This window comes from Acetobacter aceti NBRC 14818, from assembly GCF_000193495.2.
GTDB classification, from domain to species: Bacteria; Pseudomonadota; Alphaproteobacteria; order Acetobacterales; family Acetobacteraceae; genus Acetobacter; species Acetobacter aceti.
The window spans coordinates 516,546-574,216 of sequence record NZ_AP023410.1; the positions used below are offsets into that span (position 1 = coordinate 516,546).

The following is a 57,671-nucleotide window of genomic DNA, read 5'->3' on the forward strand; positions in this document are numbered from 1 at the left end:
GCACCATGCCGGAACACAGATCGGCGAACATGGTCGCTCTCGACATGTCGCGCGTCTCGATGACAGCACATTCACCGGGCATCACGCGCAGGGAAAGCGGCACGGGTGGCAGGCTGCTCTCGTCAAAGACCGGCGTGGCATCGGCCAGTTCGAGCATGGGACCGGTGAGGTGTTTCATGCGTCACTCTTTTCCGAAAAGAGTGACAGAATGCGGTTCTCAGACAACATGCTTTCCAGTCTCCTCATACCTTGAGGCTGAAAAGAACACTGACCGTCATCACGATCAGAATGCCGCGAGAAAAGCCCCGAGGAAGCATGGTCCGCAGAGAGTCTTCATTCGACGCCGTCAGGCCGCTGACACAGCAACCCAACCCCACGAGAAACCCGACAACAACAAACTTGAGCGGGATCAGCAGATAATCTGCCGGGGTCATGGCTGTGACCACGTCATAGTAGAATGAAAACAGCGAGTTCGACAGAGCACCGGATGCACGGCTGATGATGTAGCCCGTCGTCAGGGACGCGAGGGAGAACATGATGCCGAGCGTAAAACCCGCCACCGTGAAGGCCAGCGTCCTTGGCAGCACGAGCAGCAGGAACGGATCAAGACCTTCCGCCTGCATGGAACGGATCTGCCCCCCAGTCGCCAGCATCCCCACTTCAGCAAGAGACAGCATCCCGCTGCGACCCAGCATCAGGATACCCACCAGAATAGGCGCCAGTTCCCGCACAATGACGCTCACCAGAACGGATCCCGTCATCTTGGCCATTCCGGCGAAACCAAGCCAGTAAATCGCCTGGGACACCACGCCGACACCAGTCAGGGAGCCCATGACCAGAGTGCTGATAAGACCTTTTCCGGCGACATCCGAAAGCGTGAGCTGGAATTCGTATCGGACAGTCCGACGCCAGGAATTACCGCGCACGCTTTCGCGCAGCACGCCCCACATGGTCCCCAGCATGATGAGCAGAAACCAGACCTGCTTGCGAACCAGCGCCCCGAGCCAGCCAAGAAAATAGACAAAGCGCTCGCCAAGCGTTGCATCTTCCCGTTGCGTATCATCGGGATGGAAGGTTTCCGGCGGAACACCCAGCCCGTGAGCGATGCTCCCGGGATCATCCGGCAGAGTGCCTTCTGGCACTCTGTGTTCGTCTGGCGGGCCTCCCTGCCCTGTCGGCTTGTCTGTCACCGTCTGGTCGCGAGTACATAAACCCGCCCTATACCAGCATTTGGTGCATAAAATGAGCCGCGGCTATGGAACAGATAATGTTCCCGGAGCGCCTGATACACCCGCTCGGTAACCTCAATCGTGCCGACATCCGGCGCGCCCTGCGCCATGAGTTCCGCAAGGGTGACCGCCTCTCCCCACAGATTGAAGATCCTTGGATCGGTGCCAAGCTCCCCACCCATGGCCGGACCGTAATCCATGCCGATGCTGAAGATCGGTTCAATATTGGCAGAGGAAAGCAGCAACATGCAGGCTTCACGAAGTACCAGCGCCGCTTCGGCCACTCTCCAGATCGCTGTGGAGTCAGTCTCCTTGGTGCATCCCGCCACGCAGATCAGTCGGTGCCCCGCGACTTTTACGGAGAACAGATTGTACCGCTTGGCGATTTCCTGAACTTCGGACGCGATCCGGTCGATCAGAGGTAGAAGAGAAGACCCATCATCCCCGTTTTCCATGACAGGATCAGAGAAGGTGACGACCATCACGGCGACGCTGGGGAACTGTCCCTGGCCAACTTCACCACTGGCTGTCGTGGCCTGCATGAGCGCCGCGTCAAAGCGGGGTGCAGGCAGTTTCTGAACTTCCGAGGCATCTGCCGCAGACACCTTCTCCGGTTCCGGCATTTCCGCCATGCCACCGAAACGGATGGCCGCGATCGAGGCCACAATTTCCAGAAAATAGCTGACTGACAGAGGATCGGGCGCATCTTCGATCGTGATGACACCGACAATATCCGTATGACCGCCGCTGGCGCCCCGAATGGGGTAGAGCATCAGGGAAGACGTGCCGCTGTCGCGCATGACGACGCGCTCGTAAGCAGCGGTCCTCTCATCCTTTGCCGCCACCGGCACCGACACAGGCACTCCGGCGTCCACGAGTTTGAAGAAATCCTCCATATCCTTGCGGGACAGGTCGAAACCACCGGAATGAGCTTCCTGTCGTGCATCGAAACTGTCTTCACAGATCAGCGCCATGCCATCATGCAGCAATCGCCACAGAGACGCCTTGCGCCCCTGCGTGATGTGGGCAAGTTCTTCCGTCAGGGCCAGCGCCTCGCCGTTGACGTTCAGAAGATCGGGCGTGACGGCAATCTGTTGCAAAGCGGACGTCTGTGTATTTGTCAGCGCTTTCTCGTGCCTGAGTTCTTTCGTGACGCGCTCCGTGCGTCGTCCCTGACGGGCGAGAAGAGCCGCAAGGATGCCTGCCAGAACAATAATAATGACGGAAAACTGGAAACTTTCCCGGCCACTCTGCCGCGCAAAACTGGCGAAATCGTTTTCAGGCGCGACAATCAGCAGAACCCAGTGATCGGACGACGGCAAGGTCTGAGCCATACCGATATAGTTCTTGCCGCCATAACGGAACGGATGAGAGCCGACCCCGCGAACCCGGTACGTGTCATAAACGCGTTTGAAGGTGCCCTGCGTCGCCGGATCCAGCGTCATCCTGGCCGGGTCACCCTGAGACCTCTCGACGACTGACTGGAAGCCATGCCCGGCGATGATGCGACCATTGCTGTCCAGAATGATCGCCGTGCCGTTCTGGCTGATTTTCAGCGCATCCAGAAAGTCGCTCAGTTCGTTCAGCGAAACATTGATCGCAAAAACTCTCTGAACTCCGTCTTGCCCCATGAGAGGTACCGAACCGGTTACAACCAGTTGCTTGGTCGAGGCGTAAATTGTGGGAGGTGTCCAGGAAAACCCCTTTTTCTCGATGGCCCCCTGATACCAAGGGCGGCCCCGCGGATCATAATTGTCTGAAGTATTTTCTTCCGACCGGATTTTCTTGCCTTTTTCATCGTAAAAATCGTGATGAAAAACAGCCTTTCCATCGACAACCCGCAGATCGGTATATTCGAGACCTTTTCCATCAGGGCTTCGTTCAACCAGCAGGAATCCTCCCGTCTGGTCGCCCATGTAATAGGACTGGATCTGAGGGACGAGCCGAAGCATCGTGGCGCCGTAGGAATAGAAAGCGCCCCTTGTTACGGCGACAGGCGCGTGGCTGATGAAATCCTGCGCGAATGAGCCACCCAGCGTGGCTGCGCCCATGTAGCCGGTTACATCCTGCACAACGTAGCGCTGCACCGACTGGAGCAGTTCATGCGTCAGCTTCAGAACTCCCGCCCGCGTGGTGCGGTAGTTGTGCCAGCCGATCCCGCCGATCGCCAGAAGGATGAGCAACACTGTTGCAACAGGCACCACGACCTGAATGAACTTCTGACGCAGGGAGACGTCTTTCTGCTCTGTCGGATCGACTATCTCATTCGCAACCAAAAGCTTCGTGTTCCTCTAGGCTTAGACGCGCAATCCGGTGTCACACACCTGAAGCGTAGCAGATTAAGCCATTCTTAACAAAATGGTTTCCACCACAAGATTGTCATTGCACAGGCACCAATGGGCGATGCCGCCAGCGCAAGGCCCAATAGGCCACGCTCGACAGAAAGACCGCAGAGAAGCTGGCCGTATAGCCAAACCACACACCCCACGCGCCGTAATAATGCGCAAACATATAGCCTGCAGGCAGCTCCACGAATGCAATGCAGCCCAGCATGATGCCCATCGGCGCCACAGAATCACCGCTTGCCCGCATGGCCGAACCCAGCACTCCGCCCAGAGACAGAAGAACCGCGCTCCCCATGACCGCCCTGAAGGCGTGAGAGGCAAGAGCAATGACATGCGGATTTGACGTAAACAGCAGCGACACCGTCTCGGGAATCAGCATGACGATCGCCGCCAGTGCGCCAGTCATGAGCAGTCCCACCAGAAATCCGATCCGGAGAATCTCCCGGGCGCGCTGGGGATTCCGTGCGCCAATGGCATGAGAACACATGACCGAAACGGTTATGCCGACAGCCATGCCCGGATATTCGATATAGGTCAGGGTTTGTGTGAACAGACCATACGCCGCCGTCATCTCGGAACCGAATCCGTTGATCCGACCAACCAGAACAATCTCGGCCAGGCCCTGCGTGGCGACTTCGACCATTGCAGGAAAGCCAAGGCGGATTACAGACCACAGCACCTGACGTTTCGGCACAAGCTCTCTCAGCATCCCCAGTCCCGGAGCAAGCTCATGTCCGGACTGTTTCAACCAGATGCCAGCCAGCAGAAGCGCCAGCACCCAGCCGAGAATGGCGGCGACAGCCGCTCCTGAAAGCCCCAGGGAAGTCTTCAGCAGAATGGGTGTCACAACAAGCGAGACAACAATCTGCAATCCCATCATGACAAGTGGTCGGATGTTATCCCCGGCGCCACGCAGCGTGATCGCCACTGTCACCACCAGAATCAGGGCTGGTGTTCCCGCCAGAAAGACCCGGCAATACTGCGCTGCATGATCCGTGATGTTGGCAGGCACACTGAACAGCCGAAGCATGGGTCCCACAGCCCATTGTCCACCGATCGCCACAATCCCACCCAGAACGATCGAAACAGCCACGGCAGCGGACGCCATGGCGCGAGCCCGCTCGGGATGGCCTGCCCCCCAGAGCTGCCCAACAAGAACGCCAGCCCCCGACCCAAGCCCCACGCCACATGAAACGAGAATAAGCAGTAACGGATAGAATGTGCTGGCTGCAGCCAGATCCTCAGCGCCTAGCAGGCGACCGATATAGACGTTGCCAATCGTGCTTGCGATGGATTGCAGAACGCAGTCCATCAGGACCGGCAGCATGAAGATGAGAAAAGACTTCAGCAGTGTCTGCGTGGCGTCGTCGCCAGTCTGAACAGGGCTGACATATGTCTCTTGCTTCTCGATGGACGGAACTTCCCTTGGCATTACGTGTCGTTCACCGCTTGACTGCATCCGGGAAGAGGCATCCGTAACGATGGACCTGCCCCGTTACGCTCAAAATATCCGGATCAGGCAAAATGATCTTTGTATAATATATTATATTGTTTGCTGTTATCAGAAAATGAAAACACTCCTGGGAGTATTTTACTGAAGCCTGACATTTTCAGATTTGCAGGAAACTGGTGCTGCTGGCGAGGATTGAACTCGCGACCTCTCCCTTACCAAGGGAGTGCTCTACCACTGAGCTACAGCAGCGCTGCGGGTGGGTTCCTACCGTCAGAATGCGATGACGGCAACCCCCTAAAATCCTTGGGGAACATTTTTTTGTTCCCCGCATGGTGTCAATCGTCGCGATGGATCTTTTCCATCCGCTCATGACGCTCCTGCGCCTCGATCGACAGGGTGGCGATGGGGCGGGCTTCCAGGCGCTTGAGGCCGATAGGTTCGCCGGTCTCCTCACAATATCCGTAGGCATTGTTTTCGATACGAAGAAGCGCCTGATTGATTTTCCCAATCAGTTTGCGCGCGCGATCGCGTGTGCGAAGCTCGAGAGCGCGGTCCGTCTCGACACTGGCCCGGTCCGTCACATCGGCTTCATGGATACCGCCTTCGGAAAGACTGGCGAGTGTTCCGCCTGCTTCTTTCAGCAGTTCATTGCGCCATTTAACCAGTTTCTGGCGGAAATATTCAACCTGCAGGGGATTCATGAACTCTTCTTTTTCAGAAGGCACATAATCCGGAGGAAGTGTCAGCATAATATTGTCTCCGTTCCCTGAGGCAAAGCCCCCTGACGAATGCGCGGCTTATACCCGCGAGGACTGAGACAGCCAAGCGCGAATCCACTTTTTTCTTTGAAACATTTCTGTCACATAATTTTCCGGCAAATCGAATAATCGATCTTTCTCCCTGTGGTTTGCCTCTCCCTATCTACGCCTGACGAGACGCTTCATTTTGGCGGTTTCGATGGCCACCCGCACCTTTATGGACGTAGTCAGATTCCTGAAAGCGGGCAGCTGGACCATGGGGGACCGTTCGGCAATCTCCTCCAGTTCCGCGAGAAGCGCCATTGTACCCGCATTGCCTTCCAGAAAGGCGACCTGAAGTTTCCTCAGCGCCTCCAGCGCCTCCCCTCCCCACTCGGTGACCATCTGCCTCTCAGACCGGGGCTGAATCTGGGGTTCCGTCTCCTGAAGTGACAGAAGGCAGGGTGCGGCCACGGATGTCACAGGCTGTTCATTCATGACCTCCTGCTCGGAAGGCACCGAAAAGGCTGAAAGCTCCTTTGACTGCCGCGTCTTTGCCGTGGGTTTTCCCCGACTGACATAGCCGATCGCGCCAATTCTGTTCACGTTGCATCTCCCTGGGCTCGTCCAAATCTGGCCCTACTCGGTTCCGCTTCAAAGCTCTGAACAACGCTTTGCTGCTGTCCGTTCAGGAATTGTTTGCTCTTCACGTCGATAGTGTGCGCTCGAAACATTGACGAGCGGCAAAGAGCGGCATGACCTTTTTTTCTCGCAGGCCTGATGCGGAGCATCTGAAGAGGGTTCCTCTTCTGTCTGCCCTGTTTCTGGCAGGCTTCCTTTTGATACAGTCTTTTGCCGCCAATGCGGCGCTTGTTCGCGTCAAGGACATTGCTGACTTTGAAGGGGTCAGAACAAACCAGCTTATCGGTTACGGCCTTGTGGTCGGCCTGCATGGAACCGGCGATAAACTGACCAACGTCCTGTTTACCCGCGAAACACTCATCAGCATGCTCAACCGGCTGGGCGTGAATATCCGTGATCGTGAAATTCAGCTTCAGACGCATGACGTGGCAGCCGTTATGGTGACGGCTGATCTGCCAGCCTTTTCTCATGGCGGCGGTCGAATCGACGTGACAGTCTCAGCAACCGGCGACGCAACGGATCTGACAGGGGGCACCCTGCTTGTCACCCCGCTAATGGCGGCTGACGGAGAAATCTATGCTGTTGCGCAGGGCTCTCTCGCGACCAACGCCTTTAGCGCCCGAGGTGCGGCCGCCTCAATCGTCCACAACATCCCGACCAACGGTCACATAGCGAATGGCGCTGTTGTGGAGCGGGAAGTCCCGGTTGATCTCGCCAACCGAAAGCAGATGCATCTCTCCCTGCGTAACCCCGATTTCACGACGGCCGGACGCATCGCTCAGGCGATCAACAGTAGTGTGGGCAATATCGCCCGCGTCATGGATCCACGCACCATTTCGCTTGATCTGACATTAAAGGACAGCATTCCGGCACTATCGCGGATCGGCGATTTGCTGGTCGAACCCGACACGCTGGCAAAGGTCGTTGTAGACGATGCAAGCGGCACCATCGTGATCGGCAACGACGTTCGCATCAGCACGGTCGCGATTGCACAGGGTAACCTGACCATTCAGGTGACTGAAACGCCCATCGTTTCACAACCTGGCCCGATGTCAAATGGCACCACCACAGTCGCTCCACGCACCAGCATCAATGTCAACAATGGCAATAACGCTAAACTGGGCATACTCCGCAATGGTCCAGCACTCAGCGATCTTGTCTCCGGCCTGAACGCTCTGGGAGTTGGTCCTCGTGACATGATTTCGATCCTCCAGGCCATCAAGGCTGACGGAGCCCTGCAAGCTGATCTGGAGGTCCGATGAGTAACGAAATCACGAATGTCACCTCGTCCGGTTACGGGACGCAGAGCTCATCGCAAAAACAGGCGCCAGATCCGAAAATATGGAAAACCGCCACTGACTTCGAGGCGATGACTATCGGCGAAATGCTCCAGCCAATGTTCGATACGGTTGACACCTCCAAGGGCTTCTTTGGCGGTGGCGTAGGAGAGTCGAGTTTCCGTCCTATGCTGACGACGGAGATGTCAAAACAGATCGAGAAAAATGGCGGCCTGGGACTGGCTCCGGTCGTGTATCACCAGATGCTTGAAATGCAGGAAAAAGGATCAAAAAAATGACGGATCAGGCCCTTGCCGTCATCGAAAAAGCAAACGCCTTGCTGGAAGAAGAGAATTCATTTTTAAAGGAAGGCAATGTTCCTGCTGTAATCGCTCTCCTCAAACGCAAGGAAGCGGTGCTGGCCCAACTGAACAGTGTGACTGTTGAGTGCCGAAGGGTAGCAGAAGAGCCGGAAAAACCATGCTGCTCGGAAGAACTGCCTCTCGCTACAGAAAAATTAAATCTTACGATCGAAAATAATCGAGCGTTGCTTCAGCAGGCTATGATCGCACAGAAGCACATTGTGCAACTGCTTACGGCCTCGCTATCTCCTCCGGGAAACAAAACCAATTATGGCAAAAATGGTTCCTACAGCACGCCGCGTTCTACCACTGGCAACGCTTACAGAAAGAACATTTAGGCTTCTGAAATTGATAGCCTGAAACCAAAAAAGCCTCTTTTCCGCTCTGGAAAAGAGGCTTTTTTATAGACCGTTCAATATCTCAGGCGCGACGAGGCTTGCGACCAGCCGTTGCCCGGACACGTGTGGCCGGACGCTTGGTTGCGGCACTTTCCTTTTCAGCAGCCAGACGATCCAGACGTTTCTGCTTGCGCGTCTCCTGAGTAATGCGCAGCTTTTCAACAGCGGACAGCTTGGTGACGACTTCCAGTTTCCGACCGGCTGGCTTCGTTACGCTTTTTGCAGCACGCGGTGTTTTTGCTACTGCTTTTGGCATGGCTGTTTTTGCAGCGGTCTTCCGGGCTGGTTTCGCTGGTGCAGCTGCCACTATCTTTTTAGGAGCAGCCTTGACCGTCGTCTTTGGAGCCGACTTTGTCGCAGCAACAGCACGCTTCGCACGCGGCTTCGTCACGGATTCTTCCGGGGCTGCTTTGGTGCGTCTTTTTGTTGCTGGTACGGGTTCTGCTTTCTGTCTTGCTACCTGCCGTGTCGTCGCAGAAGTTGCCTTGACTTCTTTGGTCGGTTTTCTAGCCATATCCCAAGTCTCACCCTGTTGGTATCGCAACAGGCCATTTTCATGACTCTGCTGATTATATAAGCACTGTTTTCAAAGCAAGATCATCATGGAGCCAGATATTCGATATGATGAATAACCCAGAAACACGACAGTATCCCACCATTTATCAAATACGCAATATAGATTTATAGTGACGTTTGCAATATCCACATTTTGCTTTTCATAATAAAACGCTTACGATTTCTACAGAAGAGAAAGCCGGAAAATAAATACTGAAATTCAAAAACACCATAAATAAAAATAACTTTTTCCAATCATTTCTGCTCTGTTACATCTCATGATTTAAAAGCCTTCACGGTATGCATGTTTCTCATATCGTGTCCGCACATTCTGTTACCCTCAGCCAATCGTTCAACAAACCCATATTCATATGGACTGTCAGAATGTCATTTGTGAGGACCATCAGGCTACGCTAATGCTTCTCGACATCTCTTCCTTGCGCAGGATCATGCAACCATGAAAATAAACGGTGTGCCTTACCGAAGTGTCTGGGTAGATCCGACAGATCACCGAACTGTCTGCATTTTTGATCAGACGCGCCTGCCATTCGCCCTTGAGATCCTGCATCTTTCTTCATCTGAGCAGGTGGCGCATGCCATTATTACAATGCAGGTCAGAGGCGCTCCGTTGATTGGTGCCGTGGCAGCCTATGGGCTGTCTCTGGCCCTTTCCTCAGATCCAAGTGATGAAGCCATGGAGCGTGAGGCGTCCATGCTGGCTGCCACACGCCCGACGGCCATCAATCTTCGGTGGGCCATTGAACGTATGCTTCAGAAACTTCGGCCAATGAACTCACAGGATCGAGTGGAAGCAGCCTATAAGGAAGCGGGACTGATCTGCGACGAAGACGTTGCCCAGAACGAAGCAATCGGCAGACATGGTTTGGAGCTGCTCCGAAATATCAAAAACAGGAAGAAAGCAGAAGAAAGAATCAACATCCTGACGCATTGCAACGCCGGATGGATAGCAACAGTGGACTGGGGAACAGCTCTCGCCCCCATCTATATGGCGCATGATGAAGGTCTTGATGTGCATGTGTGGGTGGATGAAACGCGGCCACGCAATCAGGGAGCGGCTCTGACCGCATGGGAACTTGGCAGCCACGGCGTACCACATACGGTGATAGTCGATAATGCAGGCGGCCACCTGATGCAGCACGGGCAGGTTGATATCGTCATTGTCGGAACTGATCGCGTCACAGCGAATGGAGATGTCGCCAACAAGATCGGGACCTATCTCAAAGCCCTCGCCGCCCGTGACAATGATGTGCCCTTCTGGGTAGCGCTTCCTTCCACAACCATCGACTGGCGGGTTCAGGATGGTCTGAAGGAGATCCCCATAGAGGAACGTTCGCCTTTGGAGGTCACTGCGGTCACAGGCCTCACCAAGGGCGGCCAGGTAGAAACGGTCCGCATCACCCCAGAGCATAGCTCCGCCGCGAATCCCGCTTTCGATGTGACGCCTGCCCGTCTTGTCACAGGGCTGATAACAGAACGCGGCTGCTGCAATGCAAGTGGAACAGGGCTGCGGTCACTCTTCCCAGCCACGACCGGGCAGTAGTGAATGGCCGTTGCCGGTCTCGGGGCAGGTAACGGCAGGTCCGCCTTGCGGCAACTCCAAACAATCCAGCCTCCCGGGCTGCCGTTAAAAATCCCGCCAGTCCCGGCTAACCTCATGATTATTCATCTTTCAGTTCAGGTGACTTGACGCTAAGCAGATCTGAACGACATGTTTGGACGTCGTCACTCTGTGGGCACGCGGTGTTCACGCAATTGGGGAGCCGGAACAAAATTCTGGCATATGCATGAGCAAGACTGCGGCCTTCAAGCCCTCTGTGCTTTTTCTGGCTCTTGCGGCCACATCCTGCGCGTCCCAGCCACACAATAATCCGGAGCCTGCCCAGACGCCTGTTGCACAATACAGAAACCAGGCTGGCCCACTGGCGTACAATCCGCATGTGCCCGATTTTGCCTCCCGTAATTTCACGCCCTTTAACCGTCAGGATGTCGTAGCCATTTCCATGCGGGAATGGCGGCTGTTCGGTATGCCAGTTGACGATGATGACCCCGAGCTTCGGCCAGAACCCACTGTCGCCAGCGTAAAGCCGGAGCGGGCGCCCGGCCTGTGGCAGCGTGTTGGCGAATACTGGTGGATCGGACAGGACCCGCAGGAAACCGAATCCTCCTGGAGCGGCAAATATGACGCTGACGGCAGGCTGTTCAACTTCGTCCATGACGGACACTACGCCTGGTCAGCCGCTTTCATTTCCTATGTGATGCGTGTCGCAGGCGCCAATGACCGGTTTCCCTACTCGCCCAACCACTCGACCTATATCAACGCTGCGGCTTCTGGGCAGTCCAGTGGCCTGCGGGCCCATGATCCAGGCAGTTATGTTCCAAAGCTTGGTGACCTTGTCTGTACCGGACGCGGTGGCAGCAAGTCTGTCCGGTTCGCAAGCCTTCCTACATCGTATGGCTTTCCTGCGCATTGCGGGATCGTGGTCGCAACGGGTCAGAACGGACAGCCGTTCGGGCATCAGTTGAGCATTATCGGTGGCAACATTGATGACGCCGTTACGCTGACACATGTCCCGACTGACGCAAACGGTGCTATCGCATCAGCTGACGGTCACAGTTACGATTCACGCTATCCGTGGTGTGCCGTTCTGGAAGTGCTCTACGATGCCGAACAGGAACCGGACGCCGGTCAGTAAGATTACCGGCGCCTATAAAACTGGCAAAGGATTCAGTTCTGCCGCCAGGGCAGCCCGGAAGCTTTCCAGCCTGCGGTATTTCCACGGTGCATCTCTGAGTCCGGTGGTCCCTCAAAGCCGTCAGCGACATTGAAAACCTGCCCAAACCCCTCTCTGGCAGCAGCCATTGCTGCTGAACGACTACGCGCTCCTGAACGGCAGATGAAGTAGAGTTTTTGTGTCTCGCCTATTCCGGCCTGACGCAATTCCTCGATGAACTGGCCGTTTACGTGACCGCCCATGACCTGCCAGCTGATGGGATACAGGCTGTGTCCTGTTGCCGAGACATCGGGGATACCAACAAACTGCCACTCTTCCGGAGTGCGCACGTCGATCAGACAGGCTCCCGGATCATTTTCCAGCGCCTGCCAGACGTCACTCGGGCTTACATCCTTGATCATCGTTTCTGAAACTCCTCTTTCTTGCCCCTGTTTATCTGACAGATCCTTCGGGGCTCGACATTCATCGCTCAAACCTGATTGCATGCAGTGCTTACACGCGCTAGCCCCAATGCCAATAGGATGAAAGGCAGATAGCATGACTCCGACTTCAAATTCCCTGCCGTTTCCCGGCTGGACAACCACGTCGCATGATATGGCTGGCGCCATTGGGGGAACGCCGCTTATCAGGCTGACACGCGCTTCTGAAGCAACCGGGTGTGATATTTTCGGCAAGGCCGAGTTCATGAATCCGGGCGGATCGGTCAAGGATCGCGCTGCTCTGGCAATCATAACGGACGCAGAGAAACGTGGTGTGCTGAAGGCTGGCGGAACGATTGTCGAAGGCACTGCTGGCAACACCGGTATCGGCCTGACGCTTGTCGCCAATGCGCGTGGCTACAAAAGCATTATCGTCATGCCGGAAACCCAGAGTCAGGAGAAAATTGATTTTCTCCGCATGATCGGCGCTGATCTTCGCCTTGTGCCCGCAAAACCCTATCGGGATGAAGGCAATTACGTCCACGTATCGCGCCGTATTGCTGAAGAGAACGGTTTCGTCTGGGCCAACCAGTTCGACAACCTCGCCAACCGGGAAGGCCATCGCCACACGACTGCCCCCGAAATCTGGGAGCAGCTTGATGGCCGTGTAGATGCCTTCACCTGTGCCTGCGGAACGGGTGGAACACTGGCTGGCACGGCATTCGGTCTGGATGACTGCGCAAAAAAGTCAGGCGCGAAACGTCCGCAGATCGTTCTGGCCGATCCTGAAGGTTCTGGCCTGTATGGCTGGGTAAAGTCGAACGATCTTTCGGTCAGCGGCTCTTCCATCACCGAAGGCATCGGCCAGTCGCGTGTCACTGCCAATCTGGAAGGTGCCCCGATTGATGATGCGGAACGTATTCCTGACCCGGAAGCACTTGAGCAGATTTATAGCCTGCTCATCCATGAAGGCCTTTCTGTCGGCGGTTCTTCGGGTATCAACGTCGCTTCCGCCATTCGTGTCGCGCGTCGTCTCGGCCCGGGGCATCGTATCGTGACCATTCTCTGCGACGGTGGCGCACGCTATCAGTCCAAGCTGTTCAACCCGGAATTCCTGCGGGCCAAAAACCTGCCTGTTCCTTTCTGGCTCGACAAATAAATATGCCGATATTCTCCACGGGCTTTCCATAAGCGCCGTGGAGAATAATTGAATTATAGCGACTTTTTATTTCGTCTGCGTTTTAACCAGGAGAGCACCGCCACAACCAGCATACAGCCCGCCGTCTTCTGCCATGATGGAAAAACGATCTCATGAGGAAATGACGCGCGGCGATCATGCGCTGGATCAAAATCGGTATAATTATGCCCGGTTAGATAACTAAAACGCTGACTGATTGGGTTTATAATGGGATAAATGGCGTCTAACGGACGAGTTATTCCCACAAAATTAAACGAAATAATTCCACTGCGTCCCATAAAATAGCGACTGAATAAAACGCCTTCCCTATCCAGTCCTTCGATCGTCCAGTCTGTTGCATATTCCGCAGAATGAGTAGCGGTATCGCAACGAGGCGAAAGCAGCAGGTTTTTCAGATAAAGAGCAGGAAGTCCGGTTTTCTGGCGAATTTTGTTCTGTGCAGTTACTGTTTTTTTGATTGAACGAATAACCTGCTGGTCAGAAAGATTTTTGAATCTGCTCTCATCGACAAATCCGAGGTCATTCCAGCGAATGACAACCATCCAGTCAGGATCCATATAAAAATTCTGAGGAATGATCATTCCCATGATGGAAACGTCATGAGCATTACCCACAGATTCCAGAAACGCTCTGGTCTGTTCCGCCGGGACAAATCGTGTACCTTCCGGCACTTCGAGCAAACCTTGACCTGCTATCGGAACAAGTGATGAACTGGGCTGGGTGCTTGCTTCGGCGTCTTTCAGGGCAGCCACAAGCCGTTTCAGTCGCCCCTCAATATTCTCTATATCACGGGAACGGGCCGCTCCAGACAGGAGCGGTATCAGCAACGCCAACGCTATCCAGCGACAGGCTGAAAAACCGAACAGCAAGTGACATCACCCTCGAAGACCATGCGAGGAGATATCTTTTCTGCATAAGAATTAAAGAAAGGATATACATCAGGAGATATATACCCTCTCAGTTAAAGTAACCGCGCTATCAGGCAGAAAATTCAGCTCTTACTTCCGCTTCAGCCCAGTCCAGCCACGGAAGAAGCGCCTCGATATCCGAGGTTTCCACCGTCGCCCCACCCCAGATACGCAGACCCGGCGGCGCGTCACGATAGCTGGCGATGTCGTAGGCGACGCCTTCCTTGGCAAGCAGGCCGGCAATCTTCTTCGCCGCCTTTGTCTGCGTTTCCGCGTCAAGCGCCACAAACCACGGAGCAACAATGCGCAGGCAGATCGCTGTGTTCGAACGGATGTTCGGCTCAACAGCAAGGAACTGCGCCCAGTTAGACGTTGCTTCCCATTTTTCAATGGCAGCAAGGTTGGCGCGGCTCCGGGCGATGAGTCCTTTCAAGCCACCGGCTCCTTCAGCCCACTTCAGGCCATCCAGAGCATCTTCAACACACAGCATGGAAGGCGTGTTGATCGTGTCACCACGGAAGATGCCCTCAATCAGTTTGCCTTTTGAGGTCAGACGGAAAATCTTGGGCAGTGGACGCGGAGCCGGACCGGCTTCAAGTCGAGCGACCGCACGCGGCGAAAGGGCCAGCATACCGTGAGCCGCTTCGCCACCCAGCACTTTCTGCCATGACCACGTCACGACATCGAGCTTCTCCCACGGCAGTTCCATGGCGAAAGCGGCCGAGGTCGCATCGCAAATCACCAGACCGTCATGGTCAGCCGGAATAGCCTCACCATCAGGGAATTTCACACCCGATGTCGTTCCGTTCCATGCCAGGACCACATCCCGCGACCAGTCCACGGCCTTCAGGTCTGGCAGTTCGCCATATTCAGCCTTCAACACACGCGCATCGAGTTCCAATTGCGCGGTGATGTCATTCGCCCATGTTGCCGAAAAGCTCTCGAACGCGAGGACGTCCACGGGCCGCGTGCCCAACAGCGACCAAAGCGCCATCTCGACAGCACCCGTGTCTGAACCCGGAACGATCCCGAGCCGCCAGCCTTCCGGTATACCAAGAATAGCTGCCGAACGATCAATGACCTCGCCAAGACGTGCCCGGCCTTCCGGAGCACGGTGGGAGCGACCAAGGAGAGCACCTGAAAGCCCCTCCAGCGACCAGCCTGGTCGTTTGGCGCACGGACCTGAGGAAAATGCCGGGTTGGCGGGGCGTGTCTGAGGCTTGCCCTGCAGGGTGGACGCGGGCGCTGCTGTAACAGTCATGAATCATCCGGAATGTCTGGTGCGAGAGGGGGGACTCGAACCCCCATGCCTAAAAGGCGGTCGATTTTGAGTCGACTGCGTCTACCATTCCGCCACTCTCGCGACTGCCTGCTCTGTATCAGCATCCGATCGTTCAGAAAAGATGCCAATCCGCTCAGGCTGCGTAATCATCCATAAGCGGCACCCCACTGAGGCGCGCCATCGTCTGACGATAGCGTTCCACTTCCGGCGGATAGATCACGCCCTTGATCACGGACAGGCTGTGCAGCGCGGCAAAGAGGTGAATGTCATCCATGGAGAGCACGCCGTTTACAGCGGCTTCGGAGCGAATCAACGGGGCGAGCACATGGAGCTGGGAATTGAGTGCTGCAAGGAAATCAGTGCCATCTTCCAGCAGAAGGCAAAACTGCCCGGCTGAAGGCTCTTTCTTTTTTACGAAATAGGCGCGTGCTGCTGTGGTGGCGAATTCCGGCAGCGGTGCACAGGCCACACGCGGCAGCATCAGCTTGTATAGCGGCTTCGAGATGCTCGAAATCCAGTCTGCGATGGCCGGATTTGGCTCACCGGCCAGCACTTTTTCACCCATTCCATCAATGTGAGCGATGATATCCAGACTTTCGCCCATGAAGCGTCCATCCTCGTCAAGAATGGGCAGCATTTTCTGACCGATCATATCGATTGGACCGGCTTCATCGTTATTCAGCAGATATTTGATTTCGACCGGAATGTTCTTGAAACCGAAGATCATGCGCGCTTTCACGCAAAACGGGCAGTGCTCGTAAACATAAAGGGTGCGGGTCACAGTCAGTCTCCTCAGGTCGGGGAAATGCCAAGCATGAGGGCGATGTTCTGGATTGCCGCTCCTGAAGCGCCTTTTCCCAGATTATCCAGCCGCGCCGTCAGCACGACATGCCGCCCCTCGGCATCAGCATGAACCCGCAGTTCCATTCCATCGCTTCCCGCCAATGTGTCCGCAACCAGTGTGTTTTCTGGTGAGGCGACAGTGACGAAGGAAGACGCAGCATAACGCTCTTCCAGAATACGACGCAGATCCGAGGCTGTGGTTCCCTTCACCAGCAGATCCATGTGCACCGGGATCGACACAATCATGCCCCGAGGGAAATGTCCGACCGAAGGGACAAAAATCGGACGACGCTCCAGAAGAGCATGCTGACGCATTTCCGGTAGATGCTTGTGGGCAAGGCTCAGCCCGTAGAGCAGAAAGACCGGCCCCCCTGCCCGTTCCTGCTCCTCGATCATGTTTCTGCCGCCACCTGTGTAGCCGCTCACGGCATTGATGGTGACGGGAAAGTCCGGCCGCATCACGCCTGCGTCAATCAACGGGCGCAGCAGGGCGATGGCTCCCGTGGGATAGCAGCCCGGATTGGCGACACGGTCAGCCCGCATGATGGCTTCAGGCTGATCGGCAGTCAGTTCCGGGAAGCCATACACCCAGCCCGGAGCCGTTCTGAAGGCCGTGCTGGCATCCAGTATCTTCGGCGCACGTTTTCCTTGTGCACTGAACTGTCCGATCATCTCCACAGCTTCCCGTGACGCATCATCGGGGAGACAGAGAACAACCAGATCAGCAGCTTGCATGGCTTCGGCGCGCGCCTGCGGATCCTTGCGGCGAGCGGGATCGATGGAATGAATTTTTACTGGCAGGGAAAGAAGGCGCTCACGGATTTCGAGCCCGGTCGTGCCTGCCTCGCCATCAATAAAAACAACCGGTTCGGACACCATGCTCTGTTTTCCTCATCATCTTCCGCACGTGATATAACCGCTCAAGGAGCGATAACGCCAGCGCGACGATAATTGTGGCTGCCTGCCCCTGCTCCATCATTAAATTCCACCGCAAACACCCACCTCCAATTACGGGCGGGAGAAGCTTGCAGGCATCAAAGGCCTGAACGTCGAGCCATTGATCGCAGGTCACGGCTGTCTGAATCGAGCCCCTCTGGCCAAAAAGCGTGACCTGTCTTATTGTCGTCGAAATCTATGGATAGTCACGCACCCGAGAGTTCTTCCGCTGCGCAGAAAATCACGCCTGCACAGCCTGAATGGACTATTTCCACCAGCGGGCAGACGCCTGAGCTCCATATTTCAGGCAACTGGACGATTGACGAGCATGTTCCGCTGGCATTCTCCAGTGATGCTCTCTCTGCCAACAATCAGGCGGGTTCGCTGACTGTCGATGCCAGTAAGCTCGGCCAGTGGGACTCTTCCCTCGTTTCCTTTCTCTGGAGCGCAAAACAGGTTGCCGCCAAGAAGGGGCTGAGCCTCGACATCAGTGACCTTCCCGAAGGGGTGCAGAGCCTTTCTTCCCTTCTGCCGGAAACACCCCAGGCTCCAACGCCTCTTCACGATAAAATTCATAACCCATTCACGTTGAGTGGCGCATTTACCCTATCCACTCTGAATGAAGTCGGCGCCCTGACGCTACTCGGACTGGACACGGCTCAGGTTTCGACAAAAGCCCTGAGCGGACACGGCGGCATGCGGCTGCGCGATCTGCTGGCAAACATTTTCGATGCGGGTCCGTCTGCGCTGCTTATCGTCAGCGTTGTCAATTTTCTGATCGGCGCGATCCTTGCTTTTGTTGGCGCCGTGCAGCTCCAGAAATTTTCTGCTGACATCTACGTGGCCAACCTTGTCGGTATTGCCTGCGTCCGCGAACTGTCGGCCGTCATGACGGCAATCATCATGGCGGGCCGTACGGGTGGTGCGTATGCAGCGCGTATCGCCACCATGCAGGGTAACGAGGAAATCGACGCCCTTCAGGTTTTTGGCATCCCCATCTCCAGCTATATTCTGGTTCCGGCCGTCGTTTCCCTCATGGTAATGATGCCGCTGCTCTATCTTTATGGCTGCGTGATGAGCATCTTTGGCGGTTATGTGGTTTCGGTTGGGATGCTGCCCGATATCACTGGCGCAGGGTACATGCATCAGACTTTTGGCGCTGTCTCCATGAGCCAGTTTGAGTTTGGCTTTGCAAAATCAATTGTCTTTGCAATCATGATTGGCCTCGTCTCCTGCCGGATCGGCCTGAAAGCCGGCCGTAGCGCTGCCGATGTCGGAACAGCGGCCACCTCAGCCGTGGTGGTCGGCATTGTGGGCGTCATCACGCTGGACGCGATCTTTGCCGTCATAGCCAATGCTCTTGGAATCTGACGATGCAGAGCAACGCCGACCTTCCCCAGCACACAACGGCATCCCAGCAGGGCGAGGTCCTGTTGTCGCTGCGTGACATCACCATTGGCTATGGCCCCAAGGTCATTCAGAAAAACATCACGATGGATGTGAAACGTGGCTCCATCTTTGCCGTTATGGGCGGTTCGGGGTGTGGTAAAAGCACCATTCTTCGCAGCATGATCGGACTTCTGCGTCCTCAGGCTGGTCGCTACACGGTCGACGGAGATGATTACTGGGCTGGCCCTGATTCCCACAGAACGGCTTTGAATCGCCGTTTTGGCGTGCTGTTTCAGAGTGGCGCGTTGTGGTCATCCATGACCGTCGGTGAAAACGTCGCCCTGCCACTTGAGATGTTTACCCGGCTCGACAAGGACATGATCCGCAACCTTGTCGAACTGAAGCTGGGTTTCGTTGGGCTTTCCCATGCCATCGACCTCTATCCTTCCGAGATTTCCGGAGGAATGAAAAAGCGGGCTGGACTGGCACGGGCAATTGCTCTTGATCCCGACATTCTGTTTTTCGATGAACCATCAGCCGGACTTGACCCCATTACCTCGGCGCGGCTGGATGACCTCATTCTCAGTCTGCGTGAAGGTCTGGGCGCGACGATCGTCATCGTCAGTCATGAGTTGCCCAGTCTGTTCGCCATCGCTGATGACGGCATTTTTCTCGATGCCCAGAGCAAAACCCCGATTGCCCATGGTTCTCCCCGTGATCTGAGAGATCATTGTACCGACCCACAGGTTCATGCCTTCATGCACCGCGATGCCCGGGTCGATCCAGCGCCCGCTGAACCAGTCAGGAAAGGCACACCTCACAATGGCCAATGATTCAGGCGCAGCCCGTCAAACGATTGTCGGTCTTTTCGTCACGGGGGGCATCGCGCTGAGTGTGCTGGCCTTCATCTTTTTCGGGAACACAAACTTCTTCTCAAGAAATACCCGGGCCGTCATTGTCTTTCAGGATTCAGTTGCCGGGCTGTCTGTCGGCGCACCTGTGACCTTCCGGGGGGTCCGCGTCGGTGCTGTCGACAAGATCACTCTTCGCTATAATCAGTCGACAAATGTTCCGTACATACCGGTGGAGATAAGTCTCGACCCGGGGCAGGTGCATGTCATTGACGACCCCACATCGTCTGGCCACATCAATCTTCCCGAAGTCATCGCGCACGGACTGCGGGCAGAGCAGAATCTTCAGAGTTTCGTAACCGGCACGGTCAGCATCAATCTTGATTTCTTCCCTGGCTCCCCGGCGCCGTTTCACCCCGAGATATCCAGTCTCATAGAAATCCCCACGCATGTGTCGGCCATACAGAAGATGAAGGAAACCCTGTCTGACCTTCCTCTGAAAGAGCTGGCGTCCAACGCCAATGATGCTGTGCTGTCCATTCGTGACGTTGCCGAAAAGCTCAACACCCAGTTTCCGGCGCTCGTGGCCAGTCTTGAGGAAAGCTCGAAGGACTCTCAGCAGACCCTGAAAGCTGCCACAGCGGCTATCAACGATCTGCATGGAAAGCTCAATGTTACCCTTCTCGACATTGATCGGCTGATGCAGACAGGAAATACCCAGCTACGGGATCGTGGGGCTGACCTGCATGCAACATTGACAAGCGCCACAAGAACAGCCGATGAAGCCAGAAAAACGCTGGAAAATGTGGAAAGCATCATTTCTCCGCGTTCGGTCAACCGGGACAATCTGGACTCAGCCCTGCGCGACATTGCAACTGCTGCCGCGTCCCTGCGCGGATTTGCCAGCGATGTTGAACGAAATCCTCAGTTGCTCCTCATGGGACGGCGTCAATAAATCTGATGAAGATGATTGTACATAAAGGGAAACCCATGTCTGGCGCACGAACAAAACTGTCTCTCATGGCTGGTCTGGTTATCAGCGTGTCCCTGACGGGCTGCTCCAGCCCTCCCTTGCATCTTTATACGCTTGAAGGTCCGGCAACGACTGTTCCAGCAGTATCCGGTCCTCTTGCTTCAACAGCACCGGTTCTGGAAATCAGCAGGGTTTCCCTGCCGGACTATCTCGACTCTCAGGATCTTCTGACCCGCGATGGAAGCGCGCTTCAGCGCAGCCCGAACGGACGCTGGGCTGAACGGCTTTCCAACGGGATTACAGACCTGATCACGGTAAGGCTCAGCGCTGCACGTCCTGATATGTTTGTGACTGAACAGGCACCGACAGGCTCGCTTTCCATGTCTCGCCTACGGATTACGATTACCCGTCTGGATATTCCCACATCCGGTCAGGCAACTCTGGATGCCAACTGGACCTATATTTCTGACGATGACCATGTTCCAACAAGAACGGATCGGACGCATGTCACGTCTTCCATAACCGACAATGGCACTGACGAAAAAGTCGTCCAGACAACGAATGATCTTATCAATCAGTTGAGCAGGATGATTGCTTCTTCCTTGCCTCAGTAAATACTTCCTTCGGAAAATTCTGAGGCTAATGTCGTGAAAGTATTCCCCTTTGTTCCGGTTCTTTCACGACAACTAGTTTAAGCTGATCAGCAAAACTTTCAGATAAGTATCTTGTCCAATCAGTAAGTCGCCTTGTGCGACTTTTGTTAAGGATAATTATAAAAGTCGTCCGATTATCCTGACTGATTTACCATCAATTGCTGTGAGCTATCGCTTCATTCCGAAAGCGTCGGTAAGTGTGGATATAGGCCTCAGCAACCTTTTCAATGCCATATCGTGCGCCACAGCGTAATGCAGCTTCCGAAAATGCGGCACGAACGCCGTTATTCATCATCTTTCTGACCGCCTTCACGATAGAAGCCTGAAAAACTTCATCATCAGTCTCCAGCGACAACAGTAGACCTGCCCGATTATTATCGTCATCCGTCATCATTGACCGAACAAAGCCAACATCTGTCGCAATGGCGGGCGTACCAACCTGAAGTGCCTGGATCAATGTGAGAGGAAAAGATTCACCAGGGAATCTCGTAGGTAGCAGCATGCAGTCAGCCAGACGATACAGACCGTTGATGCAGTCCTGATAGCCAAGGAATTGTATTTCAGGAACGTCACCATACTGCGCTTCCAGATCCTCCAGCGCCTCTCCGGTTCCACAAAGTAGCAAATGCACCCTTTGTCCACCTTCTGCCTGATTGAGCTGGCAGACAGCTTCACAGGCCTGTTTCCAGCCTTTCTCAGGGATGCAGCGGCTGGCTACAGCCAGAACAAAGTCGCCGTCAGTCAGGCCAAGCTGTGCGCGGGTCATCGGAAATGGTCGATTATCCAGCGCCATACCGTTACCGATAAAAGAGATATCGCCGACAGGCAGCTTTCCCTTCTGATCCCGCAGATGCAGAAGGTTCTTTTCCGTCAGATAAATCCAGAGCGTCACAGCCTTTTCCAGACGCCGAATGATATTTCTGGAGAATGACACGCATTCATAGGAACCATGCAGCGTCACCAGATAGGGCAGCACTGGAAGTGAACTGTCATCAGGGAAAAACAGTAGCTCACAGAAACAGAAATGCGAATGGATCAGGTCAGCGCGCAGGTCCAGAACATATCGCCATACCCCGACATCTCGCGCGGCATCGGCTGAATAGACAGGGATGGAACGATCCAGAAGTGCCTGTATCTGAGGGTCTTCACCCGTATGCTCATATACCAGAAACGAGACCATTATGCCTTGTTTGACAAGAGCGTTGGCAAGCTGGATCGGAAGAATCTCGCCTCCTCCCAGCTTAAAGCCGAGCACCGCAAAGATAATGTGCTGATCTTCATGCTGACAGGCGAGCACCTGCTCCAGACTGAAAACGCTTTCAAATGGTCCAAGCAGTTGTTCAGCACCCACAAAGGTAAAAGTCGATTTCAGAGCATCAGCAAAGCGCGCTACATGCTCATCGTCCACACCCCATTTGCGGCGAAGATATTCTATGAGTTCCTGATGCTCGCGATAGAAGCGCTCCGTTTTGAAGCTGTTTACTGATGTGTTTTTTTCATGCTGCCTAAAATGTGCAATCGCATCCGGAGAATAAACGATCTGCCCGCCTGCCGCCCACTCCGCATAAAGATACCAGTCGCCCAGAACATGGAACTGCTGCGCCTTTTCCCAGACCTCAAGCCGAACGTCATGACGACGGATCAGACACCCTCCGACATTGGCAATAACATTTGATACAGCAAAGGCATTGGTAAACCACCACCCAGCCGGTTTCACCAACGTCTCATTCCAGATGCCGGGCTGGGCACGCTCTCTGTAACCATCCAGACCGTCCTGAAAATTTCCATGGCGATCACAGTACTGGATACGACCAAACGCTATCTGGACACTGGGATCAACAAAGTGTCGTACCAGTTTTTCTACGAAATTTTCATCTGCGAAATCATCACTCTCACAAATCCAGATGATCTCTCCCTGTGCCGCATCCACTCCTTTACGCCACTGCCGAAATACATTCCCCGAGTTTGTTTCATTGGAAAAAATCTTTATTCTTTCCGGATATTGCTCTTTGAATTTCTCCGCAATTTCAAGACTTCCATCCTGCGAATGATCATCAAGGAAGATAATTTCTATATTTTCATAGGTTTGATTGATGATGGACTCAAACCGCTGCTGAAGAAATTCCGCATGATTGTAGTTGGGAATAATCGCGCTGACCAAAGGTCTGTAAGGTATGGTCTTCAGGCGCTGTTCGTACGGCAATGCAGGACGACCTTCACTCCGACCATGCAAAACCCAGTGCCACAGCGGGTTCATGCCAGCCTGTATGACGTCCGGATATCTGTTTCTGTAATAGTTGGTATCAAAGCTCTCACAGGGATTTAAACCTGCGTCATAACCTGTGGTCAGATAATGTGCGGCAGCAGTAATATTATCCAGATTTTCTTCCGGTATACCTGCCTGTTTGCTGTAATAAGAAACATCAAAAACAGGCGCAATATCAGCCGCAATCATACGCTCTGTTTCGTTGAGGGCATATTCAGTTCGATGATTGCTTCCATCCGTTTCTCCCGTTGAGTCATCCCGGCCCTGCACGACAACCGGCTGGCTGGTGCTGGCGCGGTGACGGACACGCCGCACAGCAGCCCTTACAAGAGGCATTTTTCCCATTAAATAGCGGGCAGGTTTTGTCATCCGCCATGCAGTGCTGTTCTCAACCGCCTTATACCGATGCTCCGTACCCACAAGCTTTTCTGTTAAATCAAGCTTTTCCTCTGATAGTAACGCAATTGTCTGGTCACGCTCATTACAACGAGCGGCGAGAAGGTTGGCATTGTAACACTGCGTAGCAAGATCTGTCGTGAGGACAGCATTCTTTTCACGTTCTTCGAAAAGTCTGCGCGCCAGATCTATGACCTTCACCTTTTCCCTGTCCAGCTCAGTTTCCAGTCTCACAGAACTATATTTCTTATTCGACATGTCCTGAAAAGCGTCGCTTTCTGTCACATGGTTTATGCAGACACCGCGTACAGCCATGGGAAGGTCTGCTCTGGACGCAATCGCGATCAGATACATTGGTTCGGGAACGTCTTCAAACCGGGCAATATCACCTTCAGCCAGCGAAAAACTGATATCCCGGCTTACTGCGTCGGGAAAGTCTATGACTGTCCCGAACATGTTTCTCTGACCACCGAAAACAACATTAGTGAAATACTTCCGCATGAGTTGTTGAAACTCATGACTGAAAAGCTCTTTTACATGAAATTCGTTGGAATAACCCGTTAGCATCGAATAACGATATTTATCGGGACTGGAAATGATCACCACGCCAGATGGTTTCAGGACCCGAACAAATTCCTCAAGCATTTTTTCATGGTCAGCAATATGCTCAATCGTCTCGAAACTAACGATGAAATCAATGCTGGCAGAAGGCAGGGGCAAAGCGCACACATCACCCGTCAGAAATTTTACACGCTCATTCCCGTATTTACGCTGGGCATGTTCCGCAGCGTCACAGGACACATCCACCCCGACAACCGTTCCCGCCTTTGCACCAAGCAGCGCGCTGCCGTAACCCTCTCCCGACGCCACATCAAGAACGGCAGACCCCTCACTGATAATCTCACGCGCAAAGAGATAGCGGTGCATGTGCTCAAGCGCGGTTTCTCCGCGCATGCCAGGCATGAACCGTTCACCAGTGGCATCCAACGTCATGGTAGTTCCTCAGCACCGAATATCTGCCGGTAGAGGCATCGGCCTCAATTATATTATCTCGGTGTTTGTTAGGAGACGGATGAAAAAGCGTCAAGCGAGTGGACTGATCATAAATTGACGCAATAAAAAGAAAACTTCTATAAAACAGCTTGTAAAATACCGCTTTTGATACAGCCCGCTATCAATCCTCGTATTGTTCGTGTGGGATGGCGGTCCGGCCAGAACTGAAATATGATGTCGTCGTGCGGTAGAGGACATTCCAGTCTGATTATCCGGTCAGGGCACTACGCCATGACATATTAAGAACTCCCTTCCCCCCTAGCGTTAACCCAATGGGATACGGCATACCTTACTGATGAAACTTCGTTTTGCTCCCAGCCCGACAGGCATGCTCCATGTCGGCAACGCACGCCAGGCCATTGCCAACGCACTCTTTGCCCGCAAGCATAACGCGACTTTTCAACTGCGGATTGATGATACGGATATCGGTCGGTCTCAGGAAATCTATGTCGCCGGCATCAAGACCGATCTCGAGTGGCTTGGAATTTCGTGGGATGAAACCTTTCGTCAGACAGAGTGTCTGGATCGCTACAACCGGGCCATTGAAGCCCTGAAGGCATCCGGTCGCCTGTATCCCTGCTTTGAGAGCGAGCAGGAACTCGCTGCCAAGCGGGAAATGCGGATCAGATTACGCAAGCCGCCACTTTATGACCGCGCCATGCTCAAGTTGACGGCGGCGCAGCGTGCTCAGGCGGAAGCCAATGGCAAGGTTCCCTACTGGCGGTTCAAGCTGACTGACGCCAGCAAGGGCTGGAAAGACCTCGTAATGGGCAACTGTTCCGTCAAGCTGACCACTGTCTCGGATCCGGTGCTTGTCCGTGCTGATGGCACGATCCTCTACACGCTGGCATCCATTGTGGATGACCTGGAAACGGGTGTGACCCATATCATCCGTGGGGAAGATCATATCACGAATACTGGCGTCCAGCTTGATATAGCGGAAGCGCTCGGAGCCAAGCCGGACCGCTTTACATTCGCGCATCTTCCGCTTCTGCTGGATGAAGGCGGTGGAAAGCTGTCCAAACGCTTTGATTCCATGTCCATCAAAACACTGCGCCGCGACGGTATCGAAGCCGAGGCGATGACGACCTATCTCGCCAGTCTGGGCAGCTCCAAATCTCCTGAACCAATGAGTTTTGATGCCCTTGCTCAGGATTACGATCTGTCATGCATCTCGAAATCTGCTGCACGTTTCGACATGAAGCAGTTGCTCGGCCTCAACAGACGCATCCTCGCCGCTGCCGAGTTTCAGGATGTGCGCAAGCGTTTGCCGGAAGGCGCCACGGAGCAGTTCTGGTTGGCTATTCGAGGCAACATTGAATTGCTCACAGAGTGCCATCACTGGTGGCATGTAACGCACGGAGACATCACTCCTCCTGCGCAGCCGGAAGAGCTGGACTATCTCAGTCAGGCAGCCGACCTGCTCCCGGAAGAACCGTGGTCGGAAGAAACGTGGTCCACATGGACAAAGGCAATTACTGAAGCAACAGGTCGTAAAGGCAAGGCTTTGTTTCGTCCCCTGAGACTGGCTCTTACGGGTGAGGAGCATGGCCCTGAATTGAAAATGCTTCTGCCGCTAATTGGCCGGCAACGCTCCTTGGCCAGACTTGCTCTGACTGTTTAATATTTATTCAAGGCATCTATTCTTTCTGAATATAACGGATAGAATAGATGCTTTTTCTGATAGTGACTCTGGAAGAAACGGAATCTGGGTCACCGAAATACAAGCGTCTTGTATCGTATCAATGCGACCGTAGTCGAATAGCAGTAGGCCTACAGTCTTTTCAATATTAGATAAACACCCTTCGATGCATTCTACTGTGCATAAAATTTAGCTATGCGCGCTACTTGCTATGGTATTTTTGACTTCAGTATAGGTTGCCCCATTCTGTAACAGTGTCATAGCAGCCTCAAGTTCAGCATCGGTAGGCGCACGCACAAAGCTGGTCATATAAAATTGTGTAATCATGGACTGCGCCTCCACTCCATGGGAGAGTGTCGCAATAAAGGTTGCATAAGTTGTACCGTTGGACATCGTATCCTGCCAAGCACTGATCTGGGCAGCAGATGGCGTTATATCCAGAATTTTCTGATATGCGTTCGTGATCATGCCCTGCGCCTCGATCCCATGGCTGATGGTCTTGACCATAATCTGGTAAGTTCCACCGGAAGCAAGATAAGACGCCCATGCATCGATCTGGGCTGAAGAGGCAACAACTCCCGACTTGTCGAGATATGTAGAGGCAATGACCTGGCGGGCCTGCTGTCCTTCAGACACACCATTCACAAGATCACGGTAGGAAGCCCCTTGTGCAAAATAATCCTCCCATGAGCTTATCTCGACTGTTGATGGGGTTACGCCGATCTTCTGCTCATAAACTGCCGCTACAGCAGCATTCGCTTCACTGCCATGCGATACTCCATTAACAAGGGCAGTATAATTTGCGCCATTTATAAAAAAATTCTCCCACGCTGAAATCGCGCCACTACTTGGGGTGATACCAATTTTCTGCTGGTAGACATTCGTAATAATTGACTGTGCTTCTATGCCGGAAGAAACAGAGGAAACGAGAGTATTGTATGTCCCTCCATTCTCCAATTCATTCTCCCACGCACTGATTTCATTCGCACCAGGCGTATAATTCAGCTTGCTGGAATAAACGGAAGAAATGATGGATTGCGCCTCAATCCCGTGGGTGACGCTCTGCAAAGCTGTGGTCAACGTGACACCTTCTCCTGTCATGGCGTTTTCCCACGACGAAACCTGAGGATCGCTAGCCGTAAGGGTGAGGCCAAGCTTGTCAGAATAAAGGGAAATAATCGCATCAGTCGTTTGATCGCTGCTGATTATATCGTTTTTGAGGCTCCCAAGCGTATCTTGTTTGGCTAGAAGAGCCTGACCTTGGGTTATGATACTATTTGATGCCTGCTCGCCGGTGTAATCAACAAAATACGAACTCAGTGTCTGGTAGGCTTCACTGCTATAAGCCAACGTGGATACAAGCCCAGAATAATTTGAGTACATGAATCCTTCAGAGCCCAAAGGAGAAAGGGTTATCTGGGAAGCATAAGTCGTCAGTTCTGCCGAGGTCGGATCACGACCAAGCACTGACTGAAAAACCCAAGAGATACTTTGATTAGTCAGAGCACTTTGATCGTTAGTTACAAAGAAAGGCGTCGTTGGTGACAGCGAAGATGACCATACAAAATTAGTATCATTGATTGTGTCAGCAGCAGCGGTTGATGAAGTCACCAGCATCGCTGACTGCGCACTAAGAAACTGTATTGCGCCAGTCGAGGATGAGTTTGCAGCGGCAGAGGATGTACCTGAGCTGACTGCACTCGATGTCGTGCCGGAAGACGACAGTACATCTGCCGCATTACTGACTACACCGCCCGTCTGAGTATAGTCAGGGGAGGAAAGACTGCCTGAAGTAGTTGTATCAGTTGATGTTGAACCTGCATAACCGGCAGCAAGAGCATCCGTTGTGGATGATGTCGAGACCGTACCCGCAATAACCTGATCATTGGTTGAGTCACCAGTTGTGCTGCTCGACAGCAGCAGGGAGGTATCGGTCATTCCCAGCCTGTTCTTTGTATAATGCCGGAATTTTTATTGCGCTAACGGCTTCCGGATTACGTTTAACGATTTATTATCGATACAAAAGAACTTATTAACTAGTCAACAAAACAATTGTATAATTTTTTATAATTCAATCATTTATTGTAAATTGTGTACATTCCACAACACTAATTACTCTCCGTTTCTCATATTTTATAAAAATATTTAAATGATTATTTTTTTATTTCAGAAAAGACTCATTCTCAACGCGATAATTGATATATTTTTCAATTATTTAAGTAGGAAATTATGGACGCCCGGAACGGTGATAGGGATGCCCGGCCGCGATAGCGCGCGCTCTGTAAATCTGTTCCACCAGCATGATACGGACCAGCATATGCGGCCAGGTCAGACTTCCCAGAGAGATCGTTGCATCGGCACGCGACACCACGGCTGCATCAAGACCTTCCGCTCCACCGATAATGAAACAGATATCGCGCCCGGTCTCGAGCCATTCGCCCAGTTTTTGCGAAAACACTTCGCTCGACATGAGCTTTCCTGCCAGATCGAGCACCACCACAAATGCACGGTTAGAGAGGGCGGATAAAATCGTCTCCCCTTCCCGGCGCTTGATTTCCGCCGGGCTCCCCTTTCCATCAGGCAGTTCTGTAATTGTGAGTGACGGATTCAGGCGTTTGACGTAACGCTCCACAAGCGCCCGCTCATGACTATCCTTCATCCGCCCTACAGCAATCAGGCGCATTTCAAAAAAGCCCCCTGATTACTTCGTCCCGAACAGCCGGTCTCCCGCGTCACCCAGTCCCGGACAGATATAACCGTGATCATCCAGTTCACGGTCAATCGAACATGTGATGATCCGCACGTCAGGATGAGCTTTCTGAAGGCAGGCGATGCCTTGAGGGACAGCAAGCAGGCAGACGAAAATAATCGAAGAGCATCCAGCGTTTTTAAGGCGATCAATTGCCGCAACCGCGCTGTGCCCCGTCGCCAGCATCGGATCGACGGCAATGCAGATACGTTCACCGATATCGTCCGGCAACTTCATGTAATATTCAACAGCTTCCAGGGTTTCGGGGTCCCTGTACAAACCAATATGCCCGACACGCGCTGACGGAATCAGATCAAGCATGCCATCGAGAATACCATTTCCCGCTCGCAGGATCGAGACGAAACAGAGCTTCTTGCCCGAGAGTTCCTCGCCTTCCATCGTCTCCTGTGGCGTCTCGATGGTCACAGGTTCAAGCTTGAGATCTTGGGTCGCTTCATAGGCGAGCAACAAGCTCAACTCACGCACCAGTCGCCGAAAACCGGCCGTTGATGTCGTGCGGGCTCTCAGATGCGTCAACTTGTGACGGACAAGAGGGTGACGGACGACAGTAACCATATCAGTCGTCATGTCGGTGTTCTCGGCTGAAGTCATTTCAAATAGTACCTGAATTAGCGGAATCTTCGGGCTGGAAGTCCAGAACCAGACCATTCATGCAATAGCGCAGCCCGGTAGGAGGTGGGCCATCGGGAAAGACATGACCGAGATGGCCTTTGCATTTAGAGCAGAGCACCTCGTTACGGATCATGCCGTGACTGACATCCTTTCGCTCTTCGATTGCGCCGGGCAGCGCATCGAAAAAGGAAGGCCAGCCGCTACCGCTCTCATACTTGGTGTTCGCCGTAAAAAGAGGATTTCCGCATCCCGCGCAGCGATACACGCCCGGACGTTTTTCGTGGTTAAGCGGGCTTGAGCCCGGTCGCTCTGTCCCGTGCTCACGCAGAATACGCACCTGATCCGGTGTGAGAGTTCCACAAACGGCTACGGGTGTGGGTTTTTGAACCATTGCCGTGACTTCCCTGAAACCGCACACATCGGCGGTATGACCGATGTAACGTCATCGTCAGAAAATACATACCCCTCTGTCAAACAGCAGGCAGCAATTTCTGCACGAAATCGTGATGCGAGAATTATTTTAATCCGCAACTCTCCACGCAGACAGCGTTGAGTCTTCGTCAGCATTTTTATGAAACAAACAGGAGAACTCGAGATGAGTGAGAAAAAACCTCCCGTATGCGGGACATCAACCTCCAGCAAGTCCACGAATGAAATTCTGGATGACGAAGGCAAAGGCTCCTTCCCAGCGAGTGATGCGCCTTCATCCGGAAAAATAACCGGGGCCAATGACTGCGTCGATGACGATTCAGATGAGACTGAGGAAAAGAAGGACGAGGATGCTCACAAACATCCCTGAACCTTCCCGTTCTCAGTGGGGATGACTTGGAAGCTGCTGCGTCTGGTGCCATATTTGGAGCACGAATAAAGGCACACATAGAAGAAGGCCTGCGCAACAATGACCATTTCATCCCCGCCCCGCCCCGTCATGCTTGTCATTCTTGATGGTTTTGGCTGGCGAGAAGACGAATCTGACAATGCCGTACGTCTTGCGTCCACTCCGATCTTCGATGGTTTGTGGAGCACATGTCCCAGCACTTTTCTGGACACCAGCGGCGAGGATGTCGGCCTGCCGGACGGGCAGATGGGCAACTCCGAAGTCGGACACCTGAATATCGGCGCAGGCCGTGTGGTGATGCAGGAATTGCCGCGGATCGGCAAAGCGATTCGGGATGGCAGCCTCGCCAAAAATGAAGTCCTTGCGGCCTTTATCAACAAGATGAAGGAAACCGGCGGGACCTGCCATCTTCTTGGCCTCGTCTCCTCAGGAGGGGTGCATGCCCATCAGGATCATGCCGTCGCACTGGCGCACATTCTGACTGATGCGGGCGTCAAGGTTGCGTTTCATATCTTCACGGATGGTCGCGATACACCGCCCCAGTCCGGGGTTGGCTATATCGAGAGCCTCACAAAAGCCCTTCCCCAGACGGTCGAACTCGCGTCGATTTCCGGACGTTATTACGCCATGGACCGGGACAATCGCTGGGAACGCGTCTCCAAGGTCTATGACGTCATCACCAGTGGCGAGGGCCCGCGGGCGGCGTCTCCTTTGGAAGTACTGGACGCCTCCTACAAGGCGAATGTGACGGATGAGTTTGTCATTCCTACCGTGCTCGGTGATTTTCAGGGTGCCAAAGATGGTGACGGTATTCTTTCCTTCAACTTCCGGGCTGACCGCATCCGGGAGTTGCTGACGGCGCTTCTGGAGCCGGAGTTCAGCGGCTTCCAGCGGAAAGTCGTGCGCCATTTCGCTGCGACAACCTGCATGACGCGCTATAGCGACGAACTGGCCAAGCTGACGACTGTTCTGTTCGCCCCACAGGACTTGCGTGATCTTCTCGGTGACGTTGTTGCCGCGGCCGGCAAAAAACAGCTTCGCATGGCGGAGACTGAAAAATATCCCCACGTCACCTACTTCCTGAACGGTGGTCGTGAAGAGAAATTCGAGGGCGAGGACCGGATCCTTGTGCCCTCACCCAAGGTCGCCACCTATGATCTGCAACCGGAAATGTCTGCGCCAGAACTGACCGACAAGGCTGTCGCGGCCATTGAAAGCGGTCATTACGATCTGATCGTGCTCAACTACGCCAATCCGGACATGGTCGGGCATACGGGTATCCTGTCCGCCGCCATCAAGGCTGTGGAAACGGTGGATACCGGTCTGGGCCGCATCGCCGACGCCATCCGCAAACAGGGCGGCGCTCTTCTCGTAACGGCTGATCATGGAAACTGCGAAACCATGAAGGATCCGGAGACAGGCAATCCGCATACGTCGCACACACTGAATGAAGTGCCCTGCGTTCTCATGGGAGCAGGCAATGTCAGGCTTCATCATGGACGGCTTGCCGATATTGCTCCGACCCTTCTCGGTCTGATGGGTCTGAAACAGCCGACCGCCATGACCGGAAAATCCCTGATCTCGTCGCAGGAGGCCTAAATTTCCTTCTGTTCTGCGACTGTGGCGACAAGGGAGGATGTGTGAGTTCTGCACACACGCTTTCTCCCGCTGCAACAAAAACATGCCGCGTTAGACGCCCTATAAAATGGTGGCCCCTGTTGGCAACGGGAAGCACAATCTTCCTGATGTGGCCTCATCTGTCTCATGCCGCATCCAGCAAGCAGGCCCGGCATACAACTTCTTCCCATTCGGGCCAGCACCAAGGAAAGAAAACACAGTCAGCAGCTGCGGTGTCATCACCTACACGTGCAGCGCTTGAGGCTGCACAGGCGCAGGAAACAGTTCTGAGAGCGCAGGCGAAAGCAGAGGCTGCACGACTGGATCAGGCGCGTCGGCAGAATGCTGCTGCGGCTGCGCAGGCTGCGCAGGATCATTCGCGTTCTGTTGCCCTGTCCTCGGCAACGGTTGCCGCTGCGGAACAGCTTCAGAAAACGGAAATTCGCACCGAGACTGTGCAGGCGCAGGTCGAAGATCTTCGCGCTGATCAGCAGGCGACGCAGGATGCGCTGCGATCGGACGCCAAGGCGCTGGAACCGCTGTTGCCTGTAGCGCAACGACTGTCACTCTATCCCATGGACGCCCTGCTGACTGGAGCCGGCCCAACAGAAAACGTGGTGCGCGGGCTTCTGGTTATGCGTGGTTTGGGCAATCTTCTGGAGACCCGGGCGGAATCCCTGCAAAGCCGACAGAAGGATCTGAAGGCGATTGAAGGCAAGCTGTCAGGACAGGTGGCGGAACTCAGTCGGATCGAAAGCATCCAGCAACAGCAGAGAGCTGAACTGGCTAAACAGGCAATCGCCGCTCGAAATGCGCAGATTCAGTCGAATGCAGCCGCCCGACTGGCGTCGAGCAATGCTTCGCAGGAAGCCGCCAAACAGAAAACGTTGCAAGCGGAACTCAACGGTGTGCTGGCCGCGGAAGCCGCCGCCATGGCTCAGTTGCAGAGAGAGGCCGAAGCCGCAGAACGGGCACGAAAGGCCCGTGAGGCTGCCGAAGCGCGACGCCGGGCCCAGGCTGCCGCTGCGGCAGCCGCCGCCAGAGCGGCTGGTCGTCATGTCACCAAGGAGGTGGAGCCCCCTCCTGCACCTATATCTGGTCATGGCGGCGATGGCATCGTGACCGGCCATCTTCTGACGGCGTGGGGGCAGCCGATGGAGGGCGGAGCGGCATCAGGCAATACGTATTCCGCAGCCCCCGGCAGCAGCGTGCGGGCTCCCTGCTCGGGAACCGTGGAATTTGCCTCTCCATTCAGGAGTTATGGCGAGATGCTGATCCTGAATTGCGGACACGGTTATCGCTTTGTGCTGGCTGGCCTTGGCAGCATGAATGTCGCCACAGGGCAGTCACTGGCGAAAGGGTCATCCATTGGCTCCATGCCTTCATCCGGTGGTGCGCTGCTTGTCCAGCTTCGTAACGGGGCGCGGTCAGTCAATCCAAAGTCTCTGCTTTGATTGGGTGTTGTGGGTTTTATGTCTGCACGTCGGATGACACGCGGGTTGGCGTCCCGGATGAGAGGCGGTATTCGTTTTGGTAAGAACCTTGTTGGATGATACGCCCTCACTGGGGCGATTCGTGCCGAGAGAGACAGAAAGCTGACTGCCGAGCGGCGCAGTCCGGCAACAGGAGACTTCACTTTATGACGTTCCGCACCGCCCTGCTGTTCGGAGCCGCAGTTCTTTCCGGACTGACGCTCGCGCCCCAGTTTCCTGTTACTGGAGGGAATTACGGCGTCATTGCAGAGGCCCACGCCGAGACAGCGCCAGCCACCTCTACAGACCCCAAGGTCAGCCACGCCGAGACCTACAAGCTCTTGACCCTGTTCGGCAGCATCTTCGATCTTGTGCGCGCCAACTATGTCGATCCTGTATCGGATCGTGAACTGATCACCAACGCGCTGAACGGCATGCTGAGCGGCCTTGACCCTCACAGTTCCTACATGACGGAAAAGCAGTATGCCGATATGCAGGTCCAGACGACCGGCAAGTTCGGTGGACTGGGACTTGAGGTTCAGGGAGAAGACGGCCACGTCCGCGTGGTCTCCCCGATCGACGGAACACCGGCCTGGCGTGCGGGGATCAAGCCGGGCGACTACATTGTGGCGATTGACGGGCACAATATTGATGGCAGTCCTCTGAATGACGCCGTCGAGAAGATGCGCGGCAAGCCCGACACCAAGATCACGCTCACACTGATCCGCGCGAAGACCCCCAAGCCCGTCATTGTGACGCTCACACGCGAAATCATTCATATCGAGGCCGTCAAATCGGCGCTCTATGACAAGACGGGTTACATCCGTATTCCTCAGTTCACGGAAGATACATCCGAAGAACTTCACAAGGCATATGATGAGCTGCTTAAGAAAGCCGGTGGAAAGCTGACTGGCGGTCTGGTGCTGGATCTGCGTAACGATCCGGGTGGCCTGCTGACACAGGCGATTGATGTCGCCTCTTCCTTCATCAGCAATGGCGAGATCGTCTCCACACGCGCCAGACATCCCAAGGATAGCCAGCGCTGGGACGCCAAGGGTCATGATATGACGGATGGTTTGCCGATCGTCGTGCTGATCAACGGTGGCTCCGCATCCGCCAGTGAAATCGTATCCGGAGCACTTCAGGATCACCATCGCGCCGTTCTCATCGGCACCAAGAGCTTCGGCAAGGGATCTGTGCAGACGATCATGCCCATTCCGGGCAATGGTGCCGTCCGTCTGACGACAGCACGTTATTACACGCCGTCGGGTCGCTCCATTCAGGGACTTGGTATTGTCCCTGACGTCTCGGTGAAAGAAAGCCGTGAAGAGCCCGCTTTCAGCATCCGGGAAGCTGATCTTTCCCACATCCTGAAGAATCAGGGCGGCAACCAGACCAAACCCCCGCAGCGTTCAGACCTGCCGCCGCTTGCATCTCAGCTTCCTGAAGAGCCACCAGCCAATTGGCCCGCTTTCGATGTGACCAAGCCAACGACCGACTTCCAGTTGCAGGAAGGTCTCCGTCTGGTGCGTAGCATGGCTGGTGTTGCCGCGCCGGATCCGGTCGCCGCCCTGCCTGCGCCAGCACCAGTTTCCGACAAGACAACGCCAGCAAAGAATGAGGCCTCCCATCACTAACGACGATATTCACCCGGCAGCCAGGGCAATGGAAGGTGCAGCTGTCACCAGTCTTTGGCAACGCCTGCCACCAAACGGACGACTTTTCGTCCGTTTCTGGGGTGGTGTCTCGTTACTGGCGCTTCTGGCAGGCATCGGTCTACAGGAACTGGCGTCCAGACATCATTCGGCCGCCACCACAGCATCTGATCAGAGCAAGCCTTCGGCTGCGCCCCAGATTGCGCAGCCGCAGCCAGCAAAAGAGACGGCTGAAAAGTCTCCGGAAGCTGTGGCAACCAATACAGCCCCTGATCAGCAGAAGAATGATTTTTCGTCTGAGATTACGCCCGGTGTCGCGCCCATTCCCAAACCCATGCCGGATATGCTGGAGCCTGTCGCGGGCGACCCGGGGCATAGTCTGCCAAAGATTGGCCCGAACGGTGAAATGTCCCGCAATATCTATGCGGCGGCTATTCCCCCCGTTCCGGCGGGCAATGCACGTATAGCCATTCTGCTGGATGGGTACGGACTATCTGAAGAGATGAGCCTGAACGCGGCCCGCAATCTTCCGGCTGTGGTGTCATTTGCTGTGCCCGCTTATGCTCCAGCGAGACAGCCTCTATCGGAAACAGCCAGACTACGCGGACACGAGATCTTTCTTTCCCTCCCGATGCAACCTTCCACCGCGCCGCTTGATGATGAGGGGCCACGCGCGCTTGGCTATGATCATACGGCGGAGGCAGACAAGGAAAATCTGGAATGGGCCCTGTCCCGTTTCAACGGCTATGTCGGTGTGACAAACGCCTTTTCGGGTCTGGATGGGGATGCCTATGCGCAGTCTCCTGACTTCACGATGGTCAGCCGCATTCTTGAAAACAGAGGTCTGCTCTACCTGAATGCAACACCTGGCGCACCGCGTAGCGGTCCGGTGATGGGTGGGGACGCCTCTCTCACGATGGACACCAATGCGGACGCTGCCGGGGTAGACGGACAGTTAGCCCGGCTTGTCGCCATGGCCAAATCCCGCGGAATAGCCATTGCTGTTGCTGGACCAATGCGCCCTGTGTTTCTGCAACGGCTGGCCGAATGGACGCGCGCTCTTTCCAGTCAGGGCATAACGCTGGTCCCGGTCAGTGCGCTAAGTCGCAACGCAACCCTTTCCGCGAGCGTTTCGGACAGCAAGGCACTCCACGTTGCAGTCCCGACCGACCCATCACTACAGCCACCTGCACCTGTCATCGCTCCCGCCAAGGTTGGAGCAGCATCAGGTAAACGCTCTGTTACGGAAGCTCCGCTTGAACCTCCGGCTCCGACGCCTTCGCAGGCTGCTTCGCCCGCCTCTCCATAACCTGTTGAAAACTGCGATGATCGATCCCTCATCCCTGCCCTATCGCCGAAATGTCGGTGCTGTCATCTTCAATGGGGCCGGAGAAGTCTTCGTTGCACGACGCACGGACATGCCCGGTGCGGGCGGTGGTCCGGACGACGGAGTGTGGCAATGTCCTCAGGGCGGGATTGATGATGGTGAAGCCACAGATCACGCCATTTTCCGGGAGGTCAGCGAAGAGACAGGCATGACCTCTCTCGCCCTTCTGGGAGAACATCCAGACTGGCTGAGCTATGATCTGCCAGCTGAGCTTGTCGGAAAGGCCCTCAGGGGCCTCTACCGGGGACAAACGCAGAAATGGTACGCGTTGCGTTTCACAGGACCAGAAACCGAAATCCGGCTTGATCTTGATGCGCATCAGGAATTCGACGCATGGAAATGGATTCCGCTGACACAGCTTGCCACTCTGAACGTGGGATTCAAAAAGCCTATCTATGAGATACTCACTGTTTCTTTCTCACATTTTTCCTGATCGTCTCTATGCTTTCTGGCAGTTCAGATATCTCCCAAGGATATGAGAGATTTTTTCAATCCAGGCCTCGGTACCAAGACGATAGCCATGCAAGGCAAAACCTATAATAAGAGCCGCAGCGATACTGAAAAAGGCTGTCTGCGGTGATAACGGACTGCGACGTCGTCCCAATAAACTATGCAAGACTATGACGGCGATCACTCCAATCAAGCCACCGACAATGACTTCCGGGATTGTGTGAACCTGTAACAACACGCGCGTAACGCCAAACCCAGTGGCCAGCACACAGGCTCCCAAAAGAACGACCCAGCCATTGCGACACAATAAGGCCAGTAGCCCACCATAAACCAAGGTGCCTCCCATTGTGTGACCACTGGGACTATAGAAAATGCGCTGATGTGGCACACCGCATCGTTCACACCACAGCTTCAGAAGAAGTATGAGAGTTGGAGCCGCTACCATGACAGCGGCCCAAGCAAGTGCGTCCTTTCTTCGTCCAGCAAGCAGAAGAATCAGGAAAACTGAAATCTCAACGGGACCGGCAATGGCCTGATCGGCGAAATCACTTAACGCACCGATCACTCACAACACTCCGAAGCATAAGGGCGAGACACCGACCGTCCGGCCCGTGTCTCAAGCCTGATACGCGCAATTGCAGCGATAACAATACCCAGCATTACATAAAAATCAGGCATGCCTATGGTTGGAGAAGAGATAATAGCCGTGATCAGTCGCCCTACTATCGCTGCAAGAAAGCCTTCTATCGCCATGCATTCCATCGACATTGGCGCGGTACGAAGCGCCCACCCGGCCGCTTTTGCCAACTGCCAGTCAAAGAAGAGCAGACAGATTACTCCTACGACGCCGATGGTCGCCAACAGGCCGGGTATCAAACTCGATGACCGATTGCTTCCCCACCCGGTTCCAAGCCCATAGGTGTTACGAAAGGCTGCTATAGAGTCCAGATCGACCTGACTACGCTCCTGATAGGATGCGCTCTGTTTTTTCTCCGCTGTGCCGCTGGCCACGCTTTGCGCTGCTGAAATCACCTTGGGTGAAAATGTCGCAACCGTTGCTCCGGCAACGCCCAGAATCAGCGCGCCAATCATGGCGAGTTGTCCAATGCGTCCAAGAAGACGGCTGTGTCCCGTAATCACCACCAGCACGGGCAGCAGTATCAGTCCGATCGCAACAGCACCGAAACCTGTGGTCGAGGTCGTCAGGCAGAGCGCTATGCTGGAAGCCCAGATCAGTGCGCGCATCCCCCGGACACGATAGCCTTTGAGGGTCAGCCAAAGGGTGGAGAACACGACACCTGTCAGATAGGACGCGCAGGCTGCCGGTTCTGTAAATGATGCATTGATGCGAGGAACAGGCCCGGCAGTCTGCGCATCAAGAACGGACCAACCAGTATTCGAATAGAAAAATGAGCGTGGAAAAGGCACATGGACTGTTCTTGCCGCGAACTGCCAGACACAGATAGCCACCAGAAGCCAGCCGGTGAAAATATAAGCCTTATAGAATTCAGCAATATCAATATTTTTTCGCGTCAAATACTGTGCTGCCAGTACCATCAGGACAACATTGATGATAAGATAGGCATCCTGCGTGATGTTTCCGAAATTTGGCGCAAGAAGAGACAGCGTGCCAGCTGCGTCCTGTTTCTGTGGCCAGACCTGAACCTGGTTCCGGAACAGGCGGGGCATGATCTGTGAACCGAGAACCGCCCAGACAAGGTTGAGGATCATCCCCATTGAAAGGGTTCGGACGCCTGCTTCACCGGGGTAACGGACCCCCAGCAATTTCTGCAGAATGATGTAGGAGATAAACGTTAGGCCCGGAGCGAGTGTGGGCTGGAGGCAGAAGCCGCCAAGCTGCAGCACAGCAGCAGCCGGAAAGATTCCTGCAATGATAACCAGTTTCAGCAGGCGTTCGGGCTTGGACCAGAAAGCAAGACTGAGCGGGATGAGAATTGCTCCCATAAGGGGAAGCATCAGGTGAGTTTCCTTGTGTTTTTCATACCCATCACGGCCTTACTCTCCATCTGACAAACCATACGGCATGGCTTCAGAAACGACGGTTAAAAACCCTCCGTCAAGACACGCTCGGTGAGCGCCGTGATGTGGGAGCGGAACGCGGCTTTTGAAAAGCGGAGCGCGTTCTCCCGGCACCCTTCGGCCGAGATCTTGTCGCGTATGGTTTCAAAACGATCTACGGTTTTCACAATTGCATCCGCAGTCTGTTCGCTGAACAGAAGGCCTGTGGGAGTATCTGAGAGCGTGTCGTCCTGAACAATGTCCAGCGCTCCACCCCGTCCGAAGCTGATGACAGGTGTGCCGCAGGCCTGCGCTTCAACCAGAGTGATTCCAAAGTCCTCTTCAGCAGCGAAGACGAATGCCCGTGCGTTCTGCATCATGGAAAGCAGTTCCGCGTGCGGCACCTTGCCTTTGAGAATGATATTCGGGGCACCCGCAGCGAGAGCACGGATTTTCTCATTCTCAGGACCGTCACCAACCACGAGCAGTTGTCTTTGCGGCATACGGCGGAATGCCTCCACCACCAGATCGATGCGCTTGTAAGGAACCTGTCGGCTAGCCACCAGATATGCCCCACGGTCAGCCGGCGCAGTAGGTAAGTTGAAAGCATCTGTATCGACTGGCGGATGAATGACGTCCGCCTCCCGGCGATAGACCTTCCTGATACGCCGGGCGATGTAGCGTGAGTTGGCCACAAAAACATCCACACCAGTGGCCGAGCGTACATCCCAGTTTCGGATGCGGTGGAGAAGCCAGCGAACAAAAAGCCCTTTCAGGCCGCGTTCCAGACCACTTTGCCGCAGATAGGCTGCCTGCATGTCCCAGGCATAGCGCATCGGCGAATGGACATAACTGATGTGGTACTGATCCGGACCCGTGATGATGCCCTTTGCGACGGCGTGGTTACTCGAAAAGACAAGATCAAAACCGCTGAGATCGAACTGCTCTACCGCGAGCGGCATCAGGCCGAGATAATTCCGGAAATGTTTCTTCGCAAAGGGCAGCTTCTGGATGAAGGTCGTCCTGACTTTCCGTCCCCCGAGAAAAGCCCGCTCCTTTTTGGGGAGAAAATCGACGATGGAAAATACCTGCGCCTGCGGGAAAACAGCAAGCAGTTCCCCCACCACACGTTCTGACCCGGCATAATGCTCCAGCCATTCATGAACAATCGCAACTTTCACGGTTGAGGTCGTGGCTGTCACATTTTTTCCTTTTTCTGTATATTAATCAAAAAATACATGATAACTATTTTTTAGACACAAAAACTGTCATATCTCCCCTCAGTTAAAGGTTTAGTCATAATCCTCCGCTATTGGTTGCTGACAAGGATCCTTATTGGAAGACCGGAAATGATACCTGTTTCCTCCCACGCGCCTTACGATCATCTCTCCTCTCTGCCTTCCTCACCGTCGCCGCAGCAGAAAGAGAAGCTGGGAGCAGCCCAAGGCATTATCCTTGCGACAATCGGCGGAATAATCGCGTGGACGTCGGCTCTTGCTTTTGCCTTTATTTCCATTCGTTAAATTTCCCCTCGATACGGCGCACCCTATTTTTCAGAATCCTAAAAAATACCCGCATTTCTTATCGTCAGATCTTTTTTCTTAACCTCTGTCATCACAATTGAACGAGCATTTTGCGCTGCGGCTGCGCTTCGAAACATATGGCAGTGCTGTGCATTCATGGCGAGATGAATGCCATATCGGGCGTTCATCGTCTGCGCGAAATGTCCACTGAGAGAGCCAATCTCCATGTTATTGGCTGCTGACAGACGCCTTACATCACTGATGTAAAACTCCTGTCTTTCTCCATTTTCAGCACTGCACCAGCAGAATATTCCTTTCTGAGTATTCTGCGATGCATCTATCGGATCAAAACTGTCTTGCGCCATGAGAGAGGCGCCAACAGGAAAGATGAGGCTCAGTCCCATCACAAGCAGGGCGCATCTGTTCCTCATTTCATGTCGTCTTTCGCTATGGCAATCAGCATTCTCGCTGCCTTGTCCCATGTGAAATGCTTTGCCCGTTCATCCCCTCTGTCCCGCAGGCTGGCCATTTGCTGAGGATCGTCCAGCAGACGGCATACTCCCTGACTGACGCTCTCGGAATTGCGCGGATCAACGTATAGCGCTGCGTCGCCACAGACTTCTCTCAGGGCCGGAATGTCAGCTGCGACAACTGGACAATGACAGGCCATTGCCTCAATCGCAGGCAAACCAAACCCTTCGTAAAGCGACGGGAACACAAAACAGGAAGCCGCAGAATACAGTGCGTGCAGCTCTTCATCTGTCACCCTGCCGACATAGAGAGCTGATTGCGGCAAATTCACCTGTCCGGAAAACACACTCTTATCAATGCCGCCACTGATGACGAGTGGCACACCTCTCTGCTGCAAATCCCGGGATAAGGCGTTGAGTGCTCCGAGGTTCTTGTGCTTGGCAAGATTGCCAACTGCCAGCACGAAAGCACGCCCCTCAAGATCATGGCGCCGCAAAATAGAAGTATCAGGTGTCACGCGCGCTATATGTTCACAGCCTTCGGGAATGACCTCAATTCGTTTCGGACTGACTTTTAAATACTTTGACAGCTCCTGTCTGGAAAAATCGGAAACAGTCACAATCCTGGTCTTCGTGTGGCAGAGGATTGTCTGCAAAACCTTGTACCAGAGACGGAATTTCCAAGAGTAGCCTTCTGGCTGGGCAAACACAGCCGCATCATGCAACACAACCAGCTGGTGACGTCCGAAAACAGGCGCTGTATTACCGGGATTGATAAGAAAACGACCTTTATGGGACCGAGCAAGATCAAACTGCTCCCATACCTGCCCTTTCAGATGACCGCAGGGCACAACAGGCAGCCCCACTCCTTCGGGCGGGAGCATCAAAGTCGTGCGTGGAGCCAGTAGCACCGGTTCCTGTCCTTGCGGCCAGTCAAACCTTGCAATGGCCCGTGTCAGCTCTCCGGCAAATCTCTGCACTCCGCTCTGCGGCTGCGAAAGATAACGCCCGTTCAGAGCTATCCTGATCCTGCCTGTCACTTTCATCGTCACCGTCGTCACGAAGCCAGCAATCCATAGTGGCGATAAACCTGTAAAGCCGCGCCGGACAGACCGGAAGCACTCCCAGCCGGAACCTGTGTAAGCACGGCGCCGAGTGTGCGGGCATCATAGGCTTCCAGCTGGCGCATCGCTCCCTTCAAATTTTCCTGTGTGGTTACGCCCCATTTGACCACCAGCACAACTCCGTCCGTTTCGTGCGACAGTACAGCTGCGTCGGGGAACGCCAGAAGAGGCGGTGTGTCCAGAATGATCAGGTCATAGTGAGGGCTGAGTTCGGCCAGAACCACCTGAAGAACCTCAGGAACAATCATCTGGTCACTCGGAGATTTCCAGTTGTTCATCGTCATGACATCGACACCCGGAAGCACGTCCCGGCTTAGCCCCCTCTTATCCAGCGAGGTGACGAGATGCCTCTCCCCTTTCCCTTTTCCTGACGCCTGAACAATTTCCAGTGCGGAAGGGCCTCGTGTGTCGCAATCGAGAATCAGGGCTTTTTTGCCAGCACGCCCAGTATTGGCAGCCAGTGACAGCGCAAATACCGTCTTGCCTTCTTCCGGCCCGGACGATGTGACGGTAATCGTTTTCGCCCGAAAACGACTGCGCCCAAAAGACAGGATCGTTCTTATAGCCTCAATGGACTCTATATAGATCGAGGGCTGTGAAGAGCGGTAAAGCTCTGAAAGTGAATGGGAAAAGGATGGAACCATCCCGAGGGTAAACAACCCTGGAACAGCATCGATTTCCGTTCCTTCTTTCACACCTTTCTGCATCCGTTCCTGCGCGATGGCCACCCCTACACCGGCAAGCGCTGAAAAAAGAATGGCAATGGCCATAAACTGGGTGCGCGGCGGTCCCGATACGCCGAGCGGCTGATCGGCGCGGCTGATCAGTTCGGCCTCCGGTTCCTGCAAAGCCGCTGCACTCGAGGTTTGAGCATAACGACCGAGGAAATCCTGATAAACGGCACGAGCGGCAGCGGCTTCACTTTCCAGCTGCTGCAAGGTGACGTTCGCCTCGTTTTCCCGGCCAACATGCTCCTGCAGCTTTGTTACTTCATCCGTCAGGGCGGCAACGCGCCGTTCAGCGCTCCGAAGATCCTTGTCAGTGCTTGTCGTGATCTGTGACGTCACCTGCCCGATCTGGGCTCTGACGTGCGCTGCGGCAGCGCGCGCTGCCTGCAATTCCGGATTGGCGTCTCCCGCTGTACTCGCGAGACTGGCGACACGGGCGTTCAGCATGGCTTCCTGCGCCTGAAGCTGCTGGATGATTGGCGACGACAGCACGTCCGTGGTGCTTGCCGTATTTCCCATCATCTGGTTGGCGCGGGCTCTTTTGGCGGTCAGGTCCGCCTGCGCTGCGACAAGAGCGCGATTGGTTTCAACAAGCTGCTGATCCGTCACCGTTACGCCAGCTGGTGCATTCGGACTACCGGAATGGGTGATTTCGGCTGAAATCAACCCATTCTTCTCACGATATTGTTCAACCGCCTGCTCCGCCTTGCGCAGCCGCTCCCGTAGAGGAATTATCTGTTCGTCAAGAAGTGAGTTGGAGCGCCAGGTCGAGGCGATCTTCATATGACGCTTGAAATCGAGATAAACGTCAGAAAATGCATTCGCGATGTTGGCGCTGAGATCCGGACGACCGGTTCTGACGCTGACCGTGATGAGGTAGGAACGACCGTCGTTCAGAATAGTGACATTTCGACCAAGAAGATCTCTGACAACCTGAAGTTTTTCATCTGGAGTGAGCGGCTTCTCGGGATCAGCATGGCCTGTCACCTTGCTGATCCAGCCTGTAATCCGTGTCTTGAAAGACTTTTTTTCCATCTGGGCACGAAAATACGGATCATCGACAAGTTTCAGCCGCTCCGCGACTGCCTTTGCGATGGACTGGCTCTTGAAAATGCCGACTTCCGTGTTGATTGCCACAGCATCAACATCCAGCGCTCCCTGCGTTGCCTGCAGATCACGAAATTCCGCCTGTCGGGTGCCGATCATCAGTGAAGATGTGGCATCGTAATAAGCAGGTAGCGTCAGAATGAGGGCAATTGCCGGAACAACCAGAAAACCCGCAACCAGCAGTATCGTCAGCCAACGCTCTCTGATGATTTCAAATATCTTCAGAGGAGAAACGTGAGACGCATCGGGTGGAGGCTCGGAAATCCTGTCAAGCAAATTGGACTGAACGACACTCATGAAGGCGCTCCACTGCACAAAAGAGGAAGGAAGCAGACTCTGCTGATAACGGAAAAATAGACCGTGCCGGATAGGAATGCGGCTCAGCGTGCCCCTTTCTGCATCATAACGGCAGGGATGGTCCGATAAAGGATACTGAAATCAAGCGCCAGACTCCAATTCCGGACATAATAAGTATCCAACTTGACCCGTTCTGCGTAGGTTGTGTCACTTCGACCGCTCACCTGCCACAATCCTGTAATGCCGGGGCGGACAGCTTCATAATAGTGTAGGTCCTGACCGTAATATTTCAGTTCCGCCTCCACCACCGGACGAGGGCCAACGAGGCTCATCTCTCCCTTAAGGACATTCAGGAGTTGAGGAATTTCGTCGAGACTGGTGCACCGCAAAAAACGACCAATCATCGTGATACGGGGATCATGACTGAGCTTACGGGTAGTCTCCCATTCATGCCTGCAGTCTGCATTTGTTTCCAGAAGCTGTTTCAACACGACATCTGAATTTGTGACCATGGAGCGGAATTTGAGGCATTTAAAAGGTACGCCCTTCCTGCCTATCCTGACATGGCCATACAAAGCCGGACCGCCATCCAGCGATACAATGCCCCAGATAACAAGAAAAACAGGAAAGATAACGACCAGAAAACAGAACGCCATTACTACATCGAATAGTAATTTTATTTTTCTCGACAGGTAGTGCTTATCTTTTCCCAACTCAGGTCTTTCTACATGTATCGAATGCTTGCTTGCAGGAGCATGCCAGACTCTCAAATAACTTGCACATGCTGTTGCGGCCGTTTCATTTAAAGAAATGGAAGCGTCAGATGGACTTTTTTCAATTTCAGAGTCTGATGTACTCATTGTCTGCCACCCACCACGACTGTTTCATTCTTTTACAGACTGTTTGTTACTTCCCTGTGATGAACGTAAGAAAAAATGGATTAAAAATTTCAACGACCTTCTGTTTTTTGAGTATTGCCAAATTAATAAATATTAATGCGACAATATAAAAAACATACCAAATATATGCATAATTTTTACCACTTTATAAAATATAAGCATTATTAATTTTATTAATATATGTTAATATATCCGTTTGTTGTATTAATTTTATTAAAATAACTCTAAAATGACATAAAGTACAAAAAATAAAACAATTCACTTTTTAAAAGCAGAATCGCATGAAAAAATAACCGACGTGATTACGTAACCGCTCTCCAACCTCACCAAGAGCAGATTCGCGTTTTCTGAAAAATCTTTGAACGGAATTTTGCCGGAAGAGTAATCTTTTTCAGTCAGACCAGCGCCGTATCATAAAAAATATGACAGTATATAATTTTAGACAGTAAAAAGTCATTTGAGAAGAAGGTTAACTGACGACATCCGATAAAAGTTAATGTTAAGAAGTAAGGTGCTAATGGGATAGACAGCCGCACCAATGATTAAAGCGTTCCACCTGCTCCGGGTTGCCACGATCATCGGACTGTCACCTCCTGTAACGGCACAGGCACAGGTGGTAACGCAATATTTCCCGGCACTCGGTTCGGGAGCGGGTGAACTAAGTGAAGAGCCTGCACAGGTTAAGGCTGCCCGTGCCTACCAGCCCCTTGGTTACCATTCGGGACCATTGACCGTTCATCTCGATGGCGATGAACGTGTAGGTTACGACAGCAATGCCGATCTGATTCAACATGGCCGCAAAAGCTCTGTCATCAATACACAAGGTCATATCGGAGCAGTGCATCTGCTGGATCGCAATGATCAGGTCCATGCGGATGTGAGTGTTTCCGACCTGCGCTACCCTACCCGCTCCTTGCAGAACCAGACGACCTGGACCGCCAATATCGGCGGAACCAAACATTTTGGCCGGGACGAACTTGGCGTCGCCTTTACACATCTTTCTCTGGTCCAGATGCCTACTGAGTCCGGTGCGCTGCTTATCCTTGGTCCGGTTCCCTACACTCTCGATGACGGCAGAATCAGCTACCTTCTCAACACGCACGGTCGACTGAGCTTCCTGCCTGAATTCTCCATCCAGCATTACCAGTTCGGCAAGCCTAGGCTTCTGGGAAATTCCCCTTATCAGGATCAGCATTACCGGGATCGGGTTATCATCAACGAGAATATCACCGCCCGTTATCAGATGATGCAGAACAGCCATCTGCTGCTTCTGCTTCAGGGAACCCAGATCGAATATCAGACCGGAAATCTGGACCTTCCGGCCCGAAGCTCCAATGGTTTCGCTGTCATGGGCGGCTATAGCTGGAATGAGGCTGGTCCATTCCAGTTCAGGGCGCTGATCGGTTACCAGCGACGAATTTTTGCTTCCTCGCTTTACGGCTCTATCAGCTCTCCCATTGCAGAGGCTTCTATCAAATGGACGCCAACGCGCCTTACGACCGTATCGGCCACAGTCAGTCACGGCATTGAGGATGCCGCGTTCGAAGGCATTGTTGGCTACACCAATACAAGCGCCCAGCTCAGTATCACGCATGCCTATTCACGGAACATCGTGTTCGAAGCGCACGCTGGCCTGCGTAAGGCGCATTATCCATCCAGTTCTCCCTATCTGATTGACCACTCTCCCATCGGACAGCTTGCCAACAATCAGAGCAGCTATGGCGGTGGCGGGAGCGTGCATGTCTATCTGAATCGTCACCTCAGTCTTGAGCTGAACTACGATTTCGCCAGCCAGAGCGCCTTTATGGGCCCGCTCTTTCCGGTTCACATTGTTATGGCAGGGGTGCACTTTGCCCTGTAACAACGCCAACCATTTCCGCTCTGAAGCTTCTGGAGCGCCTCATCACGCCACTTTTCTGAATGACAGGATTTTTCAGAACATGACATCAGGGTGTTCTTCTCTCTTCCGCCGCACGCGCGCTTTGGCTGCCATCGGAAGCATCGCCGTTTCTCTGGCGGCCTGCGCAGAAGGCGGCGACCTGAAACCCGTCCCTCCCTATGATCCCGGCGCGTACACGCTCGGCGTCGATGACCAGATCCGGGTCATCACCTATGGACAGGATCAGCTGACATCCGACTTCCGTGTGGACAGCACCGGCAAGGTGGCCTTCCCGCTGACAGACGGCTTACAGGCTGCGGGCCTGACGACCACGCAGTTCGCTGATGAAGTGAAAGAGGCGCTTGAACACTCGCGTATGCTCCGTGATCCAAAGGTCTCGGTCGAGATCACGGCTTACCGGATGATCTCTGTTCTTGGTGAAGTGGCACGTCCCGGTCAGTATCCGTATCAGCCCGGCATGACCATGTTGACCGCAGTAGCGTCAGCTGGTGGTTTTACCTATCGCTCACTCGAAAGCCGGGCTTACGTCATCCGGCAGGAGGGTGAGGAAAGCGTGGTCGGCAAGATTAAGCCACAGGATTACGTAAAGCCGGGCGACGTGATCAAGATCTACGAGCGTCATTTCTGACCTCCCTTATGGAGGCCAGAAACCACTCACTCTTCAGCCAGTAAGAACGCTCTGGAGCGTGCTGCCCAGTTCGGCTGGCGTGGGCGCAATATGTACTCCGGCAGCCCTCAGAGCGTCGATTTTGGCCTGAGCCGTGTCGTTCCCGCCCGAAATCACGGCACCAGCATGACCCATGCGGCGTCCGGGCGGCGCGGTGATGCCCGCCACCAGCCCCACTACCGGTTTCTTGGTCTTGCTGTCCTTCAGAAACTGGGCTGCCTCGATCTCTGACGTGCCACCGATTTCACCGATCATGATGATGGACTGCGTTTCGGGATCAGCAAGAAAACGCTCAAGCACATCAATGAAGTCGAGGCCCTTGATCGGGTCCCCGCCAATGCCGACGCTGGTGCTCTGCCCCATTCCAAGCGCGGTCGTCTGCGCCACTGTCTCATAGGTCAGCGTTCCGGAACGGGAGACGACACCAACGGAACCCCGACGATGGATCGGTCCCGGCATGATCCCGATCTTGCAGGCGTCCGGCGTGATGATGCCCGGACAGTTCGGTCCGATCAGAAGGCTTTTGGAACGGTCCAGTGCGGCCCGAACCCGCAGCATGTCCTGAACAGGGATCCCTTCTGTGATGCAGACAATCAGCGGGATCTCAACCGAAATCGCTTCCAGAATGGCGTCAGCGGCCCCGGCTGGAGGCACGTAAATCACACTCGCGTCGGCTTTGGCTTGACTGACTGCCTGTTCCATCGTGTCGAAAACCGGCAGGTTAAGATGCGTCTTCCCGCCACGTCCGGGCGTCACTCCGCCGATGATGGACGTGCCATAGGCAATGGACTGCTCGGAATGAAAGGTGCCCTGAGCGCCGGTGAAGCCCTGCACGAGGACCTTTGTGTCTTTATCAACCAGAATGGACATCAGGCAGCCCTCCGTGCGCGCACTTCGGCGACAATCTTCTGGGCGGCATCACCCAGATCCGTTGCAATCGTAATGTTGAGACCGGACTGCCTGAGCATGGTCAGGCCTTCTTCAACCAGTGTTCCGGCCAGCCTGATGACCAGTGGCACTTTCAGTCCCTCTTGTCTGCAGGCGTCGATCACAGCGCCCGCGATCAGGTCGCAACGCATGATTCCGCCGAAAATATTGACCAGAACACCTTCAATCTTCTGATCCGAGAGAAGGATACGAAAAGCAGCTCCCACCTTTTCTCTTGAAGCGCCACCGCCCACATCAAGGAAGTTCGCAGGTGACTCTCCTTCCTCATGGATAATGTCCATGGTCGCCATAGCGAGCCCGGCTCCGTTGACCATGCAGCCGATGGTCCCATCCAGACTGACATAGGATAGTCCGAAACGGGCTGCCTCCTGCTCGCGAGGGTCTTCCTCGTTCGGGTCACGCAGTTCTGCAAGCTGGGGATGACGGAACAGGCCGTTATCGTCGAAAGCCATTTTGGCATCGAGCGCCATCAGGCCACCGTCCTTTGTGACCACCAGCGGGTTCATCTCGATCATTGAGGCATCAAGACTTGTGAAAGCCGAGTAAACACTCCTGATGATCGCCGCAAACTCGTTGATCTGCTGGCCCTGCAGGGCGAGACGGGTGGCAAGAACCCGCGCCTGATAATCCCCAAGACCGAGTTCAGGATCGATCCAGACTTTCTGAATTTTCTCGGGTGTCTTTGCCGCAACATCCTCGATGCTCATGCCGCCTGCCTGTGAGGCGACAATCATGATTTTCCGCGCGCTACGGTCGATAAGCATGGAAAGATAAAGCTCCCGCTCGATCGCGCAGCCCGCCTCGACATAGAGCTTATGCACGACACGGCCAGCGGGTCCCGTCTGACGCGTAATCAGCGTCTGGTTGAGCATCTGGTAGGCAGCATCTTTCGCCTCTTCCGGACTTTTTACGATCCGCACTCCGCGGATTTCAGGATGATCCTTGAAATGTCCGGCTCCGCGACCACCAGCGTGAATCTGCGCCTTCACGGCACAGATGGGCGTTCCGAGCGAACGCACGGCCTGCCTGGCTTCCTCCGGTGAATGGATGAGCACTCCTTTTGGCGTTGGCACACCATAAGAGCGCAACAACTCCTTGGCCTGATATTCGTGGATATTCATAAGCCTTCTCCGCCGTAAGGAGGGTGCTGCAAACGGCCATCCCTCGCATGGTGAGCATCTGTAACGGGCTTCACCTATACGCAGGCTTGATGAGTCAGCACCACGCAGAGCGCTTCAAACTTTGGTGCTCTTCAAAGCCGTTCCGTTTTCATAGCGCTCAGCACAGCAAACTATTTTATAAGAAAAACAAAATATTAAATTGATAATACAGTATTTTATTACTATTTTCTTCTGGTGAAGACAGCAGCGCCCCATTCTTCCGTCAAATGATTTCCCACCTCAAAGACGTGTGACTGTTCACCGACGCTGCGTGCGCTTACCGTGATTTCCAACGCAACAATCAGAAAACAGGACAGACCGATGGCCATCACCATTCCGGACGAAATGAATGCCATCGTGCTGGATGAGCCCGGGGGTCCGAACGTCCTGCATCTTGGCAAGGTGCCCACACCCACGCCCAAACCGGGCGAAATTCTGGTTCGTGTCGAAGCCAGCGGCGTCAACCGCCCGGACATCATGCAGCGCAAAGGGCTTTATCCACCGCCTCCGGGCGCAAGCCCCCTGCTTGGTCTGGAAATTGCCGGAACAGTCGTAGCACACGGCAGTCCTGTCGCAGGCACGGACTTTCCTGCCATTGGCAGCAAGGTCTGCGCCCTGACTAACGGTGGCGGCTATGCGGATTATTGCGCAGTCCCCGCGTCACAATCCCTGCCGTGGCCGGAGCATTATGACGCCGTCAAGGCAGCCGCTATCCCCGAAACCTTTTTCACGGTGTGGTCCAATCTTTTCACCACCGCCGATCTGAAAAAAGGTGAGACCGTTCTGATTCATGGCGGTGCGGGCGGTATCGGCACCGCTGCCATCCAGATCGCAAAAGCCATGGGGGCCATTCCGCTCACGACTGTCAGTGATCCCGAGAAAGGCGAGTTGTGCGAGAAGCTCGGCGCGATTGTCATTAACTACAAGACTGATGATTTCGTCGAAAAAACGCTGGAATACACGGATGGGAAAGGCGTGGATGTCATTCTCGACATCATCGGTGGCCCCTATTTCTCCCGAAACCTCAAGTCGCTGGCAATGGACGGGAGGCTTGTGATCATTGCCTTTCAGGGCGGCGCAAAAGCGGAAGATGTCTCACTCACTCGCCTGATGACAAAGCGCCTGCATGTCACCGGGACAGCGCTTCGCCCGCGTAGCACGGAGTATAAAGGCGCAGTCGCTCAGGCGCTGAAAAGCCATATCTGGCCCCTGCTGAATACTGGCGTTCTGGAACCGATCATACATACCACTTTCCCCCTTGCAGAAGCGGCTGAAGCGCATCGACTGATGGAGAGTAGCAGCCACAGCGGCAAGATTATCCTGACACACCCCGACCAGAATTGAAGTTGATAGAAAAGATCATAAAACATAAATAAAATTATGTTTTTATAGAATTTTTATATCAAAAGAGAACGAAACATGCTCCTTCACGCACTCGAACGCGGCCCCGAAAATCCGTCAGGAAATCATCTGCCTGTTGTCTTCATTCACGGTCTTTTCGGGCGTGGCCGGAATTTCGGTTTCTTCCAAAGACGACTGGCCGAAAGCCGTCGCACGATAGCGCTGGATCTCCGTAATCATGGCGAAAGTCCACATGGGCCGATGGATTATCCGACTTTGGCGGACGACGTTTACGAAACGCTCAATCATCTCGGCATTCACTCCGCCATCATTGTCGGTCACTCAATGGGCGGCAAAACCGGAATGATGCTCGCCCTGCGTCATCCCGAGATGGTTGCGAAACTACTTGTAGCGGATATTGCGCCGGGTGAAGGCGGTTTTGCTCAAGGACATGATCTTGCGGCCAAGCTGGCAGCACTGCATTTTCCTGCATCTCTGAACCGCGCAGAAGCTGACGCTTTGCTCGCAACCGTCATCAGTGAGCCGGAAGTCAGAAATCTCATGCTCCAGAATGTTGAACTCGGGGAACATCCACACTGGCAGATCGGCATCAACGAAATCGCCGCCGCCATGCCGCAGATCGTGGGCTGGCCAGAGATTCCGGAAGGCGAGACCTATGATGGACCAACCCTCTTCGTGGCGGGGCAGCGCTCCCACTATATAGCACCGGAAAATTATCCCACGATGAAGCGGCTTTTCCCTCATTATATGCTCAAGACGATTGAAGGGGCCGGGCACTGGGTTCATGCGGAAAAGCCGAATGAATTTTATGAAATACTCTCGGAATTCATTGGCGACAGCTGACCCTGCTTCAAAGCCCAGCGACGTATTCCTGATGTGCTGCAATCAGGGCAGACAGTGGAAGGTGGTTGCGGCATAATTCACTCATGACGACCGCTCCCATATCCGCAGCCGCAGCCCCATCTCCTCTCCTGTCACGCAAAGAGCGTCACAAAAAGGGACAGGCGCTGCGTCAGCTGGTTTCCAGATCATCTCATGCCGAATGGTCTCCCGCCAGAAATCGCTCTGATCCGCTTGCCCTGCTCACCCAGCAGAACACGCACCGCATCACCAGCCTGATACCGGTTCGTTACGAGCGTATGAGGGCGTCTCCATTCGCCTTCCTGCGGGGAGCGGCGATTGTGATGGCGGCGGACCTTGCCGGCACGCCTACAAGCGGGCTGACGGTGCAGGCCTGCGGCGACTGTCATCTGGCGAATTTCGGAAGCTATGCCTCACCCGAAGGTATCCCGGTCTTCGATATCAATGATTTCGACGAGACATTCCGTGCGCCTTTCGAATGGGACATCAAGCGTCTCGGTACATCTTTCGTGCTGGCAGGATTGGAAACCGGTCTTTCCTCCCATCGTGCGCATGCTCTGGCTGAGATCATGGCACAGACCTACAGCACGGAGATGCGTCGTCTCTCCCAACTGAGTCCGCTTCAGGTCTGGCTCAATCGCATTGATCTCAAAAACGCCATCGCTCATTTCGAAGATGCAAAAACACGCCGAGCCACGGAAACACTCCTGAAGACGCGTCTGGACAGCATCAAGACTGGCTTCGGTCTCATCGCTGATGACCGCAATGCCCCGTCCCTGCACGAAAAACCGCCACTGGTGATGCGTTTGCCGGATCAGGACGATGCCACCCGACAGGCTTTCGCCCGTTATGTCGCCACCCAGCCGCCGGAACGTCTGGCTCTTCTGAAGCACTATGCTCTGCGCGATGTGATCTTCAAAGTGGTCGGTGTCGGCAGCGTCGGTACGTTCTGCGCCATCGGGCTGTTCACCACGGCGGATAACGAGCCTCTGCTGCTTCAGATCAAGGAATCTCAGGAGTCCGTTCTGGCACCTTACGCCGGTCCCGCCGTTCACATTCACAATCAGGGTGAACGCGTTGTCACAGGCCAGCGCATCATGCAGGCTGTGTCAGATTCCTTCCTGGGATGGACACACAGTATCGGCGATGACGGAGAGCTGTCTGAAGACGATGCGCATCTGCCCGAAAACGAATCAAGACGACAGTTTTATGTGCGGAGGGTCAAGGATACGCGTCTTGCCGCCATCGGTGCGGACTTCGCTCAGGAAGGCCTGAAAGACTACGCGAAACTGTGCGCCCGTGCGCTTGCCCGCGCCCATGCCCGGTCAGGTGATCCTGTGACCATTTCGGCCTATCTCGGTAAAGGCGCTTCATTTTCTGCCGCTATTGCCGCCTTTTCGGTCGCCTATGCCGCCCAGACCAAAAAGGACTGGAAGAATTTCGTGGCGGTTACCACTAGCAAGCCAGCATCGTCTGCAAAGGCATCATCCTGACTTCATAAGTCTTCTGCCCGCTTTCCACACTTGAACGCAGGAAGCGGGCAGAAGATTTTTCTCACGCCTGTCCTGCCTCATGGGACAACAGGACGCGACCGGTGGGCGTGTCGATCTCATCCAGCACCACACGATACCCCCATAGGTCCGCAAGCGCATTGAGGGTCAATTTCATGTCGTTATCGGCCAGAACCTGACCCGATTTTGTGCGGTGCTCCAGCCGCAGGGTTCTGTCTCCAAAAGTATCCACGTCCACGATTTCGATCTCCGTGTACCACGTCGAAGGATCGTAAGAGGCCGCAACAGTGCGGCGAATGTCGCGATAACCGGCTTCGTCATGAATGGCGTCGACCAGCAGATACGGATCGCGGGTATCATCCAGAAGCCGGAACATGCGGAAATCACGCATCACCTTTGGAGAGAGGAACTGAAGGACGAAGCTCTCATCCCGATATTCCGCCCAGGCGTGACGCAAGGTTCCATAGGCGTCGCCGTTGCCAGCAATATCCGGCTGCCAGCGCCGGTCCTCTTCTGTAGGATCGGTGCAGATGCGCTCAATGTCCTTCATCATCGCAAAGCCCAGCGCATACGGGTTAAAGCTGGTTGAACCCTGCTCATAGCCGAACTGGGCGATCACATTGGTGGTCGAGTGGATCACCTCCATGAAGGCCGCGTCATCAATACGTCCCTTCTCATGCAGGCGACTCATGATGCGGTCATGCACCCATGTCGCACACCCTTCATTCATCAGCTTGAGCTGCGGCTGTGGGTAGAAATACTGAGCGATCAGACGGACAATGCGGATGATTTCCCGTTCCCACGGAGCCAGACGGGGGGCATGTTTCTCAAGGAAGTAAAGGATATTTTCCTCGGGCAGTCCAAGCCGACGGCGGAGCGCCTGCCTCTCACCGTTCCCCGAGTGCTCCGGCTCGCTTCCCTGAGGCAACGTGCGCCACAGATCGTTGAAAGAACTGTCCTCGTAAGCCCGACGCTCACGTGCCCTCGCCTGTTCATCTTTCAGGTCGATATGTCGCGAGCCGCTATGCCGATTGACACCCTGCCCCTGCAAGGCGTGCGCCGCATCCAGCACGCGCTCCACTGCCGCCTGCCCGTGAATCTCTTCGCAGCGCGAGATGTAGCCGCGGGCAAACTCCAGATAGTTCAGAATCTGTGAAGGATCAGTCCATTCCTGAAACAGACGGTTATTTTTGAAAAAATGGTTGTGACCAAAGGCCGCGTGCGCGATCACCAGCGCCTGCATCGTGGCGCTGTTTTCCTCCATGAGATAGCTGATGCAGGGATTGGAGTTGATGACAACTTCATAGGCGAGCCCCATCAGCCCCCGACGATAGGCGTTTTCGTGCCCCGCAAAACGTTTGCCGTAAGACCAATGGTGATAATTGATCGGCATACCATTGGCCGTATAGACATCGAGCATCTGCTCGGACGTGATGACCTCGATACGGTTTGGAAAAACATCGAGGCCAAGCTCTTTCTCCGCAATCTCCTCAATGGCGTTGTAGCAATCGCGGATGATGTGAAAGTTCCAATCCGCGCCCTGATAGAGCAGCCCTGTATCTGTCATGCGTGGCTAGCCTCCCCGGCTGTCCTGCGTGCGAAAAGCTCCCGAAAAACAGGGAAGATTTCCTTCCGGTCACTGACCTGACGAATGGCGAGATGCGGCTGTTTCTCGGCAACGCTGCGATAAGCCTGCCACAGGTCCGTCTCACCACGAATGATCGCGCCTGAACCGGTGACTTCGATGTAGGCGTAATACTGCACGAGCGGTAGAATCTCTTCGTCGAGCAGCCTGACGACCTGCGGAGTATCCGATGGGGAGTTATCACCGTCAGACGCCTGTGCGACATAGATATTCCATTGCTGGACTGGATAACGCGCCTTCTGGACACGCAGCATCTCTTCCAGCGCTGTCGATACGACAGTGCCTCCGGTGCGCGGATCGTGGAAGAAGGTCTCTTCATCAACCTCCTCCGCTGTTTCCGCGTGCCGGATGAAGACAACATCCAGCGTCTTGTAACGCTTTTCCAGAAAGACATGCAGCAGCAGGAAGAACTGCTTGGCCAGATCCTTCATCCGCTCGGTCATGGAGCCTGACACGTCCATCAGGCAGAACATGACGGCTCTGGTGGAAGGCTTCGGCGTGGGAGCAAACCGCCTGTAACGCAGATCCACAGGATCAACCCATGGGATACGGTTCATCCGCTGACGAAGGTTTCCTCGCTTCTCCCGCAGTTCCTCAAGCTCTTCGAGTTGCGCCGCAGAAAGTGGTCGAATCTCTTCCAATTCGGCAATGCGGGCTTCGATTTCCTCCAGTTCAGCAGGTTTCGGGCGACCCAGCCCGATACGCCGCGCCATGGAATGGCGGACGGTGCGTCCCAGATCGAGTTGCGATGGGGAGCCGTCATTGCTGAGGCCCGCCCGACTTGGCGCTGTCGTCTCGGTGGCGGAGATTTCCCGCTTTATGAGATCGGGCAGTTCCAGATCATCAAAGAACAGATCAAGAAATTCGTCACGGGAAAGGATGAACCGATAGGCATCTTCCCCACCTCCATCCGTTCCTGCCTGTCCGGGGCCACCTCCTTTCCCGCCACCACCTGATGGCGGTCGACGCAGCTTGTCTCCACGGGAAAATTCGTGGTTCCCCGTCAGAATGATATGTCGTTCTCCCTGCGTGAAAACACGATGGAATCCCGGCTCATGCAATGCATCTGCCGGAATGGAGACGGCTTTACCCTCTCCGACTTCACGGATCTTGCCGTTTGCTACGGCGTCCCGCACGGCTTTCTGAACCGCGCCTCGTGCCCTTTCCAGAGCACGACGACGGTTTTCAAGATTTTTGCCATGTGGGTTGGATCGTCTATCAATGATATCCAAGTCGCACCCCTGATCTGTGGGCGTATGTCAGGCAGACTGTTTTACGCGCATGTACCATTCAACGAGCCGACGGACCTGTCGTTCCGTGTAGCCGCGTTCCATCATGCGTTCGACGAATTCGTCATGTTTGCGCTCGGTTTCACCATCTTTCTTGGAGCCGAAACTGATGACGGGCAGAAGATCTTCCACCTGACTGAACATCCGTTTTTCGATCACGTCGCGGATTTTCTCGTAGGATGTCCAGGACGGATTGCGTCCCCCGTTGGACGCCCGTGAGCGAAGTGCGAATTTCACCACCTCGTTCCGGAAGTCCTTCGGGTTGGCGATTCCTGCCGGTTTTTCAATCTTTGTCAGCTCAGTGTTCAGGAGATCACGATTGAGCATCTGCCCGGTGTCAGGGTCCTTGAAGTCCTGATCCTCAATCCATGCATCCGCGTAATCGAGATAGCGATCAAACAGATTCTGTCCGTAATCACTGTAACTTTCCAGGTAGGCTTTCTGGATTTCGTTACCGAGGAATTCCGCGTAACGGCCCGCCAGCTCGGATTTCAGAACGGCAAGATAATTCGCCTCCACTTCCGCCGGGAACTGCTCCCGTCTGACCGCATGTTCGAGCACATACATCAGATGGACAGGATCGGCTGAAATCTCCGTTGAATCGTGGTTGAAGGTTGCAGAAAGCACTTTGTAGGCGAAACGGGTGGAAATGCCGTCCATACCCTCATCCACACCGGCAGCATCACGATATTCCTGCATGGTGCGGGCCTTGGGGTCGGTCTCACGGATGTTCTCGCCATCATACACCCGCAGTTTGGCATACTGCGTTGAATTGGGATGTGTTTTCAGCCGCGAGAGCA

The 57,671-nt window shown here is 54.3% G+C and carries 52 protein-coding genes and 2 tRNA genes (2 of these 54 cut by a window edge); 23 read left to right on the plus strand and 31 right to left on the minus strand.

Annotated elements, in window-relative coordinates:
* The 7 genes from EMQ_RS02340 to EMQ_RS02370 form a co-directional block, all read right to left on the minus strand.
* Positions 1-178, minus strand: partial view of an ABC transporter ATP-binding protein gene (locus EMQ_RS02340; RefSeq protein ID WP_010666400.1) — the start only. The gene continues 521 nt to the left of window position 1, outside the view; 178 of the gene's 699 nt are visible here — the first part of the coding sequence; its start codon is at positions 176-178; the stop codon falls past the left edge of the window.
* 64 nt (positions 179-242) lie between these two features.
* The gene (locus EMQ_RS02345) at positions 243-1,142 is read right to left on the minus strand and encodes an MlaE family ABC transporter permease (protein WP_010666401.1); all 900 of its coding nucleotides are present in this window, start codon (positions 1,140-1,142) and stop codon (positions 243-245) included.
* Between the two features lie 44 nt (positions 1,143-1,186).
* Entirely contained in the window at positions 1,187-3,505 is a 2,319-nt protein-coding gene (locus EMQ_RS02350; protein ID WP_018308525.1) for a cache domain-containing protein, read from the minus strand.
* Positions 3,506-3,608: 103 nt separating this feature from the next.
* Positions 3,609-5,006, minus strand: a complete 1,398-nt coding sequence (locus EMQ_RS02355; protein ID WP_018308524.1) for an MATE family efflux transporter — start codon at positions 5,004-5,006, stop codon at positions 3,609-3,611.
* 195 nt (positions 5,007-5,201) lie between these two features.
* A tRNA-Thr gene (locus EMQ_RS02360) sits at positions 5,202-5,276 on the minus strand.
* A gap of 86 nt (positions 5,277-5,362) precedes the next feature.
* Positions 5,363-5,776, minus strand: a complete 414-nt coding sequence (dksA, locus tag EMQ_RS02365) for an RNA polymerase-binding protein DksA (protein WP_010666119.1) — start codon at positions 5,774-5,776, stop codon at positions 5,363-5,365.
* Between the two features lie 168 nt (positions 5,777-5,944).
* On the minus strand, positions 5,945-6,370 hold the full coding sequence (locus EMQ_RS02370; RefSeq protein ID WP_010667756.1) for a flagellar assembly protein FliX: 426 nt from the start codon (positions 6,368-6,370) through the stop codon (positions 5,945-5,947).
* Positions 6,371-6,519: 149 nt separating this feature from the next.
* Here EMQ_RS02370 and EMQ_RS02375 point away from each other — a divergent pair, with 149 nt between their 5' ends.
* From EMQ_RS02375 to EMQ_RS02385, 3 genes are read left to right on the plus strand one after another with little or no spacing between them, the layout of a single operon-like run.
* A complete protein-coding gene (locus EMQ_RS02375; protein ID WP_010667757.1) occupies positions 6,520-7,668 on the plus strand; it encodes a flagellar basal body P-ring protein FlgI in 1,149 nt (382 codons plus the stop codon).
* Positions 7,665-7,982, plus strand: coding sequence for a rod-binding protein (locus EMQ_RS02380; RefSeq protein WP_010667758.1), 318 nt, complete (start codon positions 7,665-7,667; stop codon positions 7,980-7,982). The genes EMQ_RS02375 and EMQ_RS02380 overlap by 4 nt, the downstream gene beginning before the upstream one ends.
* A complete protein-coding gene (locus EMQ_RS02385; RefSeq protein ID WP_010667759.1) occupies positions 7,979-8,383 on the plus strand; it encodes a flagellar export chaperone FlgN in 405 nt (134 codons plus the stop codon). Before EMQ_RS02380 ends, EMQ_RS02385 begins: the two co-directional genes overlap by 4 nt.
* An 82-nt stretch (positions 8,384-8,465) precedes the next feature.
* On the opposite strand, the gene EMQ_RS02390 is transcribed toward EMQ_RS02385, so the two are convergent.
* Complete coding sequence (locus EMQ_RS02390; protein WP_132012039.1) at positions 8,466-8,834, minus strand: hypothetical protein; 369 nt, start codon at positions 8,832-8,834, stop codon at positions 8,466-8,468.
* 621 nt (positions 8,835-9,455) lie between these two features.
* Between EMQ_RS02390 and mtnA the strand changes: the two genes are divergently transcribed.
* Positions 9,456-10,559, plus strand: coding sequence for an S-methyl-5-thioribose-1-phosphate isomerase (gene mtnA, locus EMQ_RS02395; protein WP_010668282.1), 1,104 nt, complete (start codon positions 9,456-9,458; stop codon positions 10,557-10,559).
* Positions 10,560-10,803: 244 nt separating this feature from the next.
* Positions 10,804-11,712, plus strand: a complete 909-nt coding sequence (locus EMQ_RS02400) for a DUF2272 domain-containing protein (protein ID WP_010668283.1) — start codon at positions 10,804-10,806, stop codon at positions 11,710-11,712.
* A gap of 32 nt (positions 11,713-11,744) precedes the next feature.
* On the opposite strand, the gene EMQ_RS02405 is transcribed toward EMQ_RS02400, so the two are convergent.
* Positions 11,745-12,152, minus strand: a complete 408-nt coding sequence (locus EMQ_RS02405; RefSeq protein ID WP_010668284.1) for a rhodanese-like domain-containing protein — start codon at positions 12,150-12,152, stop codon at positions 11,745-11,747.
* Between the two features lie 136 nt (positions 12,153-12,288).
* On the opposite strand from EMQ_RS02405, the gene EMQ_RS02410 reads away from it, so the two are divergent.
* Complete coding sequence (locus EMQ_RS02410) at positions 12,289-13,329, plus strand: cysteine synthase A (RefSeq protein ID WP_010668285.1); 1,041 nt, start codon at positions 12,289-12,291, stop codon at positions 13,327-13,329.
* 53 nt (positions 13,330-13,382) lie between these two features.
* Here the strand turns inward: EMQ_RS02410 and EMQ_RS02415 are convergent, their stop codons facing one another.
* The 5 genes from EMQ_RS02415 to argC form a co-directional block, all read right to left on the minus strand.
* The gene (locus tag EMQ_RS02415; RefSeq protein WP_081617516.1) at positions 13,383-14,237 is read right to left on the minus strand and encodes a DUF2167 domain-containing protein; all 855 of its coding nucleotides are present in this window, start codon (positions 14,235-14,237) and stop codon (positions 13,383-13,385) included.
* 109 nt (positions 14,238-14,346) lie between these two features.
* Entirely contained in the window at positions 14,347-15,537 is a 1,191-nt protein-coding gene (locus EMQ_RS02420; protein ID WP_010668244.1) for a phosphoserine transaminase, read from the minus strand.
* Between the two features lie 17 nt (positions 15,538-15,554).
* Positions 15,555-15,639, minus strand: a tRNA-Leu gene (locus EMQ_RS02425).
* Between the two features lie 52 nt (positions 15,640-15,691).
* Positions 15,692-16,339: a glutaredoxin 2 gene (gene grxB / locus EMQ_RS02430; RefSeq protein WP_010668243.1), complete on the minus strand. Its 648-nt coding sequence runs from the start codon at positions 16,337-16,339 to the stop codon at positions 15,692-15,694.
* A gap of 11 nt (positions 16,340-16,350) precedes the next feature.
* Positions 16,351-17,280, minus strand: a complete 930-nt coding sequence (gene argC, locus EMQ_RS02435) for an N-acetyl-gamma-glutamyl-phosphate reductase (protein WP_010668242.1) — start codon at positions 17,278-17,280, stop codon at positions 16,351-16,353.
* A 255-nt stretch (positions 17,281-17,535) separates the two neighbouring features.
* Between argC and EMQ_RS02440 the strand changes: the two genes are divergently transcribed.
* The 4 genes from EMQ_RS02440 to EMQ_RS02455 are packed head-to-tail and all read left to right on the plus strand — an operon-like array spanning position 17,536 to position 21,164.
* On the plus strand, positions 17,536-18,708 hold the full coding sequence (locus tag EMQ_RS02440) for an ABC transporter permease (protein ID WP_010668241.1): 1,173 nt from the start codon (positions 17,536-17,538) through the stop codon (positions 18,706-18,708).
* Between the two features lie 2 nt (positions 18,709-18,710).
* Positions 18,711-19,559 (plus strand): ABC transporter ATP-binding protein, encoded by an 849-nt coding sequence (locus EMQ_RS02445; RefSeq protein WP_010668240.1) that lies wholly within the window; start codon positions 18,711-18,713, stop codon positions 19,557-19,559.
* Positions 19,549-20,532 (plus strand): MlaD family protein, encoded by a 984-nt coding sequence (locus EMQ_RS02450; protein ID WP_010668239.1) that lies wholly within the window; start codon positions 19,549-19,551, stop codon positions 20,530-20,532. Before EMQ_RS02445 ends, EMQ_RS02450 begins: the two co-directional genes overlap by 11 nt.
* Before the next feature lie 35 nt (positions 20,533-20,567).
* Positions 20,568-21,164, plus strand: a complete 597-nt coding sequence (locus tag EMQ_RS02455; RefSeq protein WP_018308521.1) for a PqiC family protein — start codon at positions 20,568-20,570, stop codon at positions 21,162-21,164.
* Positions 21,165-21,357: 193 nt separating this feature from the next.
* On the opposite strand, the gene EMQ_RS02460 is transcribed toward EMQ_RS02455, so the two are convergent.
* On the minus strand, positions 21,358-24,858 hold the full coding sequence (locus EMQ_RS02460) for a glycosyltransferase (protein WP_010666253.1): 3,501 nt from the start codon (positions 24,856-24,858) through the stop codon (positions 21,358-21,360).
* A gap of 355 nt (positions 24,859-25,213) precedes the next feature.
* Between EMQ_RS02460 and gltX the strand changes: the two genes are divergently transcribed.
* Positions 25,214-26,542, plus strand: coding sequence for a glutamate--tRNA ligase (gene gltX, locus EMQ_RS02465; RefSeq protein WP_010666254.1), 1,329 nt, complete (start codon positions 25,214-25,216; stop codon positions 26,540-26,542).
* 207 nt (positions 26,543-26,749) lie between these two features.
* Here the strand turns inward: gltX and EMQ_RS02470 are convergent, their stop codons facing one another.
* The 4 genes from EMQ_RS02470 to msrB all read right to left on the minus strand — a co-directional run bounded on the left by EMQ_RS02470 (position 26,750) and on the right by msrB (position 30,333).
* Entirely contained in the window at positions 26,750-28,498 is a 1,749-nt protein-coding gene (locus EMQ_RS02470) for a hypothetical protein (RefSeq protein WP_132012040.1), read from the minus strand.
* Between the two features lie 289 nt (positions 28,499-28,787).
* Positions 28,788-29,243: a 23S rRNA (pseudouridine(1915)-N(3))-methyltransferase RlmH gene (locus EMQ_RS02475; RefSeq protein WP_010666942.1), complete on the minus strand. Its 456-nt coding sequence runs from the start codon at positions 29,241-29,243 to the stop codon at positions 28,788-28,790.
* Between the two features lie 18 nt (positions 29,244-29,261).
* Entirely contained in the window at positions 29,262-29,921 is a 660-nt protein-coding gene (upp, locus tag EMQ_RS02480; protein WP_010666941.1) for a uracil phosphoribosyltransferase, read from the minus strand.
* Between the two features lies 1 nt (position 29,922).
* Positions 29,923-30,333: a peptide-methionine (R)-S-oxide reductase MsrB gene (msrB, locus tag EMQ_RS02485; protein ID WP_010666940.1), complete on the minus strand. Its 411-nt coding sequence runs from the start codon at positions 30,331-30,333 to the stop codon at positions 29,923-29,925.
* A gap of 204 nt (positions 30,334-30,537) precedes the next feature.
* On the opposite strand from msrB, the gene EMQ_RS02490 reads away from it, so the two are divergent.
* The 6 genes from EMQ_RS02490 (at position 30,538) to EMQ_RS02515 (ending at position 37,344) form a co-directional block, all read left to right on the plus strand.
* Positions 30,538-30,741, plus strand: coding sequence for a hypothetical protein (locus EMQ_RS02490; protein WP_010666939.1), 204 nt, complete (start codon positions 30,538-30,540; stop codon positions 30,739-30,741).
* Positions 30,742-30,840: 99 nt separating this feature from the next.
* Positions 30,841-32,379, plus strand: coding sequence for a 2,3-bisphosphoglycerate-independent phosphoglycerate mutase (gene gpmI, locus EMQ_RS02495; protein WP_018308518.1), 1,539 nt, complete (start codon positions 30,841-30,843; stop codon positions 32,377-32,379).
* 251 nt (positions 32,380-32,630) lie between these two features.
* The gene (locus EMQ_RS02500; protein ID WP_158320015.1) at positions 32,631-33,851 is read left to right on the plus strand and encodes a murein hydrolase activator EnvC family protein; all 1,221 of its coding nucleotides are present in this window, start codon (positions 32,631-32,633) and stop codon (positions 33,849-33,851) included.
* A 185-nt stretch (positions 33,852-34,036) separates the two neighbouring features.
* Positions 34,037-35,506, plus strand: coding sequence for a S41 family peptidase (locus tag EMQ_RS02505; protein WP_010669000.1), 1,470 nt, complete (start codon positions 34,037-34,039; stop codon positions 35,504-35,506).
* A 28-nt stretch (positions 35,507-35,534) separates the two neighbouring features.
* A complete protein-coding gene (locus EMQ_RS02510) occupies positions 35,535-36,833 on the plus strand; it encodes a divergent polysaccharide deacetylase family protein (protein ID WP_018308516.1) in 1,299 nt (432 codons plus the stop codon).
* 16 nt (positions 36,834-36,849) lie between these two features.
* A complete protein-coding gene (locus tag EMQ_RS02515) occupies positions 36,850-37,344 on the plus strand; it encodes an RNA pyrophosphohydrolase (RefSeq protein ID WP_026200271.1) in 495 nt (164 codons plus the stop codon).
* A 6-nt stretch (positions 37,345-37,350) separates the two neighbouring features.
* Here EMQ_RS02515 and EMQ_RS02520 read toward each other — a convergent pair whose 3' ends face one another.
* The 3 genes from EMQ_RS02520 to EMQ_RS02530 form a co-directional block, all read right to left on the minus strand.
* Entirely contained in the window at positions 37,351-37,926 is a 576-nt protein-coding gene (locus tag EMQ_RS02520) for a phosphatase PAP2 family protein (protein ID WP_010666931.1), read from the minus strand.
* A complete protein-coding gene (locus EMQ_RS02525) occupies positions 37,923-39,338 on the minus strand; it encodes a hypothetical protein (RefSeq protein WP_010666932.1) in 1,416 nt (471 codons plus the stop codon). Before EMQ_RS02525 ends, EMQ_RS02520 begins: the two co-directional genes overlap by 4 nt.
* Positions 39,339-39,424: 86 nt before the next feature.
* The gene (locus EMQ_RS02530) at positions 39,425-40,582 is read right to left on the minus strand and encodes a glycosyltransferase (RefSeq protein WP_018308514.1); all 1,158 of its coding nucleotides are present in this window, start codon (positions 40,580-40,582) and stop codon (positions 39,425-39,427) included.
* 147 nt (positions 40,583-40,729) lie between these two features.
* Here EMQ_RS02530 and EMQ_RS02535 point away from each other — a divergent pair, with 147 nt between their 5' ends.
* Positions 40,730-40,903 carry a hypothetical protein gene (locus tag EMQ_RS02535; RefSeq protein ID WP_010669200.1) on the plus strand — a complete coding sequence of 58 codons (174 nt, stop codon included), beginning with the start codon at positions 40,730-40,732 and terminating at the stop codon, positions 40,901-40,903.
* Positions 40,904-40,941: 38 nt separating this feature from the next.
* On the opposite strand, the gene EMQ_RS02540 is transcribed toward EMQ_RS02535, so the two are convergent.
* The 4 genes from EMQ_RS02540 to EMQ_RS02555 form a co-directional block, all read right to left on the minus strand.
* Positions 40,942-41,268 (minus strand): hypothetical protein, encoded by a 327-nt coding sequence (locus EMQ_RS02540; protein ID WP_132012041.1) that lies wholly within the window; start codon positions 41,266-41,268, stop codon positions 40,942-40,944.
* A gap of 62 nt (positions 41,269-41,330) precedes the next feature.
* The gene (locus EMQ_RS02545; protein ID WP_010668198.1) at positions 41,331-42,434 is read right to left on the minus strand and encodes a glycosyltransferase family 4 protein; all 1,104 of its coding nucleotides are present in this window, start codon (positions 42,432-42,434) and stop codon (positions 41,331-41,333) included.
* The gene (locus tag EMQ_RS02550; RefSeq protein WP_010668197.1) at positions 42,431-44,629 is read right to left on the minus strand and encodes a GumC family protein; all 2,199 of its coding nucleotides are present in this window, start codon (positions 44,627-44,629) and stop codon (positions 42,431-42,433) included. The genes EMQ_RS02545 and EMQ_RS02550 overlap by 4 nt, the downstream gene beginning before the upstream one ends.
* 83 nt (positions 44,630-44,712) lie before the next feature.
* Entirely contained in the window at positions 44,713-45,489 is a 777-nt protein-coding gene (locus EMQ_RS02555) for a sugar transferase (RefSeq protein WP_231368016.1), read from the minus strand.
* Between the two features lie 577 nt (positions 45,490-46,066).
* Here EMQ_RS02555 and EMQ_RS02560 point away from each other — a divergent pair.
* Positions 46,067-47,389 carry an outer membrane beta-barrel protein gene (locus EMQ_RS02560; RefSeq protein WP_010665756.1) on the plus strand — a complete coding sequence of 441 codons (1,323 nt, stop codon included), beginning with the start codon at positions 46,067-46,069 and terminating at the stop codon, positions 47,387-47,389.
* A gap of 79 nt (positions 47,390-47,468) precedes the next feature.
* Positions 47,469-48,056: a polysaccharide biosynthesis/export family protein gene (locus EMQ_RS02565; RefSeq protein ID WP_010665755.1), complete on the plus strand. Its 588-nt coding sequence runs from the start codon at positions 47,469-47,471 to the stop codon at positions 48,054-48,056.
* 33 nt (positions 48,057-48,089) lie between these two features.
* Here the strand turns inward: EMQ_RS02565 and sucD are convergent, their stop codons facing one another.
* Together sucD and sucC are read right to left on the minus strand one after the other, a co-directional pair.
* Positions 48,090-48,965 (minus strand): succinate--CoA ligase subunit alpha, encoded by an 876-nt coding sequence (gene sucD / locus EMQ_RS02570; protein ID WP_010665754.1) that lies wholly within the window; start codon positions 48,963-48,965, stop codon positions 48,090-48,092.
* Complete coding sequence (gene sucC / locus EMQ_RS02575) at positions 48,965-50,164, minus strand: ADP-forming succinate--CoA ligase subunit beta (RefSeq protein WP_010665753.1); 1,200 nt, start codon at positions 50,162-50,164, stop codon at positions 48,965-48,967. The genes sucD and sucC overlap by 1 nt, the downstream gene beginning before the upstream one ends.
* Positions 50,165-50,548: 384 nt before the next feature.
* Here sucC and EMQ_RS02580 point away from each other — a divergent pair, with 384 nt between their 5' ends.
* The 3 genes from EMQ_RS02580 to EMQ_RS02590 all read left to right on the plus strand — a co-directional run bounded on the left by EMQ_RS02580 (position 50,549) and on the right by EMQ_RS02590 (position 53,919).
* Complete coding sequence (locus tag EMQ_RS02580; protein WP_010665751.1) at positions 50,549-51,547, plus strand: NAD(P)H-quinone oxidoreductase; 999 nt, start codon at positions 50,549-50,551, stop codon at positions 51,545-51,547.
* 75 nt (positions 51,548-51,622) lie between these two features.
* Positions 51,623-52,408: an alpha/beta fold hydrolase gene (locus EMQ_RS02585; RefSeq protein WP_018308510.1), complete on the plus strand. Its 786-nt coding sequence runs from the start codon at positions 51,623-51,625 to the stop codon at positions 52,406-52,408.
* A gap of 83 nt (positions 52,409-52,491) precedes the next feature.
* Positions 52,492-53,919, plus strand: a complete 1,428-nt coding sequence (locus EMQ_RS02590; RefSeq protein ID WP_010667761.1) for a DUF2252 domain-containing protein — start codon at positions 52,492-52,494, stop codon at positions 53,917-53,919.
* A 61-nt stretch (positions 53,920-53,980) separates the two neighbouring features.
* Here the strand turns inward: EMQ_RS02590 and EMQ_RS02595 are convergent, their stop codons facing one another.
* The 3 genes in view from EMQ_RS02595 to EMQ_RS02605 are tightly spaced (at most 27 nt apart) and all read right to left on the minus strand, a layout consistent with a single transcriptional unit that may run on beyond the window.
* Positions 53,981-55,504 carry a SpoVR family protein gene (locus EMQ_RS02595; RefSeq protein ID WP_010667762.1) on the minus strand — a complete coding sequence of 508 codons (1,524 nt, stop codon included), beginning with the start codon at positions 55,502-55,504 and terminating at the stop codon, positions 53,981-53,983.
* Entirely contained in the window at positions 55,501-56,814 is a 1,314-nt protein-coding gene (locus EMQ_RS02600) for a YeaH/YhbH family protein (RefSeq protein WP_010667763.1), read from the minus strand. Before EMQ_RS02600 ends, EMQ_RS02595 begins: the two co-directional genes overlap by 4 nt.
* 27 nt (positions 56,815-56,841) lie before the next feature.
* A protein-coding gene (locus EMQ_RS02605) for a PrkA family serine protein kinase (RefSeq protein ID WP_018308509.1) crosses the window boundary here: on the minus strand, positions 56,842-57,671 show its 3' end. The gene runs 1,117 nt beyond the window's last position; the window shows 830 of its 1,947 coding nt (coding positions 1,118-1,947); the start codon falls outside the window, past its right edge; its stop codon occupies positions 56,842-56,844.

What these genes read in the sequence shown, in the direction of transcription:
- EMQ_RS02355 (WP_018308524.1), bottom strand. Translation starts at nt 5,006, where the DNA reads ATGCCAAGGGAAGTTCCGTCCATCGAGAAGCAAGAGACATATGTCAGC.
- dksA (WP_010666119.1), bottom strand. Translation starts at nt 5,776, where the DNA reads ATGCTGACACTTCCTCCGGATTATGTGCCTTCTGAAAAAGAAGAGTTC.
- EMQ_RS02375 (WP_010667757.1), top strand. Translation starts at nt 6,520, where the DNA reads ATGACCTTTTTTTCTCGCAGGCCTGATGCGGAGCATCTGAAGAGGGTT.
- EMQ_RS02380 (WP_010667758.1), top strand. Translation starts at nt 7,665, where the DNA reads ATGAGTAACGAAATCACGAATGTCACCTCGTCCGGTTACGGGACGCAG.
- EMQ_RS02385 (WP_010667759.1), top strand. Translation starts at nt 7,979, where the DNA reads ATGACGGATCAGGCCCTTGCCGTCATCGAAAAAGCAAACGCCTTGCTG.
- mtnA (WP_010668282.1), top strand. Translation starts at nt 9,456, where the DNA reads ATGAAAATAAACGGTGTGCCTTACCGAAGTGTCTGGGTAGATCCGACA.
- EMQ_RS02400 (WP_010668283.1), top strand. Translation starts at nt 10,804, where the DNA reads ATGAGCAAGACTGCGGCCTTCAAGCCCTCTGTGCTTTTTCTGGCTCTT.
- EMQ_RS02405 (WP_010668284.1), bottom strand. Translation starts at nt 12,152, where the DNA reads ATGATCAAGGATGTAAGCCCGAGTGACGTCTGGCAGGCGCTGGAAAAT.
- EMQ_RS02410 (WP_010668285.1), top strand. Translation starts at nt 12,289, where the DNA reads ATGACTCCGACTTCAAATTCCCTGCCGTTTCCCGGCTGGACAACCACG.
- EMQ_RS02420 (WP_010668244.1), bottom strand. Translation starts at nt 15,537, where the DNA reads ATGACTGTTACAGCAGCGCCCGCGTCCACCCTGCAGGGCAAGCCTCAG.
- argC (WP_010668242.1), bottom strand. Translation starts at nt 17,280, where the DNA reads ATGGTGTCCGAACCGGTTGTTTTTATTGATGGCGAGGCAGGCACGACC.
- EMQ_RS02440 (WP_010668241.1), top strand. Translation starts at nt 17,536, where the DNA reads ATGGATAGTCACGCACCCGAGAGTTCTTCCGCTGCGCAGAAAATCACG.
- EMQ_RS02445 (WP_010668240.1), top strand. Translation starts at nt 18,711, where the DNA reads ATGCAGAGCAACGCCGACCTTCCCCAGCACACAACGGCATCCCAGCAG.
- EMQ_RS02450 (WP_010668239.1), top strand. Translation starts at nt 19,549, where the DNA reads ATGGCCAATGATTCAGGCGCAGCCCGTCAAACGATTGTCGGTCTTTTC.
- EMQ_RS02455 (WP_018308521.1), top strand. Translation starts at nt 20,568, where the DNA reads ATGTCTGGCGCACGAACAAAACTGTCTCTCATGGCTGGTCTGGTTATC.
- EMQ_RS02460 (WP_010666253.1), bottom strand. Translation starts at nt 24,858, where the DNA reads ATGACGTTGGATGCCACTGGTGAACGGTTCATGCCTGGCATGCGCGGA.
- gltX (WP_010666254.1), top strand. Translation starts at nt 25,214, where the DNA reads ATGAAACTTCGTTTTGCTCCCAGCCCGACAGGCATGCTCCATGTCGGC.
- EMQ_RS02470 (WP_132012040.1), bottom strand. Translation starts at nt 28,498, where the DNA reads ATGACCGATACCTCCCTGCTGCTGTCGAGCAGCACAACTGGTGACTCA.
- EMQ_RS02475 (WP_010666942.1), bottom strand. Translation starts at nt 29,243, where the DNA reads ATGCGCCTGATTGCTGTAGGGCGGATGAAGGATAGTCATGAGCGGGCG.
- upp (WP_010666941.1), bottom strand. Translation starts at nt 29,921, where the DNA reads ATGACTTCAGCCGAGAACACCGACATGACGACTGATATGGTTACTGTC.
- msrB (WP_010666940.1), bottom strand. Translation starts at nt 30,333, where the DNA reads ATGGTTCAAAAACCCACACCCGTAGCCGTTTGTGGAACTCTCACACCG.
- EMQ_RS02490 (WP_010666939.1), top strand. Translation starts at nt 30,538, where the DNA reads ATGAGTGAGAAAAAACCTCCCGTATGCGGGACATCAACCTCCAGCAAG.
- gpmI (WP_018308518.1), top strand. Translation starts at nt 30,841, where the DNA reads ATGACCATTTCATCCCCGCCCCGCCCCGTCATGCTTGTCATTCTTGAT.
- EMQ_RS02505 (WP_010669000.1), top strand. Translation starts at nt 34,037, where the DNA reads ATGACGTTCCGCACCGCCCTGCTGTTCGGAGCCGCAGTTCTTTCCGGA.
- EMQ_RS02510 (WP_018308516.1), top strand. Translation starts at nt 35,535, where the DNA reads ATGGAAGGTGCAGCTGTCACCAGTCTTTGGCAACGCCTGCCACCAAAC.
- EMQ_RS02515 (WP_026200271.1), top strand. Translation starts at nt 36,850, where the DNA reads ATGATCGATCCCTCATCCCTGCCCTATCGCCGAAATGTCGGTGCTGTC.
- EMQ_RS02525 (WP_010666932.1), bottom strand. Translation starts at nt 39,338, where the DNA reads ATGCTTCCCCTTATGGGAGCAATTCTCATCCCGCTCAGTCTTGCTTTC.
- EMQ_RS02535 (WP_010669200.1), top strand. Translation starts at nt 40,730, where the DNA reads ATGATACCTGTTTCCTCCCACGCGCCTTACGATCATCTCTCCTCTCTG.
- EMQ_RS02540 (WP_132012041.1), bottom strand. Translation starts at nt 41,268, where the DNA reads ATGGCGCAAGACAGTTTTGATCCGATAGATGCATCGCAGAATACTCAG.
- EMQ_RS02550 (WP_010668197.1), bottom strand. Translation starts at nt 44,629, where the DNA reads ATGAGTGTCGTTCAGTCCAATTTGCTTGACAGGATTTCCGAGCCTCCA.
- EMQ_RS02555 (WP_231368016.1), bottom strand. Translation starts at nt 45,489, where the DNA reads ATGAGTACATCAGACTCTGAAATTGAAAAAAGTCCATCTGACGCTTCC.
- EMQ_RS02560 (WP_010665756.1), top strand. Translation starts at nt 46,067, where the DNA reads ATGATTAAAGCGTTCCACCTGCTCCGGGTTGCCACGATCATCGGACTG.
- EMQ_RS02565 (WP_010665755.1), top strand. Translation starts at nt 47,469, where the DNA reads ATGACATCAGGGTGTTCTTCTCTCTTCCGCCGCACGCGCGCTTTGGCT.
- sucD (WP_010665754.1), bottom strand. Translation starts at nt 48,965, where the DNA reads ATGTCCATTCTGGTTGATAAAGACACAAAGGTCCTCGTGCAGGGCTTC.
- sucC (WP_010665753.1), bottom strand. Translation starts at nt 50,164, where the DNA reads ATGAATATCCACGAATATCAGGCCAAGGAGTTGTTGCGCTCTTATGGT.
- EMQ_RS02580 (WP_010665751.1), top strand. Translation starts at nt 50,549, where the DNA reads ATGAATGCCATCGTGCTGGATGAGCCCGGGGGTCCGAACGTCCTGCAT.
- EMQ_RS02585 (WP_018308510.1), top strand. Translation starts at nt 51,623, where the DNA reads ATGCTCCTTCACGCACTCGAACGCGGCCCCGAAAATCCGTCAGGAAAT.
- EMQ_RS02590 (WP_010667761.1), top strand. Translation starts at nt 52,492, where the DNA reads ATGACGACCGCTCCCATATCCGCAGCCGCAGCCCCATCTCCTCTCCTG.
- EMQ_RS02595 (WP_010667762.1), bottom strand. Translation starts at nt 55,504, where the DNA reads ATGACAGATACAGGGCTGCTCTATCAGGGCGCGGATTGGAACTTTCAC.